Origin of the sequence: Paenirhizobium cremeum (assembly GCF_047553425.1) — a bacterium.
Taxonomy (GTDB): Bacteria; Pseudomonadota; Alphaproteobacteria; order Rhizobiales; family Rhizobiaceae; genus Allorhizobium; species Allorhizobium cremeum.
Window position 1 is genome coordinate 3080916 of the sequence record NZ_CP180217.1, and the last position, 57671, is coordinate 3138586.

Below are 57671 nucleotides of genomic sequence, written 5' to 3' on the forward strand. Positions count from 1 at the left end.
TGGTGCGTGTCGCCCGTTACCATGTCGACCCCGCAATGATCGGTGAACGCGCGCCGCTGTTCGGCAAGCGCGGCCTGTTTAGGGCCTGAGGAGAAAAGAATGTCCGCAAAATACCCGATCATTTCCATTACGGGCTCGTCCGGCGCCGGCACCACCACCGTTAAGGACACGTTCGAGAAGATCTTCAAGCGCGAAAACATCTCCGCTTCCTTCATCGAGGGCGATGCCTTCCACCGCTATGATCGTGAGGCGATGAAGAAGAAGATCGCCGAGGAAAAGGCCAAAGGCGTAGACTTCACCCACTTCGCGGCGGAAGCCAACGAACTTGAAATCCTCGAAAGCGTGTTTTCGGAATATGGCCGCCGCGGTGTGGGCCGCACCCGCCATTACATCCATGACGATGGCGAGGCCGCGAGATACGGCACGGCACCCGGAACCTTCACCGAATGGGAAGAGTTCCGCGACAGCGACCTCCTGTTCTACGAAGGCCTGCATGGCTGCGCGGTCACGGAGAATGTCAATCTCGCCCAGCACTGCGATCTGAAGATCGGCGTGGTGCCGGTCATCAATCTCGAATGGATCCAGAAGATCCATCGCGACAAGGCGACCCGCGGCTATTCCACGGAGGCCGTGACCGACACCATCCTCCGGCGCATGCCGGATTATGTGCACTACATCTGCCCGCAATTCTCGCTGACGGACATCAACTTCCAGCGCGTGCCGATCGTCGATACGTCCAACCCGTTCATCGCGCGATGGATACCGACGCCGGCGGAATCCATGCTGGTGATCCGCTTCGCCAATCCGCGCGGGATCGATTTCCCGTACCTGCTGTCGATGCTGCAGAACAGCTTCATGTCGCGCGCCAATTCGATCGTCGTGCCCGGCGACAAGCTCGATCTGGCCATGCAGCTCATTTTCACGCCGCTCATCCACAAACTGCTCGAACGCAAGCATCGCATGTCTTGAGGAGGACGCCCATGAACATCTCCCAGAAAGCAGCCAGCCCCGCCACCGTTTCCGAGAAGGACATGGCTAATGCCATCCGTTTCCTGGCGATGGATGCCGTGCAAAAAGCCAATTCCGGGCACCCCGGCATGCCGATGGGCATGGCGGATGCGGTGACGGTGCTGTTCAACCGCTTCATCCGGATCGATCCGTCCATGCCGGACTGGCCGGACCGCGACCGCTTCGTGCTCTCGGCCGGGCACGGGTCGATGCTGCTCTATGCGATCCATCACCTGATCGGCTTTGCCGACATGCCGATGTCCGAGCTTTCCTCCTTCCGCCAGTTCGGCGCGAAGACCGCGGGACATCCGGAATATGGCCATGCACTCGGCATCGAGACGACCACCGGGCCGCTTGGGCAAGGCATATCGACGGCGGTCGGCATGGCGATTGCCGAACAGATGATGGCGGCCCGCTTCGGCTCGTCGCTCTGCAATCACTTCACCTATGTCGTTGCAGGCGACGGCTGCCTTCAGGAAGGCATCAGTCACGAGGCGATCGACCTTGCCGGGCACCTGAAGCTGCGCAAGCTCATCGTGCTTTGGGACGACAACCGTATTTCCATCGACGGGGCGACCTCCCTTTCCACGTCGATGGACCAGTTGGCGCGCTTTCGCGCTGCCGGCTGGAATGCTCAGGCCGTCGATGGCCACGATCCCGAAGCCGTGGCCAAGGCCATCGACCGCGCCCGCAAGAGCCGCAAACCATCGCTGATCGCCTGCCGCACGCTGATCGGCAAGGGTGCGGCCAGTATGGAAGGTTCCCACAAGACCCATGGGGCCGCCCTCGGCGAGAAGGAGATCACCGCCACCCGCGAAAAACTCGACTGGCCGCACCCGCCCTTCTTTGTGCCGCACGAGATCAAGTCCGCTTGGGAAGGTGTTGCGCTCCGTGGACGCGCCGCGCGCGAAACATGGGAGATCCGCCGGAACGCCTCCCGCTCGAAGGCGCGCTATGAGCGCACCGTCAACAGGGATATCGGTCCTGAAACCGCGCGTCGGTTGGCGAAATTCCGCAACGAGCACCGGGAAAAGGCGACCAAGGTCGCGACCCGTCAGGCCTCCCAGATGGCGCTGGAAGTCATCAACGGCGCGACCGACCTGACCATCGGCGGCTCGGCGGACCTGACCGGCTCCAACCTCACCATGACCTCCCAGACGCAAGCCATTACCGCCGCAAACTTCCGTGGCCGCTACCTGCATTACGGCATCCGCGAACATGCCATGGCGGCGGCAATGAACGGCATCGCCCTGCATGGCGGCTTCATTCCCTATGGCGGCACCTTCCTAGTATTTGCCGACTATGCCCGCGGCGCGATCCGCCTCTCGGCGCTGATGGGCCTGCCGGTCGTCTATGTGCTGACCCATGATTCCATCGGGCTTGGCGAGGATGGCCCGACGCACCAGCCGGTCGAACATCTCGCCATGCTGCGGGCGACGCCCAACATCAACGTCTTCCGGCCCGCCGATATCATCGAGACGGCCGAATGCTGGGAACTGGCGCTCGCCGAAAAATCGACCCCGAGCGCGCTCGCGCTTTCGCGGCAGGCCCTGCCGATGCTGCGCACGACCGACACCCAGGAAAACCTTTCGGCACGGGGTGCCTATATCCTGCGGGAGGCGAAGGGACCACGCGACATCACGTTGCTCGCCACCGGCTCGGAAGTCGAGATCGCCGTTCAAGCCGCCGAGAAGCTGCGCGCCGAAAACGGCGTCGAGGCCGCTGTCGTTTCCATGCCCTCATGGGAAAAGTTCGAGGCCCAGACCGACGCCTACCAGAGACGGATACTGGGCGGCGCACCCCGGATTGCCATTGAGGCCGCCGGGCGGCTCGGCTGGGACCGCTGGATCGGCCCCCATGGCACCTTCATCGGCATGCAGGGCTTTGGAGCCTCCGCCCCCGCTGGCGAACTCTACAGGCATTTCGGCATCACCCCGGAGCACGTCGCGACGGAAGCGCTGCATCTCATCGGCCGTGGCCGGAAGGAGCGCCGACGATGACCCGCGACAGGACCCCATTCAACAATCAACCCGGAAAGGAGGCCTGACATGGCCCGCATCACGCTTCGTCAATTGCTGGACCATGCCGCCGAGCGCGGCTACGGCGTGCCCGCCTTCAACATCAACAACATGGAACAGGGGCTCGCCATTCTGGAGGCCGCCAAGGCCTGCGATGCAGCCGTCATCCTGCAGGCATCGCGCGGCGCCCGGTCCTACGCCAACGACATCATGCTCGCCAAGATGATGGAAGCGCTGGAGCTGATGTATCCCGACATCCCAATCTGCATTCACCAGGACCACGGCAATACCGTTTCCACCTGCCTTTCGGCGATCCAGCACGGTTTTACTTCGGTGATGATGGACGGCTCGCTGAAAGAGGACGCCAAGACGCCAGCGGATTACGCCTATAACGCCGGGATCACCGCCGAGGTCGCCCGCCTCGCCCACATGGTCGGCGTCTCGGTGGAAGGTGAACTCGGTTGCCTCGGTTCGCTGGAAACCGGGCATGGCGAAGCCGAAGACGGCCACGGCTTCGAAGGCGTGCTCGACCGCTCGCAATTGCTGACCGATCCCGACGAAGCCGCCCGTTTCGTCGCCGAGACCGGCGTCGATGCGCTGGCAGTTGCAATCGGCACCTCGCACGGCGCCTACAAGTTTACCCGCAAGCCGACCGGCGAGGTTCTGGCCATGGATGTCATCGAGAAAATCCATCGCCGCCTGCCCGACACCCACATCGTCATGCACGGCTCTTCCTCCGTGCCCGAGGAATGGCAGGAGGTTTTCAACGCCCATGGCGGCGCGATGCGCGAGACCTATGGCGTGCCGGTGGAAGAGATTGTCCGCGGCATCCGCTTCGGCGTCCGCAAGGTCAATATCGACACCGACCTCCGCCTTGCGGCGACCGCGGAATTTCGCCGCGTCGCCGACACGCGCCGGGACGAATTCGACCCGCGCAAATTCCTCAAACCCGCAATGGATGCCATGGCTGCCGTCTGCAAGGCGCGCTTCGAGGCCTTCGGCACGGCGGGCAATGCCTCCCGCATCAAGGTCATCCCGATGAGTGACATGGCGAAACGCTATGCCAACGGAAGCCTGAAACCCCAGACGGCGCGGTCGCAAGCCGCCTGATCCCCTACCGAAAACAGGAAAGGACAGAGCCATGAACGCCGATGCAAAGACCGAAATCAAGGGCAAAGAACGCTACCGGGCGGGCGTGCTGAAATACGCGCAGATGGGCTACTGGAACGGCGACTACGTGCCGAAGGACACCGACCTCATCGCGCTCTTCCGCATCACGCCGCAGGATGGCGTCGATCCGATCGAGGCGGCGGCAGCAGTTGCCGGCGAAAGCTCGACTGCCACCTGGACCGTCGTCTGGACGGACCGCCTGACGGCTTGCGACCAGTACCGCGCCAAGGCCTACAGGGTCGATCCCGTGCCCGGCACGCCGGGGCAGTATTTCTGCTACGTCGCCTACGATCTGATCCTTTTCGAGGAAGGTTCGATCGCCAACCTGACGGCCTCGATCATCGGCAACGTCTTTTCGTTCAAGCCGCTGAAGGCCGCGCGTCTCGAAGACATGCGCCTGCCCGTCGCCTATGTAAAAACCTTCAAGGGACCGCCGACCGGCATCGTCGTCGAGCGCGAACGGCTGGACAAGTTCGGCAAGCCGCTGCTCGGCGCGACGACCAAGCCGAAGCTCGGCCTTTCCGGCAAGAACTACGGCCGCGTCGTCTATGAAGGCCTGAAGGGCGGCCTCGACTTCATGAAGGACGACGAGAACATCAACTCGCAGCCCTTCATGCACTGGCGCGACCGCTTCCTCTACTGCATGGAGGCGGTGAACCACGCCTCCGCCGTCACCGGCGAGGTCAAGGGCCATTACCTCAACGTTACCGCCGGCACGATGGAGGAAATGTACCGCCGCGCCGAATTCGCCAAGGAACTCGGTTCCGTCATCGTCATGGTCGACCTCATCATCGGCTGGACCGCGATCCAGTCCATGTCCGAATGGTGCCGCCAGAACGACATGATCCTGCATATGCACCGGGCCGGCCATGGCACCTATACCCGCCAGAAGAACCACGGGATTTCCTTCCGCGTCATCGCCAAATGGCTCAGGCTTGCAGGCGTCGACCATCTCCATGCCGGCACCGCCGTCGGCAAGCTCGAAGGCGATCCGCTGACCGTGCAGGGTTACTACAATGTCTGCCGCGAGATGATGAACGAGGTGGACCTGCCGCGCGGTCTCTTCTTCGAGCAGGACTGGGCGGACCTGAAGAAGGTGATGCCGGTCGCCTCCGGCGGCATCCATGCCGGCCAGATGCATCAGTTGCTCGACCTCTTCGGCGACGATGTGGTGCTCCAGTTCGGCGGCGGAACCATCGGCCATCCGATGGGCATCCAGGCGGGCGCCACCGCGAACCGCGTTGCGCTCGAAGCCATGGTGCTCGCCCGCAACGAGGGGCGTGACATCGCCAATGAAGGGCCGGAAATCCTGCGCGCCGCCGCCAGGTGGTGCAAGCCGCTGGAGGCCGCGCTCGAGACGTGGGGCAATATCAGTTTCAACTACACCCCGACCGACACCTCGGACTTCGTTCCGAGCGTAAGCGTGGCCTGACATTAAAAAAGAAGGAGAACGGAAATGCGTATCACCCAGGGCTGCTTCTCGTTCCTGCCCGACCTCACGGACGAACAGATCACCGCGCAGGTGGAATACTGCCTGCGCAGGGGCTGGGCCATTGGCATCGAATATACCGACGATCCTCACCCGCGGAACACCTATTGGGAAATGTGGGGCAACCCCATGTTCGACCTGAAGGACGCCAAGGGCGTGACGATGGAACTCGCCGATTGCCGCAAGGCCTATCCGCAGCACTACATCCGGCTCAACGCCTTCGACTCCACCCGCGGCCTCGAAACCGTGACCATGTCCTTCATCGTCAACCGCCCGGAACACGAGCCGGAAATCGCGATGACCCGGACCGACATCCGCAGCCGGTCGCAGCATTACTCCTGGGCGACCGCCCGCTGACCGAAACAACGGCATGAGAAGGAGGAAGGACGATGGCGATGCCAGAGAAGATCCCGGATGACGAAGGACCGCCCGAAACCGTCGATCTCAGGGAGGAATATCGCACATCGGGCGTGAGCGACATTCTCGACGAACTGGACCAGCAGCTTGTCGGCCTGAAGCCGGTGAAGCAGCGCATCCGCGAAACCGCGGCGCTGCTGCTGGTGGAGCGGGCACGCCGCGCCATGGGGCTTTCCCACGAGCCGCCCTCCCTGCACATGAGCTTCACCGGCAATCCCGGCACCGGCAAGACCACGGTGGCGCTGCGCATGGCCGACCTGCTCCACCGGCTGGGTTATATCCGCAAGGGTCATCTGGTCTCGGTGACCCGCGACGATCTGGTGGGCCAATATATCGGCCACACGGCGCCCAAGACCAAGGAGATCTTGAAGAAGGCCATGGGCGGCGTGCTCTTCATCGATGAGGCCTATTACCTCTACCGTCCCGACAACGAGCGCGACTACGGCCAGGAGGCAATCGAAATCCTGCTGCAGGTCATGGAAAACAACCGCGACGACCTCGTGGTGATCCTGGCCGGCTATTCCGACCGCATGGATCGCTTCTTCGAGAGCAATCCCGGCTTTCGTTCGCGCATCGCCCACCACATCGACTTCCCGGATTATGACGATGGCGAACTGCTCTCGATCGCCGAAAGCATGCTGGAGCGACAGGGCTATCGTCTCGACCGGGGTGCCGTGACGGTGATGGCCGACTATATCGCCCGCCGCCGCGGCCAGCCGCATTTTGCCAATGCCCGCTCCATCCGCAATGCGCTCGACCGGGCGCGGTTGCGACAGGCGAACCGCCTGTTCGAGGAGACGAAGGGACCGGTCGATGCCGAGCAGCTTTCGACCATCATCGACCGCGACATTGCGGCGAGCCGCGTCTTCACCATGCCCAATCGGAACCGGGAGGTATCGCCGTGATAACCGAGATGACATCCAACACGACATCCGACATCATCATCGCGCCGTCCGTGCTGTCAGCCGATTTTTCCCGTCTGGGCGACGAGGTAGAGGCCGTCTGCCGCGCCGGCGCCGACTGGATCCATCTCGACGTGATGGACGGTCATTTCGTACCCAACATCACCTTCGGTCCGCCTGTTATCAAGGCGATCCGCAACCGTACGGACAGGATTTTCGACTGCCACCTGATGATCGAGCCCGCCGATCCCTATCTCGCAGCCTTCGCGGAAGCCGGCTGCGACTGCATCACCGTCCATGCCGAGGCCTGCGCCCATCTCGACCGCTCGCTTCAGGCGATCCGCGATCTCGGCTGCAAGGCCGGTGTTTCGCTCAATCCATCGACGCCGGAGAGCGTCATCGAATATTCACTTGATCGCGTCGACCTCGTGCTGATGATGACCGTGAACCCCGGATTCGGCGGGCAGGCCTTCATACCCTCGGTGGTGGAAAAGGTCCGGCGGGTGAAGTCGATGATCGGCAAGCGGCCGATCATGATCGAGATTGACGGCGGTGTTACGCCACAGACGGCACCGCTGGTCGTGTCCGCAGGAGCCGATATACTCGTTGCGGGGTCCGCGATCTTCAAGGGCGGCGAACAGGCCTATGCGGGCAACATTTCCGCATTGCGCAAGGCATCGGAAGGGGTTCGCGAAGCCGCCTGAAACCAGCCCCGAAACAGGCAAAGGGAGATGACAATGGCAGCGACGGCACCGGTTTGCGATTTCGGCTGGAAGGCGGCAGACGCCCGTCTCATCGGGACGGAAGGACGAGCCTTTTCGATTCACGATCTCGCCGGGCCGAACGGGCTTGTCGTCGCCTTCATCTGCAATCATTGCCCCTATGTGAAGGCCGTGATCGAGCGGATCGTCGAGGATGCGCTGGAACTCGAAAAGCACGGGATCGGTTTTGTGGCGATCAACTCCAATGATTCCAGCGCCTATCACGAGGATTCCTTCGAGAACATGAAGCGCTTCGCCGAGGAGCACCTCCTTCCCTTCCCCTATCTCCATGACGAAGATCAGTCCGTCGCCCGCGCTTACGGCGCCGTCTGCACACCCGACTTCTTCGGTTTCAACAGCGGACTGGAACTGCAATATCGCGGCCGTCTCGATGCGTCGCGCAAGGAAAGGGAGGCCGGCGACCTGCGTCGCGACCTCCTCGAAGCCATGATCCAGATTGCCCGAACCGGACAGGGACCCTCCGTGCAACAGCCCTCCATCGGCTGCTCGATCAAGTGGAAAGCCGGTAGCCCGGCGGACGACTGGTCTTCGGTGACGGTTCATTCCTGAGGGCCAAACGACATCAGCGGAACTGGAGAGCAAGGCATCCATTCGCGCAGGCGAAGGACGCTCCGACAACCTCAATACGCTGATTGGCCGGTAATACCGTCTTCGATAGGGAGGCAGACGCCCTGAAACCTCAAGGTGTCGCGCCGAAGCTCCTCCAAGCCCCGCCCGTCTTCCGCAGGGGATGCGGAAAAACGGGCGGTTGCGGGAGGAGGCTGGCTTGGCCTCGCCGTAACAGATGCTGGAAGATGCGGACGGCTTTCGCCGTAACGTCCGCCCCCATCTTCTCTGAATATGACCACTGCGGGGTCGAAGGCCGGAAGGCCTTCCCGTCTCCCTCTTTATGCGGCCAGTGCACCCGACTGCTTGGCAATATGTGTGGCGATCGCATCCATCAGCGCCGGTGAAAGCGCATCATAGGGCGGCAGGCCCAACTCGTTGAGACGCGCCCGAATTTCCGGCATCAGGTCCGGACTGACCCCGCTCTCGATGACCGAGGAAACAAAAGCCGCAAATTCCGGCGGCGACCAGCCGGTTTCGTCGCTAAGTTCCGTATGGACGAAGTCGAGCCCGTAGAAGGGATGCTTGGTATTCTCAATGCGGCCATACATGTGGGTGCCGCATTCCTTGCAGGCGTGGCGCTGGATCGTGGCACCGGAATCGACAATGTAGAGCTTTTCCTCGCCCGAGGTGACCTTGACCTTGTCGCGCGACACGACAGCGATCTGGGCGAAGATCGCGCCCTTCGGCTTCCAGCATTTGGTGCAGCCGCAGGCGTGGTTGTGCGCCGTCTGCGCGCCGATCGAAACGGTCACCGGATTGGTCGCGCATTTGCACTTCAAGGTACCACCGGAAAAACCGGCCTTTGCTGGCGGCCAGCCGTTGTCGATGGACGGATGCAGCTTAATCATGGGGTCCTCCTCCTCGGGTTTTGACGCCTCCAGCGCCATCATTTCAAGGACAGGATCGGAGCAAAAAGGTCTTGCGACAATATAGCGGAAAGTGTCGGTTTTTCGCGCTGTGGTGGCTCGCCGGGCCTCAGCGACCTCGGGAACGCAGCATGGCGCGGGCGGGATCGTAGCCCCAGAGCGCCGCCAGCATGAAGACCGCGAAACAGCCGACGACCCAGAAAAGCGCTTCCAGATTGAGTTCGCCGTAAAGGGAAAAGCGGATGAGCTCGACGGCATGGGTAAAGGGGTTATAGGCGCAGATATCGCGCAGCAGCGGCGAACTCTCCGCCATCTTCCACAGCGGGTAAAGCGCCGAGGACAGGAAGAACATCGGAAAGATCACGAAGTTCATGACACCGGCGAAATTCTCGAGCTGCCGGATGGTCGAGGAGATCAGGAGACCGAAGGCTCCGAGCATCAGACCGCTCAGAAGCAGGGCGGGCAGCACTGCGATGTAGCCGAGGGGCGGCAGTTCGATGCCGGTCAGCGCAGCGATACCGAGGAAGACCATGACCTGCATGATGGAAACGATGACGCCGGCAAGCAGCTTGGAAAACAGCAGCCACCAGCGGGGCAGCGGCGACGTCAAAAGAAGCCGCATCGACCCCATTTCCTGATCGTAGACCAGCGACAGCGACGACTGCATGCCATTGAACAGCTGGATCATGCCGCAAAGCCCCGGCACGATATAGACCTCATAGGTGATATAGGTCTGGTAGGGCGGAATGATCGAAACGCCGAGAGCGGCGCGAAAACCGGCGGCAAAGACCAGAAGCCAGACGAGCGGCCGCACCAGCGCCGCAAGGAACCGCCCGCGCTGACGGATAAAGCGCAGGTTTTCGCGGGTGATGATGGCGATAAGCGCAGTCAGCCAGGGTTTCATGCGATTGCCTCGCTACCCTCGGCAGTCATGGCAAGGAAAGCCTTTGCCAGCCCTTGCCCGCCTGCAAGGTCGGAGGCCGAACCGTCGCTCAGCACCTTGCCTCGATGCAGCACCACGACCTGATCCGACATGGCAATCTCGTCCACCAGATGCGTCGCCCAGAGCACGGCAAGACCGCTCTCCGCCAGCCCATGCACATGATCGGTGATCGCCTGCCTGGACGCGGCGTCGAGCCCGACCGTCGGCTCGTCGAGCAGCAGAATGTCGGGTCGATGCACCAGCGCGCGGGCGATCTCCATGCGTCGGCGATGGCCGCCATTGAGCGCCCTCACCTGCTCGTCGGCGCGCTCGGCCATGCCGAGCTGTTCCAGCGACCGCTCGATGGCATCCGCAGCCTCGCGTCCCGAGAGGCCATGCAGGCCGGCGAAATAGCGCATGTTCCGCCTGACCGTCATGTCGAGGTCGAGCGTCGGCTGCTGGAAAACGACGCCGATACGGGCAAGCGCGGATCGCGGCGAGCGCGCGATATCGAAACCGGCGACACCGATCGTCCCCTCGTCCGCCACGATCAGCCGCGTCAGCAGGGCGAAGAGCGTGGACTTGCCGGCGCCGTTCGGGCCGAGCAAGGCGCAGAAGCGCCCGGGCGTCACGGCAAAGCTGACATCGTCAAGCGCTTTGCGTTCACCGTAACGGTAGCTGACATGGCGGATATCCAGCCCCTTCACCGCGCCGTCCCCCGTTTGGAGACGGCATCATCCTCGCGGTTGAGGATCGTGGCGGGGTGACCGGCAAGCCGGAGCCGTCGGTCGGCCAGACGTTCCGCCTCCCTTTCCGAATGGGTCACCAGAATGACGGCCGGCCGTGTCTCGGCAACCAGCGCTTCCGTGAGTTCCAGCATCTCCTCCGCGGTCTCGGGATCGAGCGAGACATAAGGTTCGTCCATCACCAGCAGTTCCGGCCTTCCGGCAAAGGCCCGCGCCAGCGCCAGCCGGCGCTGCTGGCCGAGCGACAACTGCCCAGGAAAAAGTCCGGCCTTGTCGGCAATGCCGATGCGGTGAAGCGCTGAAAGGGCTGCCTCGTCGCCAAGCGCCGGATGCACGATGGTCAGGTTCCGCAAGACGCTGCGCCAGGGCAGCAGCACCGGCTCCTGAAACACCATGGCGATATTGGCCGGGCGCTCGACCGTTCCTTCGAAAACCGGATCGATGCCGGCGATCAACCGGAGTAGGGTCGACTTGCCGATACCCGACGATCCCAGAATGGCGACGGTTTCTCCAACTCCCATTTCGAAGCGGACATCCTTCAAAATGACATTGTCTCCGAAGGCCTTGCGGCGGATATCGACCCTTATCATGCCGTCCTCCAGCGCCGCGCCCGACGTTCCACCGGTTGCAGCAGCAGGGCCTCGACCACGAGCATCACGGCAATGAAGGTCAAGGCATAGACCAGCACCATGGCGACGTCGAAAAGCTGGAAATAGAAATGAATCTGGAAGCCGATGCCGCTGGAACGCCCCAGAAACTCGACGACCAGCACGATCTTCCAGATGACTGCAATGCCGGACCGGGCGGCGCCCGCAAGAAAGGGCGCAAGCTGTGGCAACACCACATGGCACAGCCTTGAAAAACCGCTCATGCGATAGACCTTCGCCATGGCATCGAGATCGGGATCGAGCGCCCGTGCGCCCTCACGCACCAGCGTCGCGACATTGGGGATCTTGTTGAGCACGACCGCCAGGATCGCCGCCGTCTCGTTGAGACCGATCCAGAGATAGCAGAGCACGATCAGCACCAGCGCCGGCAGGTTGAGGAACACGACGAGCCAGGGATCGAGCCAGCGGTCGACACTCGGAAAACGCCCCATCAGAAAGCCGATGGCCGCCCCGATCAGCATGGCCGGCACGAAGGCGCAGACAACCCGAAACAGCGTCATACCCAGATGATAAGGCAACGCGCCGGAGCCGACGACACGGACGAACGGTTCAAGCAACGTCCACGGCTGCGGCAGCACGGTCGCGTCGGCGGTCAGCCCTGCGGCAACGATCCAGACAAGCAGGATCAGACCGAGCGAAACGGAACGGACCACCACCGGATTTCGTAGGGCCTCATTCAAGGTGGAGGAATACTCCTTCCGGCAGGGAGGTGGCCTTGCCGACCAGTTCCTCGCCGCCGAGTTCGGCCATGATCTTCAGGAACCTGTCGGCCGCTGCCTCGTCAATGGGCTTGCCGCTCGGAATGCCGGCGCGGTAGCCATCGCGAAGCGCCAGAAACTCCTTGTCATCGGCGGCATTCATCTGACCGCGCAACCCCTCCCAGGCGGCATCGTCGCTGCGCAGTAACTCCTTGGCGGCAAGCGAAGCCTTATGGAACCCCCGCGCGATCTCGGGATGAGCGGCGACATAGTCACCCTTCAGCACATAGCCGAGCAGAGGCGTATCCGGATCGAGGCCGAGTTCGGTTGCGGCGTCGGCAACGGTCACGAGATCGTGCATGCCCTTCGCTTTCATCTTGGCGAGGAAATGCCAGAAATTGACGGCACCCACCGTTTCACCCGACAGAGCCGCCTTGAAGATCAGCGGCGGCGCGCCGAACACCTGCTCGGTTTCGCCGGCCAGATCCATGCCGTGTTTCTTTTTTGCGTAAGCCCTGAGGATCAGCCAGCTCTTGTCGAGCGGCCCGCCGGCGATGCCGATCTTCTTGCCGGCAAGATCCGGCAAGGCCTTCACAGGGCTGTCATCCTTGACGACCAGCCCTCCAACCGCACGCGAATAGGGAATGAATACATAGTCCTTGCCCGCCGCCCGCTGATAGGCCACCCAGATCCAGTCGGCCACCATGGTATCGGCCTCGCCGCCTTCGAAGGCGACGCGCGTCGCGCCGTTATCCGCGTAATCCTGCACGGCCATCTCAAAACCGTTCTTCCGGTCGAAGCCATTGGCCTTGATCGTGGTGATTTCCCAGTTGACCGTGCCGGACGCCAGCATGGCGGCGCGCAGCTTCGGCGGTTCCTCGGCAATCGCCAGCGTAATGCCCATCGCCAGCAGACAGCCTGCCAGTACGCCAGACAGAATTCCCGTAGATATCTTCATCATTCCAGACCTCCCAGGACCTGCCTTTTCCCGCCGGTCCACTCGCCGTTGCGTTCTTACACGATTCTCCGGCCCGGCAGGAAACGCCGACAAGTGCTATTCCTTGCGCTTATCGGCGACGCTCAGATCGGCGTTCAGCTTCATGTCGTACTGCCCATCGGCGCAGAAGACGTCATCCAGTTCGAACCCACCGTCATCCGCCTCGATATTGGCCGGATCGACCTCGCATTGCATGGTCTTCAGCATAGCGAGGATCGCCGTCTGCTTGTCGGCCGGCACTTCCTCGGCGGAAGCGCTGAGCGGTATGGCGAAAACGGCGGAAAGAAAGGCAATCGTCATCAAATGTTTTGTCATGTCCCTGCTCCTCCTGAACAGAATTATTGAATGGCAATCTTGATCTTCTGGCTGTCACTCGCCGTATTCGGGATGCGAACCTCGTAACTGCCGGGCTTGATGGCGATGAACGACAGAGTGGCGAGACCGGCCTTGTCGAATTCAAGGCTGTCGATCGCCATCGGCCGCACCTCGATGCCGTTGATGACGATCTCGTTCATCCAGATCGCCCGGAAGAATTCCGGCCCCGTGATCGCCAGTTCGGCCGAACCGTCGGCGGTGACCTTCAGCTCGTAATAGGCGCCGGATTGCAGCTTCACCTCGCCCGCCCCGAGCGGCTTGCCGGATGCAAGCGTAAGCTCGATCGGCTCGCCGCGATTGCATTTGGCGAGCAGCCCGGCGAACCCGAGCTTGTCGCAAAGCGGCGCGGCAAGAGCCGGTGTGTTCGCCAGCATTCCCGTCGCCGGAACCGCCAGCAAGGCGGCAAATGCCGCGATTAGGACCTTATGCATGTTCGAAATCCTCCCAATGAAATTGCATGTCCAAAATCAATCCGGCGCCACCACCACGCCCCATGGCTGTTCGCCGACCGGCACCGAACGAATGACCTTCTCCGCCTTCACGTCGATGATGCTGACATCGTTGGAATTGCCGTTGGTGACGACGAGAAAATCCTCCTTCGGGGTGAAGGCCATCTGCCAGACCCGCTGCCCCACCAGCAGATAATCGAGCACCTCATCCGTCGCCGCATCGACAACGGCAACCCGGTTCGCCGGCCCGAGCGCGACGAACACACGCGAGCCGTCACGGGTCGCCTTGACGCCGACGGGCTGCAGCCATTCATGCAGGACGCCCGCAACCTCGAAGGTGATCTTCTTGTCGACCTTCAGCTCACCCTCGCCGCCGAGATTGATGACCGAAACGGTGCCGCCGATCTCGGCGCTGACATAGAGCTTCTTTCCATCGGCGGTGAATTCGGCATAGCGCGGCCGCTGGTCGACCAGCACGTTGTGCACGATCTCGTAGGTCGAGGTGTCGATGAAATGCGCCATGTTGGTGGTTTCGGACGTGTTGATGAGCGTCTTGGCATCGGGACTGACGGCCACCCCTTCCGGCTCGACGCCGACGGGGATTTCTGCGAGCACCTGATGCGTCCTGGTGTCCACCACGGTCACCAGATTGTCGTCCTCATTGGCGATGTAGAGCGGGTTGCCGGAAGGATGCAGCGCAAAGAGCTCCGGATCGGGTCCGGACGGCAGCGTGTGCAGTTCCTTGTAGGTTTCCGGATCGAAGACCCTGACGGTATCGTCATCCGATGCGCAGACATAGAGTTCCTTGCCATCAGGGCTGATGGTGATCCCGCGCGGCCGGTTGCCAGCGGGAAATTCGCCGATCTTTTCCCAGGTCTTGCTGTCGAGCACGGTGACGCTGTTGCCGCGCTCATTGGTGACGAACACCTTGTTGGCGAGCGCCGGTCCGCTCATCATGAGCGCAAGGGGCAGGATCACGAAGGCGGGTTTCAGCATGCTTATCCTCCAAAGGCGTGGCAGGCGGTTTCGGGCGCGTCGATCCCCAGAGTGTCGAGCGGGGAGAACTGGTGCAGGTAACCGTCCTGCGGCGAGACGGAGACGGTGATGCGTCCGTCGCCGAGCAGGATCGGCTGCCGCATCTGGCCGTTCCATGTGCGGAAGGTCAGTTTCTGTCCCTTGAAGGCGGCAAGATCGAAATCCTTGGAAAGCGCATAGTCGCGGATCGACTTCGCATCCGCCTTGCCGGAGCGCGTGACGGCTTCCCCGACAACCCGCATGGCAAGCCAGGCCTGGTAGTCCTCCTCACGCATGCTACGGCCGGCAAGCTTTTCGAAACGCCGCTGGAACTGGGTGGCGCCCCAGGATTCATGCGCCGGATGCCACGACAGCGGCATCAGCCCCGCCGAGCCGGCAATCGGCCTCGGGTCCCAGGAATGATAAGGCAGATAGGCCGCGAACACATCCGTCTCGTCGGCGGCGATGGTAACGTCGTGCTCCTTGGCCTCCTGGGTGAAAACCGGGATCTGCCGCTGGACCTGCACATGGCCGGTATCGGTGCGCCGCGCACCGCCGGTGTCGACGAATTCGCGCTCCTCGACAATCTTGGCGCCGAACTTCGCGGCCGATTTGCGATAGCTCTCGGCGAGCAGCTTGTCTTCGGGGTGGGAGCCATAGATCAGCATGATCCGCGCCCATTTCTTCCACATCAGGAACTGCACGACGCTGTCGGTCAGCATCGAACGGCTGGGCGAGACATGCAGCACGTTTGCCCGGCACTCGCCATCGCGCAGGGCATCGTCGCGGGCACCGGCATTGAGGATCAATGTGTCGGGACCGGCCCGGTCCGCGAGCTGCTTCAGCGTATCCCCGTCTGAAATCACCGCAACGAGGCCGATACCCTCGGCCTTGAGGGCATCCAGCGCCGCAAGGGCCTCCGCCGGCGTCACCGTCCTGGTGGTCAGCTTGTAATCCGTGCCGGTAAAGGCGCCTGTGGTGCGATTGTCCTCATTGCCGAGCTTGGCGCCGGCAAGCCCCAGATCCGCAGGCGGCACGTCGAGCCGCGAAATCGGCGGCGGCATGGGTTTGTCGACGCGAAGCAAGGCAACCTTCACCTCAAGCGCCCACGAAGCGGGTGCCGCAAAAAGCGCAAGGCAAAGGGTGGCAAGCGTAAGCTGCGGCTTAGACATTGTCGGAATGACCTCCCAATCTTCCTGACCGTCCTGAAGGTGAGGATAACAGTCAGGGTTGTGCAGCGAAACCGATACTTATGGATCGTGGTGTCGCAATTTCGCTATGCTACCCTCACCCGCATGCTGCGCATCCTGTTATCGCTTTTCCTGATCCTGATGCCCCCGCTTGCCCTGTCGAACCTGGACAAGCCGCTGAAACCCAATGCGAAAATCGCCTTTCTCGGGATAACCTTCATCGATACCTCGACCGAAGGTGCTTATAACGGCGAACGCCCGGACCAGACCGCCCGCACCCGACTTCTCGAGGAGACAACACGCAAGCGCTTTGCAGAAAAGGGTTTCGTCATCCTCGACAACAGCCCGATCGCGGAAGAACTCGCCAACACCGTCAACCCCGCCGATTGCTATGGCTGCGAACTGCGCATGGCCGAACGCCTCGGCGCCGATTACGTACTGGTCGGAGAAGTGCAGAAAGTCTCCAACCTGATCCTCTCCATGAACCTCGTTCTGCGGGAGGTGAAAACCGGCGAGGCGCTGCGGGCGCTCGCCGTCGACATCAGGTCCAACACCGATGTGAGCTGGCTGCGCGGGCTCGATTACATCCTGAAAAACCATTTCTTTAAATCGTGAGGAGGAAGCATGCCCTATATCCGTAACCTTCTGCTGACGTTTCTGCTGTTCGTGCCGGCGATCGCCTTCGCCCATGGACCGACCCGCCAGAAACTCACCCTTGCCGTCGATGTCGCGGCCGCGCCCGATGCCGTCTGGGCGGTCATTGGCAATTTCCAGGACATGAGCTGGCATCCCGCCGTCTTTTCGACGACGGGCGAAGGCGGCAACGCCATCGACGCCACCCGCGTCCTGACCCTCGAAAAGGAGGGCGGCCCAACCATCTCGGAAGTGCTCTATAAATACGATGCGGCCAAGATGTCCTATTCCTACCGGATCAACGAGGTGGATATCGCCGTTCTTCCCGTCACCAACTATTCCTCGCACCTGACGGTGACGCCGACCGCCAGCGGCGGCTCGCATATCGAATGGCGCGGCGCATTCTACCGCGGCTATCCAAACAACGATCCGCCGGAAAATTTGAACGACGCGGCTGCGATTGCCGCCGTCACCGCCGTATACAAGGCAGGGCTCGATGCGCTGGAAAAGAAGTTCGGCAAATAACGGCGCTCCGTCGCTGGTTCTCGCTGCGGCCCTGCTGGCGCCGCGGCTCGCCCTGGCCGACTATGCCTATGTCACGAACCAGTCTTCCAGCGATCTGAGCGTGATCGATCTCGACCGGGGAACGGAGATCAGGCGTCTGGCCGTACCCGGCCAGCCCGCCGGCGTGGCGGTGTCGCAGAGCCTGAAGGCCGTCTTTACCGTGAGCCCCGACAGCAAGACCGTTCGGCGTTACGGCCTGATGCCTCAGGCCCCGACAGCCGAACGCCGGCTCGACGGCGGTCCGATGGGAATAGCCGTTGATGACAGACGCCAGCGTGTCTTCGTCTCCGACTGGTACAATGCCCGCGTCTGGGTTCTCGCCTCGGACAACCTCGAATTCAGGACGACGCTCAGGACCGGAAGCGCGCCGGCTGGCCTTGCCCTTTCAGCCGATGGAAGATGGCTTGCCACGGCAGACCGGGATTCCGATCAGGTTTCCATCTTCGCCGCGGATACGCTCGAACTTCATCGCCGCATCACGGTTGGAGAGCGCCCCTTTGGCATAACATTCTCGCCGGATGGGAGGCTTTTTACCGCCGATGTCGGCAGCAACACGGTAACCGTGGTCGATCCGGAAGACGGCAAGGTTCTTGGCAAGGTCAGGACGCGGGAACGGCCCTACAGCGTTGCCTTTGCCGGCAGGCACGGCTTCGTCACCAACCAGTATGACGATAGCGTCAGCGTCTTCGATGCAACGACCTATGCCCCCGTGAAAGTCATATCCGTCGGCGAATATCCTGAGGGCATCGACACAACGGCTGACAGAAGGTTCGTCGTCGTTGCCAATTGGGCATCCAACACCATGTCACTGATCGACACTGAAAAGCTTGAGGTAACAGGAGAGATCGCCACCGGCGACGGTCCCCGGGCCTTCGGCCAGTTTCTCGCGGGCGGCCCGGCCGGAGAAGGGGCTGGAAACCCCGCCGGAAATTGAATCAGGAACCGCCCGGCTCCGGCGTCAATTGTTCGCTCGGATAACCGGCAGCCGCCCAGCCATCGCTGCCGTCAGGATACCAGTAGACCTTGCCGTAACCGAGTTCCAGCGCACGCCGGGCAGCGTTCCACGACATCCAGCAATCCGGCAGGCAGAAGAACAGCAGGGGATGTTCCTTGTCGCCACCCGATGCCTTTTCGAGCCCCTTGCGAAAATAGTCGAGCGTCACATCGGCGAGCTTGCCGTAGCCTGTGTTCGGAAGCCAGAGCGCACCCTTGACCGAGATCCGCGGCTTTTCCTTCCAGATGGTGCCCTCCGGCAGGTCTTTCGGCTTCGGCGGGCGGGGCAAAACGTCGATGAATTCGGCTTCGCCGCTTGCCCAAAGCCGATGGGCCTCTTCCGTCGAAACGACGGTTGCGCCGGCAAGCGTCGCCGGCACCGGAGCGCGATATTCGTCCTGCCGGTAATCTCCAGGTTCCTCGGCCACCGTCTTCGACGCGGGCACCTCTTCGGCCACGGCGAGGCCCGCAACGGCAAGGACGAAGAGGAAAGGCAAAACCACCTTGCTGCGCGCGGTCATTTCTTTGCCTCCAGCGGTCCCGTGCCCATGTCGTTCAACAGCGGCACGCCGGCATCGGTCAGGATGGCATTGATCTTGTCCTGGTTGCGCCGGATCAGCGAATTGAGCTTGCGCTCCCAGACCTTTTCCCCCTGCCGCACGCCCATGGTGATGCGGTAGAAGAGCTTCGGCGGCGTGGTTTCCGAAAGAAGCGGGATCAGCTTGAATTCCGGATAGCCCTGCTTGACCAGCGGACCGCCGATCGGCCCCCAGAGTATGGCGGCGTCGATCGTTCCCGCCTTCAGGTCCGAGAGCATTTCGCCCGCCGGGTTTTCATAGCGTCGGTCGACCATCAGATCGTAACCCTTGGCTTTCGCAATCAGCCCGTAATGCGTCATCTGCGTCGCCGGTGGACTGCCGGCCACCACGCCGATGCGCTTGTCCCTGAGTGCCGCATCGCCGATCGTCGTCACGCCCGAAAGCGGGCCATCCGCAGGTACGATCAGTACGTAGCCGGAGGTGTAGTAATGATTGGTGTTGAGCACCATCTCGTCGCCTTGGGCATAGCCTATGACCACGTCGCATTTGTTGGCCTGAAGCGTCCGCCGGATGAAGCCCGTCGCCATGGGAAACCACGTATATTCCAGCGGCAGCTTCAACTCCGCCGCGAAGAGTTCGGCAATCCGGTTTTCGAAACCGGCGCCGGCTTGATCCGACATGGGCAGGTTGGCGGGATCCGCACAGACGCGAAACGCCGTCTTCGACACCAGATCGGACGTCTGGGCGAAGACCGGCGCATGACCCGAGACCGCGAGCCCGAAGGCGAGCAGCCCTGCCCACAGCCTAGCGGCCAAGGCAATCGGCTTCCGCTTGACGGATCGCATCGGATTTGTCCTCTCTCTTGGCCGGGCGACCGCGCGGCAGCGCATCCGTACCGCGTGCCTTCAGGTAGACGTAGATGTCGTCGAGATAGCACATGACGTTGACGTTATCGCCGAAGGCCGGCATCACCGAATTATGGGACGCGTCCACCTTCTTGCGACCGTTCGTCACCACGTCGACGAAGGCGTAATAATCCATGTTGACAGCGGAGTTCTTCAGCGCCGGCGCATAGGAAGAGCCCTCGCCTTCCGGCCCGTGACAGACGTGACATTCCGAATGATAGCGCCGGAAGCCGGAATAGGTCAGCCAGTCGATCGTCCCGTCCGGTGCGATCTTGTAGGTCGGCACGCCGTCTGCCGTATAATAGCGGCCGTCCTCGCTGGTGACGGCGGTAATGTTGTCGACCTTCTTTTCGGCATCCTGCGACAGAACGGGTCCGGCAAGCATCGATGCGGCGAGGGCGATCGGCAAGACTTTTGCAAAGCTGTTCATATTGTGTCCTTCTGGGCCTTGAGAGCAAACTGGCGCGGGCTTTTCTCCCGCGCCAGTTCTCTGGCGTTTGGCCGCCGTCAGTTCGGCAGCGAGAACACGGTCAGCGTGCCGCCGAGCGCCGTATAATCGCTGAGCGCCGCATAACCACCGACAGCACCGAGACCTTCGTTCGGGTTGGTCAGGCCGGCTGCGAGGCCGATACCGGCCCAGCCGCCGACGCCCGAAAGCACGGCCACGTACTGCTTGCCGCCATGGCTGTAGGTCATGACGTTGCCGATGACCCCCGATGGCGTCTTGAAGCGATAGAGTTCCTTACCACTATCGGCGTCGACGGCCTTCAGATAGCCTTCCAGCGTGCCGTAGAAGACGACATTGCCTGCCGTGGCGAGCGCGCCGGACCAGACGGAGAACTTCTCGGGCAGCGACCACTTGATCTTGCCTTCCTTGTTGTCCCAGGCAATGAAATTGCCCATGCCGCCATGGCTGCCCGGTGCCGGATACATCGAGAGCGTCGCCCCGACATAGGGCTGGCCGGCGGTGTAGCTGACACGGAACGGTTCGTAATCCATGCAGACATGGTTGGTCGGCACGTAGAACAGTTCGGTCTTCGGCGAATAGGCGGCCGGCTGCTGGTCCTTGGTGCCGAGAGCGGCGGGGCAGATGCCGGTCGAGTTGACGTCTTCGCCGTTCTTCTCGGTCGAGTACTGCGCAACGACCTGCGGACGGCCGTATTGTTCGGACTTCGGGTCCATCACGACCTCGGTCGCCCAGTTGACGGCGGGATCGTATTTCTCCGCAACCAGAAGCTCGCCCGTTAGCCGGTCCAGCGTATAGCCGAAGCCGTTACGGTCGAAATGGGTGAGCAGCTTGCGGCTCTTGCCGCCGAAATCCTGCTCCGTCAGGATCATCTCGTTGACGCCGTCATAGTCCCATTCGTCATGGGGCGTCATCTGGTAGACCCATTTCGTCATGCCGGTATCGACATCGCGGGCGAAGATGGTCATGGACCAGCGGTTGTCGCCCGGACGCTGGGTCGGGTTCCAGGTCGAGGGGTTACCCGAGCCGTAATAGATCAGGTTCTCCTCCGGATCGTAGGAATACCAGCCCCAGGTCGTGCCGCCGCCGATCTTCCACTGATCGCCTTCCCAGGTGGTCAGACCGGAATCCTTGCCGACCGGTTTGCCGAGATGGGTGGTCTTTTCCGGATCGATCAGCGTGTCGCTGTCGGGACCCATCGAATAGCCGCGCCACAAAAGCTTGCCGTCTGCCATGGAATAGGCGGTCACCGAACCGCGTACGCCGAACTCGCCGCCGGAAATGCCGACGATGACCTTGTCCTTGACCGGCAATACTGTCGCGGTATTGGTTTCGCCCTTCTTCGGATCGCCGTTCTTGACGCTCCAGATCATCTTTCCGGTCTTGGCATCGAGTGCGACGACGGTGGTGTCAGCCTGGTGCAGGAAGATCTTGCCCTCGGCATAGGCGACACCGCGATTGACGGTATCGCAGCACATCACCGGAATGACGTCCGGATCCTGCTTGGGTTCGTATTTCCAGACGATCTGGCCTTCCTTGTCGAGGTCGAGCGCGAAGACCGTGTTGGGGAACGGCGCATGCACATACATCATGTTGCCGACGACCAGCGGAGAGCCTTCATGGCCACGCAGGACGCCCGTCGAGAAGGTCCAGGCGACCTGCAGCTTTCCGACGTTTTCCTTGTTGATCTGATCGAGCTTCGAATAACGCTGGTTGGCGTAATCGCCCGTCTGAATGACCCACTGGTTGGGGTCGTCGATCTGTTTCTGCAAATCCGAATTGGCGAAGGCGACCTGCGAGCTGCCTAGCGCGAATGCGGCGAGCAATGTGAGCAATCTCTTCATGCTATCCTCCCGTTGGGTACCGCCGATCAGGGTCCTCCACCCCCTTCGCCCCGGGACAACCTTTCGGTCTCCTCCATCCCGGCATCGGCCTTGCGAAGCGCCTCATGACCTTCCACGGCCGGTTCCGCCGGCGCTCCGGTCCATGCTAAAGTGGTTATCCTGGCTCCTTTCTATTGGTTGAACGTCGATAGATAGGCGATGAGATCGGCCCGCTCCTGATCCTTGCGAATCCCCGCGAAAGTCATCTTCGTTCCGGGCACGAATGCCTTCGGATTGGTCAGGAACTCCGAAATCTTCTCGGGCGCCCACACCAGCCCTTCCCCTGCCACCTTGGCCATGCCCGCGGAATAGGAGTAATCGGCGATGCTGCCAGCGGGACGCCCGACCACGCCCGTCAGCAGCGGTCCCGTCTTGCTGACCGCGCCGGGACCGATCGCATGGCAGGCCTGACACTTGCGGAAAACCTTCTCTCCCGCGGCGGGGTCGCCATTGAGGCCCTCCATCGCCGTGACCGGTGCGGCAAGGCTCGTCGCGAGCGTGCCGGCCAATGCAAAAATCAAAGCCTGTCGTGAAATCATGCCTGTCCTCTCCTTCAGGCGGCCTTCAGCCGCTCCGCATGCCAACGCACATGGTCCTCGGCGAAACTCGCCACGAAATAGTAGCTGTGATCGTATCCGGCCTGCATGCGCAGCATGCCGGGCTGGCGCCGCTCCGCCATCAGCCGTGCCATCGCCTCGGGTCGCAACTGCTCGAGAAACTGGTCGGATGAACCCTGATCGATCAGGATGTCTCCATTCCAGCCGAGATCGGCCAGGAGAAGGCAGGCGTCGTGTTTCGCCCAATGAGCTTCGTCGTCGCCGAGATAGGCGGAAAACTGTTTCCTTCCCCAGTCCGAACGCGTCGGGTTGACGATCGGCGCAAAGGCCGAGAGCGACCGGAAGGTCTCCGGATTGCGAAACGCGATGGTCAAGGCGCCGTGGCCACCCATCGAGTGGCCGGTGATGCCGAAGACGCCGTTGAGCGGCAACTCCTTCTGTAGCAGCGCCGGCAGTTCGGAAACGACGTAGTCATACATGCGGAAATGCCGCGCCCAGGGCTTCTGCGTCGCATTCACGTAGAAACCGGCGCCCTGTCCGAGATCGTATGCCTGATCGTCCGCAACACCCTCGCCCCGCGGAGAGGTGTCCGGAAAGACGACCGCCAGATCATGTTCCGACGCATATTTCTGCAGTCCCGCCTTTATCATGGCGTTCTCATGGGTGCAGGTCAGCCCCGACAGATACCAGAGCAGCGGCACCGGACGGGTCCGCGCCACAGGCGGCAGGTAGAGGCCGAAAGTCATTTCCGCAGCGCAGGCTTCGGACCGGTGCCGGTAGACCGACTGTGTTCCCCCGAAGCTCTGGCTTTGCGACACGAGTTCCATCCCACGCGCCTTCAATAGACGACGACGCCGCGGATGGATTCACCCTTGTGCATGAGTTCGAATCCCTTGTTGATGTCGTCGAGCGGCATGGTGTGGGTAATCATGGGGTCGATCTGGATCTTGCCTTGCATGTACCAGTCGACGATTTTCGGCACGTCGGTTCGGCCGCGTGCGCCGCCGAAGGCCGTGCCCATCCACTGGCGGCCGGTGACGAGCTGGAAGGGGCGCGTCGAGATCTCCTGGCCGGCGCCGGCGACCCCGATGATGACCGATTTGCCCCAGCCGCGATGGGCACTTTCCAGCGCCTGGCGCATCACCCTGGTATTGCCGGTGCAGTCGAAGGTGTAGTCGGCGCCGCCGATCAGGTCGCCGTTGCGCTTCGTCAGGTTGACCAGATAGGGCACGATGTCGTCGCCGACCTCCTTCGGATTGACGAAATGCGTCATGCCGAACTTCTCGCCCCATGCCTTGCGGTCCGGATTGATGTCGACGCCGATAATCATGTCGGCGCCGGCAAGCCGCAGGCCCTGCAGCACGTTCAGGCCGATGCCGCCGAGGCCGAAGACGATGGCCGTCGAACCGATCTCGACCTTGGCGGTGTTGATGACGGCGCCGATGCCGGTGGTCACCCCGCAGCCGATGTAGCAGATCTTGTCGAAGGGGGCGTCGGGATTGACCTTGGCAACGGCGATCTCCGGCAGCACGGTGAAGTTCGAAAAGGTCGAGCAGCCCATGTAGTGGTGGATCTTGTCCTTGCCGATGGAAAAGCGCGAGGTGCCGTCGGGCATCAGGCCCTGACCCTGGGTGGCGCGGATCGAGGTGCACAGATTGGTCTTGCGCGACAGGCAGGAATAGCATTCGCGGCATTCCGGCGTGTAGAGCGGGATGACGTGGTCGCCCTTCTTCACCGAGGTGACGCCCGGCCCGACATCGACGACGATACCCGCGCCCTCATGGCCGAGGATCGCCGGAAACAGGCCTTCCGGATCGGCGCCCGACAGCGTGAAATCGTCGGTATGGCAGATCCCCGTCGCCTTCACCTCGATCAAAACTTCACCGGCACGCGGGCCGTCGAGCTCAACTTCAGTCACGACAAGGGGTTTTCCGGCCTCAACGGCCAGAGCAGCGCGTGTGCGCATGGATCGCCTCCCGAATGCTTGTATGATACCGGCCTTCTCCGGCCTTGGGTGCAGATTACAAACGGGCAAAGCGCAGTGACAATTGCGACCTTAGTGTGTGTATCGGCCCTTTTGGCATTCCGGTCGGTAGGCCTATACTGACGCTTGTCAGGGAGGACATCGTCATGAAAATCGCAAGCTTTGCGCTGTTTCTGGCGCTCGTGCCGGCTGTTGCCGGAGCCGCCGATTTTTCCGATCCGGACTGGCCCTGCATCCAGCGCAAGGTCGAAAACCTGTCGCCGGGACTGATGTGGCCGAAGCCCGTGACGAGGACGGCCCTGCCTCCGGAAGCCGCCGACCTCGCCGCCAGGCTTGCATTGCGCCGGGTGAGCCTCGAAGAGGCCGAAACGCAAGTCGGGGACTTCCTCGAAAAGACCGCGGGAGCCGATGCGCAACTTCTGGGCAACATCTTCTACGACGTCTTCGACAAGCTCGCCGAAGACCGCCATCGTCTCATCAGCGGCATAGCGCGCTATTCCCGCAACCAGATCGCCCTGTCGAAGAAGATCGAAGACAGCCGCAACGAGATGGCAAGGCTGACCGCCGAGAAGAGCCAGGATTTCGATCGAATCGACAAACTGGAAGAGCAGATCGACTGGGATGAACGCATCTACAAGGATCGCACGCAGGCGCTGACCTATGTCTGCGAGACGCCGGTGATTATCGAGAAACGCGCGTATGCGATCGCCCAGCTCCTGTTGAAGCACGTTCCCGATTGACATTTCCGGCTTGCCGGATCGGGATCATTCCCATTCGAGTTCGGTATAGGCCGCCGTCGCGTTGCGCGGATTGTAGAGGTCGAACAGGGCCCAGTTGCGCGCCTCGCCGGCGCCGATGCTACGGGAGGCCTCGGCAAGCGGCACACCCGCCTTCACGGCCGACCGCGTGTCGGTTTCCAGCACCTCCAGATAATGCGCCAGGGCCGACATGCCGGATGGCCAGTCGAGCGCCGGGCGGCCATGCCCCGGCACGGCGCGAGCAGCCTTCATCCCCGAAAGGTCATCCAGCACCGAACGCCAGCCCTTCAACGAACCGTCGAGCGCCGGCGCATGCTCGTCGAAAAGCAGGTCGCCCGCGATCAGTGTCGCGGTCTGCCTGTCGAAGACGGTGAGATCGGAGAATGTGTGCGCTGTCGGCCATGCCTTGAGGTCGATCAGCCTTTCGCCGAGATCGATCGTCTCCGTACCGGCAACCACGCGATCCGGCGCGACGATGCGGCTCCCGAGAAAGGCCTCTTCGCCGATCAGACGACCGAAACTGGCCTGATAGCTTTCCGCCCGATCGGCAAGAGCCCTTGGCAGGTTCTGCTGGCCTACGATCGCCGCCCCGGCCTCGCGCAGGGGTTCGGCGCCGAACACATGGTCGGGATGCATATGGGTCAGAACGAGATGGGAGATCGGCAGCGCGGTCCGCTCGCGAACGGCGAGATAGACCTCCTCGCCAATCTGGCGGGAACCGCCGGCATCGACAACCGCAACGCTTTCCTTTCCCACCACGAGGACAATGTTGGAGACGTCGCCGGCATTCCCGGCATCCGGTTCCGCCACTTCACCGCGATGCACGAACAATCCCGGCGCTATCTCTGTAAACGCGAGCCTCGATAACGGACGTGTCCGGCAGAACGGTTCAGCCGGGGCAAAGCCGGAAAGCCAGGAGGGAGGGCGATGCCGTACGCGCCGCTCGCATTCGGCTTCTGTGACCGCCCCATAGCCCGGCAGCAGCGCCAGCCGGCACGGCCCGCCGGCGGGCGAAGCATCCGACGCTTCGACGGCCGAAAGCAGGCACAGGGACACGAAAGCCTCGAACATCGGCCCATTCCTGTTGAGTGACACATGCGGGCCAGCCTGCGTCCGTGACGGCGACGCCTCAACACATCCGAAAGGCTCGGTTCTGTGTGCGTCCGACATGGCGTATGATGTTCGGCATGAGCGCCCCGGATCGTGCAACATCAACGGCAAAGGGGACATGGCCCCCATGAGATACATACTTGCAGCACTGTCGGTCCTGCTTTCGGCAGGTTTTGCCTTGGGTGACGAGCCGCGCCTCGATAATCCGATGGTCGAGAGCCCGACATGGAACGACATCAGGGGCGACATCTCGGGCGACGCCCCGCTGCTGGATGGCTCGAACCTTCTCACCCTGACCGCCCCCTATCGCGCCGATGACGCCGCCACCGTGCCGATCACCATCGAGCAGACGGATAAGACAGTGGGGCCCATCTCGTCGATCAAGCTGGTGATCGATGAAAACCCCTCGCCGCTCGCCGCGGAGATCCGGTTCGGTCCAGCCATGATGCCCCTGAAATTCGAGACGCGGGTAAGGGTGAACCAGTATTCCAACGTCCGGGTGATCGCGACCACGCCCGAGGGCAGCTACATGATCGGCCGTTTCGTCAAAGCGTCCGGCGGCTGCTCCGCGCCGGCGACGAAAGATCCGGCCGCCGCGCTGAAAGGCATGGGCGAGATGCGTCTGCGAAGCTTCGACACGGCAACGGCTGCACAGAACGTCCGGCGGGAGGCGCAGATCATGATAAGGCATCCGAATTATTCGGGGCTGCAGCGCGACCAGGTCACCCAGCTCTTCATTGGCGCCCATTTCATCAACGAGCTGGAGGTGCGTCAGGGCAATGAGTTGCTCTTCGCGCTGGAGGGCGGCATATCGATCAGCGAAAACCCGACCTTCCGCTTTGCCTACATCGACGATGGTTCGCCGGAACTTACCGTGCATGCGGTCGATACCGAGGGCAACGTCTTCGATCAGGCCTTGCCCAAACGTCCGCCCGCCTGACGTTTCAATGGTTCAGAAGCAAAGCATCTCCGCCTCGGCCTGTGCCCGTCTGAGTTCTGTCACCATGGCGCGCGGCACGACTGCGCTCTTGAACATCGAAAGCTGCTCGCCGGTGCCCTGCTGCAATGTCAGCACGGTCTCCGCCTCGACATATTTCTCATAAGGGAGGATGGAGGCGATCACATCTATCGAACAGGCGCACTGCCGCAGAACCGTACGGTTCTCGCCATTTGCCGCCATGCAGCCGAAGACATAATCGGCACGGGCTTCCGTCGGATAGTCGTTCAACCGTTCCGGCAGGCTTTGCCCGATGGCGGGCGCACCGAAAGCCGAAGCCAGCAGAAGGCAGACGACCGGCCGTTTCATGGCTTGTCCTCGGACTTGTCCGTCAGCGTGATGACATTGCGATAACCGGCATCCTCCGTCCCCTGCCCTTCCGGCACGGTGGCTTCCAGAGAGTAGAGCCAGCCGGGCACCTCCTCCGACACGGTGACGGACAACGCAAGCCCGGCAAATCGCCCCATCTTGTCGCGCGCCTTGTCCTTTTCCAGCGGCCGCAGCGTTACTTTCCGGGCGGCAATATCACGATCACCGAGATGCACGGAAACCGGCACGACCTCGGCATCCTTCAGCAGCGCCTCCTTGATCCGGTTACGGATGTAGAACGGGCTGCCGCCGGATTGCGCGGCGACATCCGTCAGCGTGCTTTCAAGAAAGTACATGATGAGCGGATTGCCGACCGAAGCCGGGAAATTGCCGAGAGACCGCATCCGGGGGCCCTGCCGCAGGATCAGCGCGACATTGTCGTCTCCGGTCAGTTGCAGACCGATATTGTCGCTATCCGGCGCTTCACCTTTTTTCCCGGCGGAAAGCACCCGATCGTAAAGCAGGGTATCCGGCGGTTCCTTTCCGGCCTTTGCCGGCGGCGAGGCCTCGAGTCCGGAAAGGGAACCCTTGTGGAAAAGAAGATCGTAGGTTCCGGCAGCCGATGCGATCCCGGCAGAGCCGAGCATCGCGAGAAGAAGCACGAACAGACGCATTGCCAACCTCCCTTTTACCTGAAGCCTAACGCCGTCTTCATCGGCCCGTCACCGCAGACATTGGTCTGTGTTTGGGCCTTAATCGACGCTCCGCCTCAGGCGACCCGCGCCCGGGTCTTCCAGTCGATCAGCGCCCTGAGACGCACGAGCTGGACCGGCTTGGTCAGGACGGCAAAGGACATCTCGTTCGCCTGCGCCTGGAAATCGCGGTGCCGGTTGGCGGAAATGATGATGGCGGGAATGTCGGAGCCGGCAAGCGCGCGCAGCGTGCGGATCGTCTCGATGCCGTTGTCCTCGTCGTCGAGCTGGTAATCCGCAAGCACGATGTCGGGCGCGGTTCCGATCTCCTGCATCAGCGAAATCGCCTCGCGCGTCGAACCGGCCGCCAGCACGCTCGCACCCCATCCCTCCAATTTCTGCGTCATCGCATGCAGTTCGTCCGCATCGTTCTCGACCACCATGACGATCAGGTCGAGATCGCCCTCCGGCGCCGCCTCGACCACCGGGTTTTCGTAGAGGGCGACGGCACCCGGCGCCGTCAGCGGCACTTCGATCGAGAACATCGACCCCACGCCCGGCCGGGAAACGAGGCGCACGGGATGGTCGAGATGGCGGCAGGCCCTCTCGACGATCGAAAGCCCCAGCCCCATGCCCGTCCCCCGGCCTCCGCCACCGCGGGTGAACTCCTTGAACACCCGCGCCTGGTCGGCCTCCGATATGCCGATCCCCGTATCCCAGACCTCGATGCGCAGCCGCGAGCCGGCGAGCCGGCAACCGACCAGCACCCGGCCGCTTTCGGTATACTGGATCGCATTGACGACGAGATTCTGCACGGAACGCAGGAGATAACGCTGATCGCTCGTCACCCATCGGCTCGACGGCACGATCCTGAGTTCGATCCCCTTTTCAGCGGCAAAGGGAGCGAGGTCTTCGCTGAGCCCCTGCAACATGTTGCCGACAGAAAAGGAGGTGATGCTGAATTCGGCGCCGGAACTGTCGAGCCTCGATATGTCGAGGAGCGCCTGGAGAAGGGTCTCGATCGAGGTGAAGGAACGGTTGAGGCGGCTCACCACTTCCTTTGCACCGGCCTCTCCGACCGTCTCCGTCAGCATCGAAAGGTAAAGCTTGGCGGCGTTGATCGGTTGCAGAAGGTCATGGCTCGCGGCTGCGAGAAAACGGGTCTTGGAAACATGCGCCGCCTCCGCCGCCTCCTTGGCGAGACGCAACGCCCCCTCGATCTTGGTCTGCTCCGCGGCATGGACCTGCAATTGCCGATTGGCCTCGGTCAGTTCCGCGGTGCGCTCCGTGACCCTCTGCTCGAGCAGGGCGGCCGCTTCCGTTTCCGCCGTCACATCCATGAGCGAGACGATGAAACCATCGTCGGGCAGGCCATGCAGGCGCATATCGAGGCGCATGCCGTCTCGCCGGCGAAAATGCTGCTGCACGGTTTCCCCCCGCCGCAATGCCTTGAACCAGCGCGCAAGCTCCGGCCGGCGGGATTTCCGGTCGACGATTTCGTGACGCTCGACATGTTCTATGATCCGCTGAAACGGCGTGCCCTTCTTCAACAGCGACAGAGGCACGCCGAGCAATGCGCCGAAGCGCTCGTTATGCACGAGCAGCGCGCCTTCGGAGGAAAACGTGCAGACACCGAGCGACATGTGATCGAAGGCCGCCTGCAGAAGATGGGCCTGCTGGTCGATCAGCCGGTCCTTTTCCCGCCGGTTCTCCCGCACGAGATCGGTGATTTCCGTCTGCAGCACCGCGATATTGCCGGAACTGGTCTGGCGGCAGGAGATCTGGAACCAGCGGTCGTTGCGCAGGGCGATGACGAAAGAAGAAAAGCCGTGGCCGGATGTCTCCGGCAAACCGTTCGCCGGCGGCCGGCGAACGACCTTCACGCCATCGGTCTCCTCTCTTGCGAGATATTTGCTGGCCTCGACGGCCCGCAGATAATCGTCGAAGGCGAGCCCCGGTTTGATGATCGGCTCGACATCGGGAAGGAGCCGCCGGAACTGCGTGTTGCAGACCTGCAGCCGGTCCTCGGAGAAAAGGGCAAAGCCGCCCTCCATGGCAACCATGGCGTCGGCGAGATTGCGCTGCATGCGCTCCTGGGTCTGGTAGGCGATTTCAAGCTCGCTCGAAGCCCTTCCCAGCGTGTCGAGCGCCTTTTCCAGATCCTTTGTCTTTTCCCAGACCTTGGCCTGGAGCGTGATGGCGGACTGGAACAGCGAATAGGCCGTGCCGCCCACCTCATGCCCGCGTTCCGCGCGGTTAATCAGCGCCTCGATGATTTTCGCCTGCTTGGCGATCTGGACTTCGGCAGGATCGCTCGGATCGATCATAAGGCCGCCTCCCTCTTCGGCCGGAAGAAGGCGACACCCACGAAGGTCTGGTTCACATGAACGCCGAGATGCTGCTCGCCATAGGTGCTGAAGCCCACAACACGATGCTGGCGAAAGCGTTCCGATGCCTCGTCTGCCAGCCCCTTCCGCTCGATTTCCAGCTTGCGCAGATAGCAGTCGAAACCGAGGATGAAATCGGGATCGGCGCCATTCTCGTCGGTCACGGTCAGCCCGCTGTCCAGCGTGCGGATGATCTCCTTGCCTCGCCCCAGCGTCAGAAGCAGGCCGTCGTCGATCGCCGACAGGAAGGTCAGCCCGTGTTCTCCATGGATCTGCTGGATGGCGCGCACATGATAGAGATCGCGGTTGCGCACCAGCACCGGATTTTCGGCAAAGATGGTCGGTGAAAGTTCGTCGGTGGGAACGCCGACGAGACGGGCATATTCCTCCGCGGCGGGCGAGCCGTTGATCTCCAGCACCAGCCGCTCCTCGGGAACCGCACGGGTGACGACCATGCGGCGCTCCGTCGGCTGGAAATGGTCGAAACCCAGGCCCTGGAAATCCAGATCCGTTTCCAGCAACAGGAGGAGCGCGGCGTTGCTGTGGAACTGACCGTCACGCAGAACCTGCGTCTGCTGAAAGCGCAGGCCGTCACCGGCGGAGCCGCCAAATACCGGTATGTCGCCGAGCCCCGCTTCCAGCGCCGCGACAAGAATATCCTCCTGCTTGGACAGCCCATCGGCAAAAATTAGCGCCAGACGGCGGCGTCCCGGCGTGCTGCCGAACTGGACGGAAAGCCGCTCCGCCTGTGACACCACGTCGGCGATGGAAAGCGGCGAGATCGGCGAAAACAGGGCCGACGCGACCCGGAAATGGCTGCGCTCGAAAGCGAGCGCGACCAGTCCGTCATTGTCGTAGCCGAGCGGCGTAATCTGGCCCGCCGTCGTGCAGCCGAACACGACGGTATGCGGCATGGCATCGGCGAGCGCGGCCGGCAACGCTTCGCTCGCCAGCCGGCAGGGCACGAACAGCAGGATGAAGCTCGCTCGGGCATTTGCCAGCTGGCGGCGGATATCGGCGATGGCTTCCCTCGTGTCGCCGGCATGAGACACGGCGATCCGCACCGCTTTCGCGGGCTTCCTGTCAAGAGCTTCCCTTTGCGCCGTCACCCTCCTGCCATCCTCCCGTGAAGGCAAGCCACCGCGGCCATCGTCCCTTCTATTGAAGGTTGTGGCGGATGGAGACCTCCCTCACCAGCATCGCCGCCTGCGTGCGATTGTGCACGCCCAGCCGCCGCAGAAGCGCTGTGATATGCGCCTTCACGGTCGCTTCCGCGAGCTGCATCTCATAGGCAATCAGCTTGTTTGGCATGCCCTCGCAGATCAGGCTCAGGATGCGCGTTTGCTGCTGCGAAAGATGAGCGATCTTGCGCGAAATCGTCTCGACGGACCGGTCGTTCTCCTTGGCCCGGGCCGGCATGGCATAACCCGGCGGGACATAGGTCTTGCCGTTCCAGATGTCCGTCATCGCCTCCTGGAACACCTGACGGCCCGTTTCCTTGGGGATGAAACCCGCCGCGCCGGCGGAAATGACGGATTGCACCACACCTTCCGTCGTGATCGCCGAAATGACGATCACCGGAACATCGGGCATCTTTTCCTTTATCTTCAAGAAACCGCTCAGCCCCGACGCATCGGGCAGGTTGAGGTCGAGAATGACGAGATCCGGCGAAAACCGCATGCGCAACTGATGCAGTGCCTCGCCTAGCGTAGTCGCTGTTCGAATCCGGCGGGTATTGAAGATGCTCTCCATCGTCGTCGCAAGAGCATCGCAATAAAGCGGATGATCGTCGATCACCAGCGCCGACTTGATCGAAAGCGACGATACGGACAGTTCTGCCCGCGACATGGCTTTCCTCCCAAAAATATCCCTTGTCTGGATCACGGAGTGTCTTCACCCCGGTCCGCCTATCACTGGATTATTTCTGCTCCCAATTGTGGCCGGCTCTCCCCAGCGCAACCACTCCCATTTTGTTACACAGTTTTGCCATGCATGCAATTGCTGAATTCCCAGGCAGAAGCTGGCGTCAAATAAGGCAAATTTTCGAATTTGCTTATAATTCATCGCCCCCGGCGGCTATCGTCCCGGCAACTCCGCACAGCCCGCGGGCAATGCAGTGTATCGCAGAAAGGTGAAAGCGCCAGAAACGCCTTGCGCCTTTGACTTGTCGACAGTATGTCTACAAATTATCCCGCTCCAACGAACCGGTGCGTCACGATGCTTGAACCCACTCCCACGGACGACACCGCCGAGGCGCCACGCTCCCGCGGCTCCGGCACGCAGACCGTATATGCGACCCTGCGCCAGGAAATCCTGGCCATGACCCTGCCGCCGGGAAGCCCGCTCGACGAAGTCCGGCTTTCCGACCGCTTCGGCATGTCGCGCACGCCCATCCGCGAAGCCCTGTTGCGGCTTGCTTCCGACGGCCTCGTGACGACACTGCCGAACCGCAACACCATCGTCGCGACCATCGATTTCGCCACGCTGCCGACCTATTTCGACGCGCTGTCCCTGATGTACCGCGTGACGACCCGCGCAGCGGCCGCTCGCAAGAACCCGGCGATCATGGCAACCGTCCGCAAGCGCCAGAACGAATTCGAGGCCGCCGTGAGGGCACAGGACGCCTATGCGATGATCGAGGCGAACCGCGAATTCCACGTCGCCATCGCCGAACTGGGAGGCAACCCCTATTACACGACCTTCTTCGGCCGTCTGCTGGATGAAGGCCGACGTATTCTGAGGCTTTATTACTCGACCTTCGACGACCGCCTGCCACTGCAATATGTGCAAGAACACGAGGACATGATCGCCGCCATCGAGGCCGGAGACGTCGAGCGGGCCGATCGTCTGGCCATCGCCCATGCGGAACAGATCGTGCGCCAGATCCAGGAATACATCGCGCGCGACATGAACAGCGCCCTGTCGATCAACAATCTCTGACACACTCCCGCCGCCGATCGGATCAACATGTCCAGCGAGAACTCTTCCATGCCTGCTCAAAAGAAAGCCGATGTCGTCGTCATCGGCGCCGGAATCGTTGGCGCCATGTCGGCCTACCATCTTCAACAGCAGGGCCGGAGCGTCCTGCTCCTTGACCGCACCGGACCTGCGGCGGGAGCAAGCGCGGGAAACGCCGGTATTCTCGCCTATCCGGAGATCATCCCGATCCCCTCGCCCGGCATCATGTTCAAGGCTCCGAAGTGGCTCCTCGACCCGCTCGGGCCGCTCAGCATCCGGCCGGCCTATGCATTGAAGATCGCCCCCTGGCTCTGGCATTTCTGGCGTGCCAGTTCCCGCAAGGCTTTCGAACAGGGCATCGCGGCCCAGACCGCAATGATGGAACTCGCCGCCACCGAAATGGCGCGCATCAGGGCCATTCCCGGGCTTTCGTCCTTCATCGACAATACCGGTACGCTCGATCTCTATGACAGCGAGGCGAGTTTCAACGCCGCCGCGCACGACTGGCTGGTGAAGGAAAAGGCCGGCTTCGAATTCAAGCGGGTCGGCCGCGCGGAAATCGAGGAACTGCAGCCGGGACTGGCTCCCCAGTTTCGTCACGCCATGTATTCGGTCTCCGGCCTCCAGGTCAACGATCCCAAGGAGTTCACGCGGGCAGTCTGCGCCAAGGCGGAAGCGGCCGGCGCAGTTTTGAAACCGGCCGAAGTCGTCGATATCGCCGCGACCGGAGAGGGCGCCGTCGTAACGCTTGCAAACGGCGAGCGTTTGGATGCCGGCACAGTCGTACTTGCCGGCGGCGCATGGTCCAGGAAACTCGCGGCACGTCTGGGCGACAAGGTGCCGCTTGAAACCGAACGCGGGTACAACACCACCTTGCCCGCCCAGTCCTTCGCCCTGAAGCGGCAGCTCTATTTCAACGATCACGCCTTCGTCGTGACGCCGCTCGCCAAGGGCATCCGCGTCGGCGGTGCCGTGGAACTCGGCGGCCTCGACCTGCCTCCGAATTACGCCCGCTCCAAGAACCTGCTGGCCAAGGCCGCCCGCTTTCTGCCTGAACTCGACACGCGCGGCGGCACGGAATGGATGGGCTTCCGTCCGTCGCTGCCCGATTGCCTTCCGGTGATCGGTTATTCGACGGCCAGCCGTTCGGTCATCTACGCCTTTGGCCATGGCCATCTGGGGCTGACGCAATCGGCAGCCACCGGCAAACTCGTCTCCGATCTCGCCGCCGGACGGGCGACCGGCATATCGCTCGCCGCTTTCCGTCCGGACCGCTTCCGCTGAGGCATCGCCTTCCGGCGCGCTGCCTTGCGGTCCGACCGGCCGGGACCCGCTTGTCCCGGCATCGCCACCATGCTGCAAAGGAATACAAGATGACGTCGATCACCCCCACGCTCAGGATTTCCGACGAGGAAAGGCAGGCAAGGCTCACCCGCCTCCGGTCGGCCATCGAAGAGGCCGGTCTCGGCGGCATGCTGCTCGGCCCGACCGAAAGCCTGCGTTATTTCACCGGCCTCGTCTGGCATGCAAGCGAGCGTCTTCTCGGCGCGCTAGTGACGCCGAAGGGGCTCTACTACATCGTCCCGGGCTTCGAGCAGAGCCGGGTGGAAAGCCTGCCGCACCTGCCGGGCGAAATCTGCGTCTGGCAGGAAGAGGAAAGCAGCGCGGCTCTCGTCGCCTCCCTGCTCAGCGCCGGCGAAACCCTCGCCGTGGACGATGCCGTTGCACTTTTCGTCTATCATGCGCTCGCCCGCACACTCGGTGCCGACCGGTTGGTCGATGGCGGCCCGATGATCCGTAGCCAACGCCTTCGAAAGTCGCCCGCCGAAATCGCGATCATCCAGTACGCGATGAACCTCACCCTCGACGTGCACAAGCGCGCCCACAGCATCCTGAAACCGGGCATTCGCGCTTCCGAAGTGGTCCGCTTCATCGATGACGAACATCGCGCGCACGGCGCTGACGGCGGCTCCACCTTCTGCATCGTCTCCTTCGGCCAAGCGACCTCCCTGCCGCACGGCGCCGATGGCGATCAGGTGTTGAAATCGGGCGACGTCGTTCTGGTCGACACCGGCTGCCGCATCGACGGCTATCATTCCGATCTCACCCGCACCTACATGCTCGATGAGCCGACGGAGGAATTCACCCGGATCTGGACGATGGAACGGGAGGCGCAGCAGGCGGTCTTCGATGCCGCAAAGATCGGCGCGCCCTGCGAGAGCCTGGATGACGCGGCCCGCACGGTCCTCACCCGCCACGGCCTCGGGCCAGACTATCGCCTGCCCGGACTGCCGCATCGCGCAGGTCACGGCCTCGGCCTCGAAATCCACGAGGAGCCCTTCATCGTGCGCGGCAATCCTACCCCTCTCGCCGAAGGCATGTGCTTCTCCAACGAACCGATGATCGTCGTTCCCGACAGGTTCGGCGTGCGGCTGGAAGATCACATCCACATGACCGCCTCCGGGCCAGAATGGTTCACCCTCCCGGCCAGGGGGCCGGCCGAGCCCTTTGCCTGACGGCGGCAAAGGGGCCTGTGCCTCCGGTTACCGCCCCCGCATCCACGCCCCTTGAAAGAGTTGCAGCCACGCCCCTTGCCTTCTGTCGACAAATTGTATACTGATATATCAGACAAACCCAAGGAGTTTCCAATGACCACTGGCTGGCGCGGCGTCATCCCTGCCGTAACGACCCAATTCAACGAAGATCTCTCGATCGATTTCGAGAGCACCCGTCGCGTGCAGGACGCGCTCGTCAATGACGGCGTGCACGGCCTGATCGTCATGGGCACCTGCGGCGAGAACAACTCGCTCGATCCGGAAGAAAAGCGCGCCATCCTGAAGGGCGCCGTCGAAGTGGTGAACGGCCGCGTGCCGGTTATCACAGGCGTTTCGGAATTCGACGCCCGTCGGGCCGTCGCCTATGCGCAGGACGCGGAAAAGATCGGTGCCACCGGCCTCATGGTCCTGCCGGCCATGGTCTATGTGCCGAAGCCGGAAGAGCTGGTCGCCCATTTCAAGGCCGTCGCCGCGGCCACCTCGCTGCCGATCATGCTCTACAACAACCCGCCGGCCTATCGCGTCAACATCGGCATCGAAGTGCTGAAGCAGCTTGAAGACGTTCCGAACATCAAGGCCGTCAAGGAAAGCGCGCCCGACACCCGTCGCTTCACCGACCTCCTCAACGCCTTTGGCGATCGCTTCGACATCTTCGCCGGCCTCGACGACGTGGCGCTCGAAGGCATGATGCTCGGCGCCAAGGGCTGGGTCTCCGGCCTCACCAGCGCCTTCCCGCAGGAATCCGTTGCCCTCGTCGCCGCTATCGACCGTGGCGATTGGGAAGAGGCCCGCCGCATCTATCGCTGGTTCATGCCGCTTCTGCATCTCGACGCCGAGCACGACCTCGTCCAGACGATCAAGCTCGCCGAACAGATCATGGGCCGCGGTTCCGAGCGCGTTCGCATGCCGCGCATGATCCTGCAGGGCGCCCGCCGCGCCGAAATCACCGCAATGGTCGAAAAGGCCGCAGCGACCCGCCCGACCAGGAAGGTCTGAGGCAGGGAACCGACAACACCGTTAAGGGGCCGCCGTGTGTTTTGCACCGGCGGCCCGTTCTCGTTTTCACCATCGCCCGACATCGGGCCAATCCGCCCCGGTCATGGGGCAAAGCACAGACTGACCGACAGGAATGCCAGCAATGTCCGCAGATATCGAATATATTCCCGTTGAAGACGCAATGAAGCTCGCGACCGGGATTCTTCTCGGTCTTGGCCTCTCCGCCGGTCATGCCGAGGCGAACGCCAGATCGGTGGTCACAGCCCAGCGGGACGAATGTTATTCACACGGCCTCTGGCGCCTGCTCGGCTTCGTTTCGACCATCCGCAAAGGAAAGGTCAATCCGGATGCCACACCGGCAGTGGACGCCTCCGCCCCCGGCATCGTCAAGGTCGACGCCCGCTACGGCTTTTCCCTGCTCGCCTTTCGCGAAGGCCTGCCGCATCTTATCGAAAAGGCGGGCAAGCTCGGCATCGCCGCCATGGCCATCAACAACTGCTATCACTTCTCCGCGCTCTGGCCGGAGGTGGAGGATATCGCCAGCGCCGGGCTGGTGTCGCTGGCCATGACCCCGAGCCATAGCTGGGTCGCCCCCGCAGGCGGCAGAAAGCCGGTCTTCGGCACCAATCCGCTTGCCTTCGGCTGGCCGCGCCCGGCCGGCAATCCTTTCGTGTTCGATTTCGCCACCAGTGCTGCAGCCCGCGGCGAGATCGAACTGCATCGCCGCGCCGGCAAGACCATTCCGCTTGGCTGGGGCATCGACGGCGAGGGCAAGGACACCACCGACCCGGCTGACGTCCTGAAAGGTGCAATGCTCACCTTCGGCGGCCACAAGGGCTCCGCCCTCTCGGCCATGATCGAACTGATGGCGGGGCCGCTGATCGCCGATATGACCAGTGCTGAATCCATGGCCTTCGACGATGGCGCCGGCGTCACGCCATGCCATGGCGAGCTGATTATCGCCCTCGACCCGAAAATGTTCCTCGGCGGAGCAATGAGCGAGCATATGCAGCGGGCGGAAAAGATGTTCGACGCCATCACCGGCCAGGGCGCCCGACTGCCGTCCCAGCGCCGCTACGAGGCGCGCGCCCGCAACAAGGGCCTCGGCGTTCCCGTGCAAAAAAGCCTGCTCACCGAACTGCGGGAAACGCTGGCTTCGCTACGCCCGTAACGATCTCCGGCCACGCCTCCGAGGACGGCGGCACCGCTCAGGTGCCACCTCCCTTTGCACCGTCATGCCGATTTGCCACTGTGTCCCCTCGCGAATGTCGAGATGATCGGCAACCGATCCGGAGACCGGCCTGCCGCCGGCAAATGAAACCTGACCAATGTGCTTAGAAACGGTCCCGAGCGTACCCATTCCGTTGGAACCGGGGCGTAACCAGCCGCACGATCCTAAGCCGGATGTCCGTTTTGAAACCCCGTGGAAGAATGCTTAGGCTTGACGGTCTGGGATGGTCGGGACGGCAACGGAGGGGGTTATGGCACGTGTTGGCTTGCGGGAATGGCTGGCGATCGCACCGGTCATCGCTTCCGGGCGCCTCTCCCGTTACGGCAACGGCGATGGCGGCCCTCTGACACGCTTCGAAACGGCCTTTTCCGAAAGCTTCGGCGTCAGACATGTGCTGACGACGAGCAGCGGAACCGGCGCGCTGATCGCTGCACTCGTTGCCGCCGGCATCGGTCCGGGCGACGAGGTGCTGGTACCGGCCTATACCTGGATCGCCACCGCCGCCGCACCCCTTGCCGTCGGCGCCGTGCCCGTTCTTGTCGAGATCGACCAGACGCTCACCATCGATCCCTCCGATATCCTGCGCAAGATCACGCCCAACACACGCGCCATCATCCCGGTTCACATGGCCAACATGGTCTGCGACATGGACAGCGTCATGCGCATTGCCCGCGAACACGGCCTTCTGGTGATCGAGGACGCCTGCCAGGCGGCCGGCCTCAGCTACAAGGGCAGGCGCGCCGGCACCATCGGCGATATCGGCGCCTTCAGCTTCAACCAGTTCAAGAACATCAGCATCGGCGAAGGCGGCGCGATCGTCACCAATGACGACCACTTCTTCGCCCGTGCCCGCATGTATCACGACATCGGCTCGGTCTTTCGCGGCCATCTCGACAACGCCAACGAACCGCTCCTTCCGGGCATCAACCTCAAGGCCAGCCAGATCCAGGGCGCCATGCTCAATGTCCAGCTCAAGAAACTCGATCCAATGGTGCGTCGGATGCGCAGGCGTTACGATGCCCTGTCCCGGATATTGGAAGAAGGCGGCGAACTGCATGTCGGCCCGCATAACGACCGGCCCAATGCCGCCGGCCTGCACGTCATCTTCGACAGCGAAGATCAGGCGAAAGCCTTCGCCGCCCGCAACAAGCGCGGCGTCTACCGCCTGCACGACTCCAGCCGCCACGTCTACACCTTCTGGCAACCGATCCTCGAACAGCGGCCCGTCCACCCCAGGATGAACCCGTTTACCTGGGCGGAAAGAAAGATCGACTATTCGCCGAACGCCTGCCCCCGCTCCCTCGATATCCTGAAGCGCACCTGCCGCATCGGTCTTGGGGAGAATTATCCTCTCCCGCTCATGCAGTATTTCGCCCGCAAGATGGCACGCCAGAGTGCGGCGCCGGACCGCAACCTTGTCGCCTCACCGGGAATTTCGTGACATGTCCGCACAGACAGCATCGCCTGAACCCGACCCGAACTTCGCGACGGTCGATATCTGGAGCTGGTCGCTCGACCAGCCGGAAGACAAGATCGACCAGCTCACGGCTCTTCTCTCGACGGACGAGGCTATTCGTGCCGCCCGTTTCGTGAAGGAGCAAGACGCCATGCGCTACGTCGCCGGCAGGGGGCGGCTGCGCCTTATCCTCGGGGAATATCTCGGCATCGCACCGCGGCGCCTGACCTTTGCGTATAACGACTTCGGCAAACCCTATCTCACCTCGGCTGGCCGTGGAGACCTGCACTTCAATCTCAGCCACAGCGCCGACCGCGCGGTGCTGGCGATCTCGGACCGCTTCCCGCTCGGCATCGACATCGAGCAGGCAAAGCCGATGGAGGAAGACATTGCCGGGCATTTCTTCTCGCCGAAGGAATGTGCGATCCTGCGCGCCATGCCGGCCCACCTTTACCTGCCAGCCTTCTATCGTTGCTGGACACGCAAGGAGGCCTTCGTGAAGGCCCATGGCGCCGGCCTGTCGCTGGCCCTCGATGCCTTTGACGTACCCCTCGGAAACGAGCCGACACTCCGGCTGGAACGCCTCGACGATACGATCGGTGCGCCCGATGACTGGAGCCTGCTCGATCTCGATGTCCCCGAAGGTTTCTTCGGAGCGCTCGCGGCCCTGACCGCCGGCACACCCGTCGGACTGCGCTACCGGTCGTGAACCGACAAGCCCAACGCAGGCAACCTCGACAAAAGATACGGTTAGAGCGTCAACCGTGCGTCGATGACATATCGCCCGCCGCCGGCATCGAAATGATGGCATCCCATCAGGCCCGACTTGAAATCCGGGGTTATCGTGCGGATACACCGCTCCCGGTAGGTCTCGAGATCCAATTGCTCGATTTCCATGATGTTGAGCCCGTAGCCGTAGATCCCGTGCTCGTTGCGCTGCGAGGGACGATAGAGCCTGCCGCCGCGCTCGAACATACGACCGGCATTGCGGGCGAGCGTGCTGTCGATGACGACCGGATTCCGCTTGTGCGGCACGATCTTCGAAAGCGCCGGCCCATCCACCTCGAAGACATGCAATTCGCTGCAATGGTCCTCATAGGCATGGAAATCGGAGAGGTTGGTGAAAAGCCACCATCTGCCCTGGAAGAAGGTCAATGTGCTGTCGGCCGCCGACAGGCCTTCCAGCGCGGTCGAATACAGCTCCCATCGGAGCGGAAAGTCGATGCAGCGCCAGACCTCCAGCCGCCGAGCCTGATTGGTTTCCGGCATCATGAAAAGATCGCCGCCATGCCGGAAGATGAAGGGGTAGGAAAGATGATGGTCGCATTCGAGCGCCACCCCCAGGCGCTCCAGTCGATCGCCGACAAAACGGCTGACCGCGATATGGGCCTTGTGCTGGCCTTGCGCATAGGCCTCGTAGAAGAGATAGCATTCCCCCTCATGCTCCAGAATGAAGGGGTCCGCACGGATCTCGTCATCATCGGGGACGATCTCGACGGCCTGGCGGGGATCGAAATCGTCGATCGCGCCGCGACCGGTGTAAAGCGTCCAGACGGCGGAACCACCCCCCACTCTAGACATCAACGCCTTGCCGGCCCGACCGAGCAACGCGCTCGACAATGAATAGCCGTAGCGCAGCAGGTCGACGTCGGACGGCACCGTTTCCGGACAATCCTCGACATCCCCCGCCACCGCATCCCCAAGACGCCCGGTATCGGCGATACGGCCGAGTTCCCGCATGACCAGCGTCACCGCCCGCTCCTTGACGAAATCGCCGTTTCGGACAGCACTGAACTTCGTGTTGAAGGCGGAAGACGCAATACACAACGTCCCGGCAGGATCTCCGCGCCGGACGAGTAGCCGCAGCCCCGTGGATGGCTGTTTCTCGATGACGCCTTGATAACCGGACCAATCGACATCTCCCGAACTCTGTGTGGAGAAGGAAAGATGCCATTCGCCGAAAGGTAACAGATGCAGCGCTTCGGCAGGCAACCCCTCGGCACAGAGGCAGAGAACCAGATCGGTATCCTTCAGAAGGGCAGTCAAACGTTCCGTACCTCCCCGAACGGCCCCGCCTCCGAAATGCTCGAAGCGCTGGGCCCCAGGGTCGAAGTGCTGAGGGACGAAGACCGGCTGGCGGCCCAACGCCGCCCGCTCCAGCCGCGACGCCAGGCTGAGCAGCGATGACACCTTTCGTTCCGCCGGCTGCTCCGGAGTGAGCAGGAAAACATCGAGCCTAAAACGATAATCGGCGGCAATGCGGTCCAGCACCCGCAACTGCCAGTTTTCAAAACCGTCCGTCCTGTCCGTCACCACGCCGATCCTCACCGGCTGTGCGACGGGGTGGGGCGAAACCTCCTCCAGTTGGACGGCGACATTGTCGGGCATGTCAGGCTCGCTCCGCCAGCAGCTTGTTTTCGACGGAGGACGCGAGCGTTCGAATACCGTCCATGGTCAGGGAATCCTCGTGCCACCCGTCGAGATCGACGACCTCGGCATTTTCACCGACGGCCTCGCCCCATCCGAACCGCAGCCGGCCGGCGCGCGGATGATTGGCCTGGCTGCGGAAGAGCAGCGTCGCTCCGCCCTTCTCGGGCCGGTAATCGCGCGCAGCCTGCACCAGAAGATCGGTCACCACCGCGTTGGAGGTCTCTTCGGGCGTATAACTTGCGCCACCGATCCCGAGCTTCTGCATCAGGTTCAGGGTGAGGTTGAATTCCTTCAGATAGACCATGAGGCGCATGCGGCCGGACAGGAGCTTGCCGGTAAAGTAACCGAGGCGTTTGATGCGTCGTTCGGTATTCCACCAGCGCTGGCTCGATTTCGGCAGAGACCGGAAATAGCCCGGCGCCCAGGAATCGATAATGGCGGAAAAGGCGACGTCGGCCCCGGCTTCCCGCAACTGACGGGCAACCTCGATCGCCAGCACGCCGTTCACGCACAGTCCGACAATGACGATCGGTCCGCGCCGCTCGCCGATCTGCATAACCTCGATTGCCTGCCCCGCAATATCCTTGAGCGAAGCCCCGGCCGACGATTGATCCTGCGCCGCGCTGAACATGTTCACGTTATAGACCGAGATCGAGTCGTCCAGTTCGTTCGCGAGCCGATAGTAGAGGAAGGGATGATTGAGCGTATAGACCGAACACGGTCCCGTTCCGGTCTTGTAGACGCTCATCTCCCAGGGCGACCGCCTCGGGCTCTCACCCTTTTCGTCTTCGTCCTCGCCGAAAAGCGCCTGCGCAAACCCCTTGAGCTTCGGCTCCTTGAAGAGCAGGGCGAGATCCGCCTTGACCCCGAAGCGCTCGCGAACCGCCGAAAGCATCCTGAGTGCGAGCAGGGAATGCCCGCCAAGCGCGAAGAAATCGCTTTCCGGCTCCACCGTCTTGAGGTTGAGCACCTCAGCCCAGATCCCGGAAAGCGCCTTCATGCGCTGCGCCGCCGACATGGTCGAGCTGTCTCCGGGCAAAGGCATATCCCCGGGATCCGTCTCGCCCTGGCGGAACCGCGACAGTTCGATGACCGGGGTGTCAGCCGCGCTTCCGGCGGTTTCCGCGTTGCGCCCCGGCACCCGCAAGGCAGAAAGAGGCGCCTCCGGATGTACAAGCGCCAGTTCGTAGATGTCCTGCCAAAGCTGCAGCAGGCTCTCGATGGTGCTGCGATCGAAGAGATCGGTGTTGTATTCGATCGACATGCGCCAGCCGGAGGGCCGCCCGATCATGATGAAGCTCAGGTCGTAGATGACCCCAGGCGATTGCGACGGGGCGCTGATGAGCTCGAAATCTCCGTAACGTCTGTCCTCCAGAAACGCCTTCTGCAGATTGAAATTGACGGAGATCAACGGGTTTCGCGAGGGATCGCGGACCGGGTTAAGCGCTTCGACCAGCTTGTTGAACGGCATCCGCTGATGATTGAGGGCAGCGGTGACGGTTCCGCTCGTCGCCTGAATATGTTCGGAAAAGGAGGCCTCGGGCGCAACAGGAAAACGCAGCACCAGATTGTTGATGAAGACGCCGATCATGTCCTCCAAGTCGGAATGGTCCCGGCCGGCAATCTGCGTCCCGAACAGGACGTCCCGCTCTCCCGTGAAGCGATGCAGCATCGCGCTCATGAGAGCGGCGCCATAGCTGTAAAGCGAAACGCGATGCTCGCGCGCCGCCTTCTCGATCCGCTCGCTGAATTCCGGCGGCATCACCACGGACAGGATATTGCCGTTATTGGTCTTGATCGCCTGGCGGGGATGATCCGTCGGCACCTCGAAATAGGGCGCGCCGCCCAATTGCTCCTTCCAGAAGGTCTTTTCCGTCTCGAAGCCGTAACTCCCCAGATACTCGTCTTGCCAAAGGGCGAAATCGCCGTATTGCAGCGGAAGTTCCGGCAATACGGGCTGGCGGCCCGCATCGATCGCAGCGGCGATTTCCCCGACCTCGCGCCCCAGGACGCGGATCGACCAGCCATCGAAGCAGCTCTGGTGCGCCGTGATAAGGATGAAGGCGCGGTCGTTTTCCACCATGAGAAGGGTGACCCGGAACAGGCAGGGTTTTCCGAGGTCGAAGGGCGCCGAAGCCGTCTCCTCCCCGATCGAGAGGATGCGCTGCTCCCGCTGCGCCGCCGGCATGTTCCTGAGGTCGATGACCGACATGCGGAAATCGACCGCTTCCACCACCTGCTGGTAAGGCTGGCCGGCCCGCTCGACGAAACGGGTCCGCAGCACTTCGTGGCGCTGGATGATCCTGCGGAACGCCGCCTCGATGGTGGAAGCCTTGAACGTACCCCTGATTTCCCAACGGACGGCGACATTCAGCGCCGGGTTGCCCGGCTTGAGCTGGTCCAAGACCCAGCAGCGCAATTGCGTCTGCGTGCAGGGGAATTCACCGATAAGGCCGGGCTCGGAACCCGATGCGACTGTCGTATTTTCCATCTGACTCATGACACACTCTCAACTCGGCGACGCGCACCGTTGCGGAAATCCTTCAGCGACGGGATGTGATAGGTGATGCCGGCGGGCTCCGCTTCCTTCTGCTCCTCGGCATAGGCCGCAAGTTCCGCGATCGAAGGATGGCGAAGCAGATGCTTGGCCTCGAGCGGCAGGCCGGCATCCAGCATGCGGGCGGCTATGCGAAAGATGGTGAGCGAGTCGGCGCCGAGTGCATAGAGATTGTCCTCGACGCCGATATTCTCGACATCCAGCACGCTCTTCCAGATGGTCCAGAGCTTCGTTTCCATCTCGCTCCGCGGCTTGACCTTGGTTGCGGCAGCCGCAGCCTCGTGCTGGCGGATATCCCGCTTTTCCAACGCCTTGCGGTCGAGCTTGCCGTTGGCGGTCTGCGGCAATGCGGTTTCGAGCACCCATGCCGACGGCACCATATAGGCCGGCAGGTTGGCGCGCGCCAAAGCCGCGAGCCCCGCGGCATCCGGAAGCGATGTGCCCGGTTCGGTGACATAGTAGCAGACCAGCGAGACATCGCCCTTGCTGTTGCGGACGCCGACGACCGCGCATTGGCGTACGCCCTCGACCTTGGAGATCACCGTTTCGATATCGCCCAGTTCGATGCGGAAGCCGCGCAGCTTGATCTGGTTGTCCCGACGGCCGAGCAATTGCAGGGAACCGTCGGCGAGACGCCGTCCCACGTCGCCGGTCTTGTAGAGACGCTGCATTTCACCCGTGCCGATATCACGCTGGACAAAAGCGGCGTCGGTCAGGTCCGGCCGGTCGAAATAGCCCTGGGCCAGGCCATCGCCGCCGATATGCAGCTCGCCCGTCACACCGACCGGCGCAATACGGCCGTCCTGATCGAGAATGTAAAGCTGCGTGTTGGCGATCGGATGCCCGATGGTGATGGGAGTGTCATTGTCGAGAACCCGCTCCACGGAAGACCAGATGGTCGTTTCCGTCGGGCCGTACATGTTCCAGAGCTCACCCTCCATCCGGACGAGCGTGCGGGCGAGATCCTTCGGCAGCGGTTCGCCGCCGCAGAGCTTCTTCAGCCGCATCGTTTTGCCCATACCGGCCTCGACCAGCATCTGCCAGAGCGTCGGCGTGGCCTGCAGCACCGTGGCATTGCTTTCCTCGACCAGCCGGACCAGGGCGAACCCGTCCTGAACCTGCGTGCGATCGGCGATCACCACCTTGGCGCCGGCAATCAAAGGCAGGTAAAGCTCCAGCCCCGCGATATCGAAGGAGATCGTGGTTACCGCAACGAGCGTGTCGTCCGCGGCAAGCCCCGGCTCCTTCTCCATCGACAGCATGAAGTTGGTCAGCGCGCGATGGGAAATGGCAACACCCTTCGGCGTGCCGGTCGATCCCGAGGTGAAGATGACGTAGGCCGTCGTTTCGATATCGCTCGGCAAGGTCTCCAGCACATCGCCAGAAAGGCTGGCGAACGCCTGCGCATCCCTGTCCGTCCGGATGATGGCGACGCCATCGCCGGCCAGTGCCGCCCCGGCTTCGCTGTCGCAGATCATCGCAACGGGACGGGCTGCTTCCAGCGTCTGGCGCAGGCGCGGCTCGGGATGTCCCGGATCGAGCGGAATATAGGCATGACCCGACTTCATGATGGCGAGCAGGGCCACCAGCATGTCGAGCGACCGGTCGACCAGAAGCGCGATGCGCTGCCCTTCGCCGGAAACCACCGAGCGGATGTGACGGGCAAGCCTGTTCGAGCGCGCATCGAGTTCGCCATAGGTGATCGTCTTGCCGCGATGAACGGCCGCCACCTTGTCCGGATGCTCCGCAGCCTTGCGGGAAAACAGCGAGAACACGAAGGCATCCCGGTCATAATCGAGCGTGCTCTGGTTCAGCCCGTGAACCAGCCATTCGGTTTCCTGGGGAGACAGGAGCGACAGCGCGGCGATGGGCTGTTCCATATCCTTCGCCAGCGCGGTGACCAGCGACACGAAATGGCCGACCCAGCGTTCGACGGTCTCGCGATCGAGCACGTCGGCATTGTAGTCGACATCGATGCGGATGCCGTCAGCTCCCTCGATCATGTTGAGGAACATGTCGAAGTTGGAGAATGCCTTCGGATTGGGCTCCATCCTCGCCGTCAGCCCGGAGAATTCCGCATTGCCGGCGACCCGTTCGAGATTGAACTGGATGCCCGTCAGCGGCAGGCGGCGCGGATCGCGCTTGACGCCAAGCGTCTTCACCAGCGTGCCGTAGGTATAATCCTGGTGCTCGAACGCCTTCAGCACGAGCTGCTGGGTCGCCTTCAGATGGGTTTCGAAGGACTTGGAGGCTTCCACCATCTGGCGAAGCGGCAGGAGGTTGACGCAGTGACCGACAAGCGTCTGGCCGTCGAGCAGGCTCTGGCCGGCGGACGGCACGGCGATCACCACGTCGGGCTGTCCCGACAGCCGGGCGACCATCACCTGCAAAGCTGCAAGCAGGGTGGAAAACAGCGTGGCGCCGCTGCGCGCACCGCGCTTTTTCAGGTCCTTGTAGACATCGGCCCCGATCTTCACCGTGCAGGTTCCGCCGGCAAAGGTCCTCTGTTCCGGGTAGGCCCGGTCGAACGGCATCTCCGCCGGTTCCGGGATGTCCCTGAACTGGTCGAGCCAGAACTTCTGGGTGTCGGGGTTGACCTCTGCATCCGGCGCGAGATCTGTCGCATAGGTTGCGAAGGAAAGGGCCGGATCGAACTGCGGGTTCTCGCCGCGCACCAGGGCGGAATAGGCCGCTGACAGTTCTTCCACCAGCACATTCATCGACCATCCGTCGCAGACGATGTGATGGGCGGTGAAGACGAAAGCATGGCGATCCGTACCAAGCTTGACGAGCTTTGCCCGCGCCAGCGGCCCCTTAACCAGGTCGAAGGGCATATGCGCTTCATCGTCGATGATCGCCCGAAGCTCTTCCTCGCCATCGCCTTCCCGCGACAGATCGACGATATCGACGCCAAGATCGAAGTCGGGAATGAAGCTGAAGCGCTCGCCGTTGCGGTCGAAGCGAATGTGGAGGGCATCATGCCGGTCGATGACCGACTTCAGCGCCTGGAGAAAGGCCGCCTGGTCGAGAGAACCGTCAAGCGTCAACGTGAAGGACTCATTGAAGGAGCAGGACGCTTCCTCACCGAGCTGGGCGGCAAGCCAGATCTCCGACTGGGCCTCCGTCAGCGGCGCCGACTGTGGGCGTTCGGTAGCGATGGCGATCTGCCGGACCGGCGCCTCAACCACGGTCGCAGGCGCACTGACGCCCTTCGGTGCCAGAATGCCCACGGATTGCAGCGCGTCGACCGCATCGCGATAGGCCTGGGCAATCGCCTGGAAATCCGCTTCGCTATGCTCCGTCGTCAGGAAGCAGGGATAGCCATCCTGTGTGTGGATGCCATTCATCCTCATGAGAGGATAGATCAGCCCGCCAAGCGGATCGAGACTGCTGAAATCCGTATAGAACCAGCTCTTGTAGCCATTGACGACCGGCCCGATGCCACGCTTTTCGAGATCGGAGTTGATCTCCGCGACGAGCGCTTCCGTGCGGTTTGCGACACGGTCGTAAAGTGCAGCGCCCTCGCCCTTGATATGTTCGAGCACGGCCTTGACGGCCGAAAGCACCACCGGATGACGAACGAAGGTGCCGGCAAAGAAGGTCGGCGCAACCATCGGAACGGAATCGTCGCCATAGTTCCAGTAGCCGCCGTCGAGCGCATCCATGAAGCGGCTGTCGCCCGTCAGGACACCGATCGGCATGCCACCGCCGACCACCTTGCCATAGGTGGCCATGTCGCCCCTGATACCCCACACGGCCTGCATGCCACCCGAGTGAACGCGGAAGCCGGTCACGACCTCGTCGAATACCAGGGCGAATTCCGATGCTGTCGCGATGTCCCTGAGGCTGCGGACGAATTCCTGCGGCCGAAGCTCGGGATGACGGCTCTGCACCGGCTCGATGATGACGGCAGCGACGTCGTCGGCGTTTGCACGGATCCAGTCGAGGCTTTCCGGCGCGCCGTAGCGCAGAACCACCATGTTGGAGACGGAACCGTTAGGGATGCCGGCGGCAATCGGCAGCGCGACGGGATTGCCGCCGCGATTGCGGCCCTTCACCAGAACCTCGTCGAACTGGCCGTGATAGTCGTTGGCGAAGATCACGATCCGCTCGCGACCGGTGACGGCGCGCGCCACGCGCATCGCCGCCATGACGGCTTCAGAGCCGGTATTGCAGAAGGTCACACGCTCATGGCCGGTGAGTTCGCAGATCAGTTCGGCAGCCTCGCCCGCAAGCGGCGTTTGCGGGCCGATGGCAAAACCGGCATCCATCTGCTTCTTCATGGCTTCGACCACGAAATCCGGCGCATGCCCGAAGGCCGTCTGGCCGAACCCGTTGACCAGATCGATATATTCGTGGCCATCGACGTCCCAGATGCGTGACCCTTTGGAGCGGTTGGAAACGATCGGGAAAATCATCTCCTTCCAGTCCGCACGGAAACCGGAGGCAGTCCGCGGATCGGCGAGACGCGCGCGGTTCTTCTCGGTGAACGCCTTCGATCCTTTGTTTCGCTCGGCGTAGGTCGTGACGATGTTGTCGACGAAGGCCTTCTTTTCCGGCGTCAATTCTGGAGCGGCATTCTTTGCATCCGGACGATAGAGCCGGATGCGTTCAGAACCGATTTCGCCCTGGTCCTCGCTCAGGGCCGCCGGCACCGGTGCGGGGGCCGATACGGCCGCAGTCGGCGGCGGCGCGGACTGGGAAAAGGCCGGCTGGACGGCAGGCAGTGCGGCAGGAACGCTCGAAGCGGCCCCTGCCGCCTGCAGAACCTGGAACTGCTGCGCAAACAGCGTCTGCGCCAGGCTGAGCTGCGACTGAAGAACCGCTTCGAGGCTGGCGTCGAGACCGCTGCCGCGCTGCCCCGAGCTGGCCGGGACAGAAGCGGCGGGCATGACCATCGTTGCCGGCATTGCCGAAGCCGCAGCGACAGGCTGGGGCGCGGGAGCAGCGACCGGTGCGGGTTGCGGCGTGGGTTCCGGCGGCAGCGCGCCATCCAGGTAGCGCGCGAGATCGGCCACCGTCGGAATGTTGCTCAGGAGCTCGCGGAAGGAAATCTTGATGCCGTACTGCTTGTCGATCTTCTGGGCGAATTGCCCGATGAAGAGGGAATCGAAACCCAGCTCGAGGAAACTGCTGGCCCTGCATTCGCCGTCGAGCGTTTCTCCGGACATGTCGCTGAGCAGGGCAAGGAGCGACGTTTCCAGTTCGGGAATACGGGCTGCGACTGCAGCCGGAGAAGAGCTGATAGTACTCATGATTTCTATCTCGCCGTTGGGTTCTACTAGAAGCATCGAAGGTTGAGGTGCGCTGGCCGCCCGACGGGCCGAAGGCGGCGCATCGATCCAGTGGCGCTGGCGCTGGAATGGATAGGTGGGCAGCGGCAGCGCACGCTCGCCGGTGTCGGGCAGGGCCGGCCATGCAAGGTCCCGACCGGCCATCCAGAGCTTGCCCTGCGCTTCCGCCAGCACCTCTGCCCCCGCATGGGCGCGGTCATGTTCGGGCATCGATTGAATGATCGCGGCGACACCGTCACGACTGATGGTCTGTGACGCGAAGACCGAGAGCGTCCGGCCGGGGCCGACCTCGATGAGGATCGGCTTCCGGTCCCGGCAGAGCGTGAGCAGACCGTCGGAAAAACGCACGGCCTCCCTGCAATGCCGCGCCCAGTAGTCGGGAGACCGGCCGAGTTCGTCCGTCTGCCAGTCCCCGGTCACGCAGGAGATATAGGGAATTGTCGCGGTTCCGTAGGTCACCCGAGCCGCCTGCTCGCGCAGATCGTCGATGCAAGGCTCCATCATGGCGGAGTGGAAGGCATGGGACGTATGCAACCGGCTGAAGGCGATGCCCGCTTTTTCGAGTTCGGCGCAGACGGCATCGATATCCTTGAAAGGACCGGATGCCACACAGAGCTTCGGCGCATTGATGGCGGCGATCTCGGCGCCGCCACGCAGATACTGTACCAGTACGTCGGGCGCCGCACGCACCGAAAGCATTGCCCCCTGCGGCTGCTTCTGCATGAGCTTTCCGCGCGTCGCGACAAGCGTCAGGGCATCCTCGAAGGAAATGGCATTGGCCAGTGTGGCTGCAACGAACTCGCCGACGCTGTGGCCGATCATCGCGTCGGGCTTCAGGCCCCGGCTCATCCATAGCCGCGCCAACGCATGTTCCACCAGATAGAGGCACGGTTGGGCGATCCGGGTATCGCGTTGCTCCTCCGCCATCGCATCGGTCACGGGACCCATGTGGCAGAGGTAGTCACGGACATCGACATTGAACGTCATCTTCAGGACTTCGGCGCCGCGGTCGATCCAGCGGGTGAATTCCGGCTCGCGGTTATAAAGCCCGGCCCCCATCCCGACATATTGCGAACCCTGGCCGGGGAACATGAAGACTACCGGCGGCGCGACATCGGCGGCCACATTCGAACCGGCTTTCCCGGACCTGAGCTGTTCGACCGCCGAGGACACCGTACTGGCTGCAATCGCGGTCCGGTGAGCGAAATGGTGCCGCCCCTCCTGCAGAGTGCGGGCAACCTGCGACAGCGGCACATCGGCATTCTTTTCCAGGTGATCGGCAAGATTGCCGCGCATGGCGGAAAGGGCCGCCTCCGTGCGGGCGGAGAGCGGCAGGATATACGGTCCCTCGTCGTCCTCCACATGAACTTGCGGGCGTGCCGGGGCCTCTTCCAGCACGACGTGAATATTGGTGCCCCCCACCCCGAACGAACTCACGCCGGCACGCCTTGGCGTTTCACTCTCCGGCCAGTCCGTCGTGGCAGTCGGGATATAGAAAGGGCTGCGTTGCAGGTCGATCCGCGGATTGGGCACCCTGTAGTTCGGCATGGCGGGGATCTTACCGTAATGCAGCGCAAGGGCGGCCTTGATAAGGCCGGCAACGCCGGCAGCCGCATCCATATGGCCGACATTGCCTTTGACCGAACCGAGTGCACATGTCCCCCCGTCCTGGGGAGCGCCGGAAAACGCCCCCTTCAAACCGGAAAACTCGATCGGATCACCAAGCGGTGTGGCCGTACCGTGACATTCGACATAACCGATCGTCGCTGGATCGATACCGGCATGGGCGACCGCCGCCGAAATCGCCTCCGCCTGCCCCTCGGCACTCGGAGCGGTGAAGCCGATCTTGTCGGAACCGTCATTGTTGACGCCGTAGCCGCGGATGACGGCATAAACACGATCACCGTCGCGAAGCGCATCTTCGAGCCGCTTCAGCAACACCACACCTGCGCCGCTCGCAAACACCGTGCCGGAGGCGTCCGCATCGAAGGGGCGGCAGATGCCGTCCCGCGAGACCATGCCGCCTTCCTGATAGAGATAGCCGCGCTTCTGCGGCAGGGTGATCGAGACTCCGCCTGCGAGAGCCATGTCGCAGCCATAGGTCAGCAGATTCTGGCAGGCCTGGGAAACCGCGAGCAGGGACGTGGAGCAGGCCGAATGCAGCGTGAAGGCCGGGCCGCGCAGATTGAATTTGTAGGCGACGCGCGTGGAGAGCGCATCGGTGATCGATCCGACGATCTGGTTGAAACATCCGATCTGGTAGTTGGACGTGAATTCCTCGACCTTCGCGCGATCGCCCAGCACGTTGTTGATGAGATAGGTCGGCATCGAGCATCCGGCGAAAACGCCAACCAGACCCGGGTTCCGATAGGGATCGTACCCGGCCCGTTCCAGCGCTTCCCAGCAGATCTCCAGGAAAACGCGATGCTGCGGGTCCGTGACCGCCGCCTCGCGCGGAAACATGCCGAAAAACTCCGCGTCGAACTGCTCGACATCGGCCAGAAAGGGACGGGCGGCCACATAGTCGGCGCCGGCACGCTCCTCATCGGTAAAGGCATCCTCGATCTCATCGGGGGAAAAGGTGACAAAGGCGTTGCGTCCCTCCTCCACCAGTTGCCAGAGGGCTTCGACGCTTGGAGCGCCGGGAAAGCGTCCCGACATGCCGATGATGGCAATGCCATCAGGCGCATAGGCGTCTTCCGGGTGTCCGGTCGATTCGTCGAGGATGATGGTTTCGCTATCGCTCATGGAGCGCTCCTGCGGAATTGGGATACCGTCCGTCTCTGCAATGCCGCCCGCTGATCCGGGCTCATGGATTTCTGCGGCTGCTCCGTCTTGCCGTCGAGGAACCGCGCAAGTTCGCGAATGGTCGGGTGCTTGAACAGCGTCATCACGTCGACATTGCGCCTGAGCTCAGCTTCCAGCCCGGCATGCACCCTCAGGAGTTGGAGGGAGGTGCCGCCGAGGTCGAAGAAGTTCCGGTCCACCGCAATGTCCCGAGCGCCGAGCGCCTCCTGCCAGAGGCGCGTGAGAATTTCCTCGCTCCGGCTTTCCGGGGCGGCGGGTTTGCTGTTTTCGACTGGCGGCAGCGGCAGCCTGGCGCGGTCGGTCTTGCCCGCCGGCGTCAGAGGAAAGGCCTTCAGGACCATCGCGGCGCTCGGAATCATGTAGGCCGGCAGGGCGCTGCGCAGCTTTTCCATGATCGCCGGAACGAAGTTGGAATTGCCGATGTCTGCCTCGTTGCGCGGCCGCAGATAGGCAATGATCCGTTTGACGGTCGTCCCCTGTTCATGGCAGGCGACCACGGCATCCAGAAGCCTCTGGTCCCGCCGTAACGCCGCTTCGATTTCGTCGAGTTCGATGCGCTTGCCGTTGATCTTGATCTGGCGGTCGCGACGCCCCTTGAAGAAGAGCATGCCATCGGCGTCCATGGCTGCGAGATCGCCTGTGAGGTAACAGCGGACAGCGCCTCCGTCGGTCTCGACCATGACGAATTTTTCCGAGGTCAGGTCGGGGCGGTTGATATAGCCGATCGCAAGTCCGTCCCCGGCCAGCGCAAGCTGCCCCTCCGCATTGGCCGGCAGCGGACGCATGTTCTCGTCCAGGATGAGCAGGCTCGTGTTGGAAATCGCGTTGCCGATCGGCAGTTCCCTGGCATCGAACCCTGCGGGAATGGTGAAGGTGGTCGCAATGACGGTTGCTTCCGTGGGGCCATAGGCGTTGGTCAGCCGGCAACCGGGGTGGGCGCCATGGAAACGGCGCGCATGCTCGACCGATCCCGCCTCCCCGCCGAAAAGAACGTGGCGGAGGCTCGGCAGGTCACCGCCCGCGTGGTCCGCGAACAGGTTGAACAGGCCAGTCGTCAGCAACATCACGGTCACGCCGTTGTCGCGGACGACGTCGCAGAGCTCCGCAAGGGAAAAGCTCGCCTTCGGCATGCCGGCGAGAAGGCAGCCATTCAGCAATGCGCCCCAGATTTCGAAGGTGGCGGCATCGAAGGAAATCGTCGCGGTGTGAAGAACCACGTCATTGCGGTCGAATGCGACATAGTTCTGGTCGAGCACCAGCCGGGTTATTCCGCGATGCGCGATCGCGACGCCCTTCGGACGCCCCGTCGAACCGGACGTGTACATGACATAGGCCGCGTCGGACCCGTCCACATCGGGAAAAACACAAGAGCCTTCAACGGGAAGCGAAGCGAGCAAAGCGGCAAGATCGACGATCTCTCCGCCACCGGTAAAACCACGGACATCCGCGTTAGACGCCGCATCCGTGAAGATGATCTTCGGCGCGCATTCGCCGATGACATAGGCAAGGTGCTCGGAAGGAAAGGCAGGGTCGACGGGAAGATATGCGGCGCCCGCCTTCAGAATGGCAAGCTTCGCGACCACGGTCGAAAGCGCGCGCGGGACCAACAGTGCGACGATGTCGCCCTTGCCGACGCCGCGCGCAACCAGATAGGCCGCAAGCCCGTCCGAAAGAAGATCGAGCTCGCGATAGGTGAGGGACACCTCCCCGAAAACCAGCGCCCGCGCATCGGGATAGAGACGGGCCTGTTGCCTGAAAATATCGTGGACGCTCCGCCGCCGGTCATAGTGGGCCCGTTCCTGGCGCCCCTTGTCCGGCAGGATGCCGGCTCCGTTCACTTCCTGGCCTGTGACATAACTCATCGGCGTCCCCTGTATCTGGATGGCCCGAAATACGCGTCGGCGGAAGAAACTGCGTCACCTGCCTACGATGGGATCTCGCAGGCACCCTTCCCCCGTAGCCAGAATTTCACGACGGGAAGAAATGGAAAGCTGGTCATTGGGCTGAAACAAACGCCCGATGGGCATCTTGCGACTAAGTCATTTGGCCAGTCGCGGGAGGACGGCCCCGCTATCAGGCGAAAACGCGATCGCCGCATGAAAGACCGGCGCGTCGAAACCGCATGCGGACCGGCATATCGTCACCGCAATGGCGTCGAGGGGAGAGAGAACGGAGTTACACGGGGCGAAAACGTCATCGCACCCGGCGAGCGACGCGCCGCGGCAGGATTGGTGAAGTCGGGAGCAGTCGCCTGTCACTCGAAGGTATAGGCACGAACGTAATCGACGTACATGAAAGAGGGATCGGGCGTTTCCTGCGTCGAGCCCTCCTCGACAAGCGCCAGGTTGAGCAGCACGTACATCGGCTGACGATGTTCCGGCTGGGTCTCCGTTTTCCAGACGAGCTTGCCGTCGAAATACATCCGGATGAAGGCCGGATCGATCTTTACGCCGTAGGAATGAAACTCGCCGGGATCGGACTCCGTGAAGGCATCGATCCGCTTGCCCTGGGAATAGTGCCGCCCGTCCTTGTGCCAGACATGGACGACCGACGAATAGGATTCGGGCTTGTCGCCGTAGAATTCAAGCACGTCGATTTCCGCCGTCGCCTTCGAACGGTCGAGGCCGATGAGCCAGAAGGCTGGCCAAAGCCCGGGTCCAAGGGGTAGCCGGGCGCGCATTTCGAAATAGCCGTATTGCTGGGCAAAGCCCTTGCCCGTCGGATCGACCGAGGCCAACAGGCCCGAGCGCCAGTTGCCATCCTTGTCACGGCTCGCCTCTATCCGCAGCACCTCATCGACAATCGCGAAGGGGAAGTCGTCCTTCGGAGCCACAAAGCGTGCGCCGCCGAAATCTCCCGACCAGGGCGTATGCGCAATCCAGCGTGTGCCCGGCCCCCATTCCGACACATCGAGGTCCGTGAATTCGTCGGAGAAGGCGAGCTTCATACCGGCCGGGTTGATGGCATCGCCGGTGTCGCCCGCCAACGACGTCTGCGCATGCGCGACGGGAGCGGTCAGCAACATCAGCGCGAGGCCCCCGGCAGCCGGCACGATATCCATGCCGCGGACCCACCCGGAATCGCCGTATCTTTGCCCATGGTTCGACATGATGCATGCATATCGCGTTCGCCACAGAAGCGAATAGAACCGAATTCGGCTCACGCGCTACCGAAAAAGGCTTAGGCCCGGATGTAAATACAGCCGCCTTGGTTCCGTGCTAATTTATCCAGCAGTCACAAAGAGTTGCAGGATATTCCGAGCGACCGCGCCCAAAGCCGGCGAAACCCGGACGCGCGGCACGAGGTTCCGGGAAGGCGGGCTTCGCCGATCCGGCAGGCATTCGATCGATCGGAACCGGACGGGGCGGCATGTAAATGAGTCTTGAGTTCATGGGGTTGGTCACGATCATCGTCGGTTGCGTCATCCTCGCCGCACCGGTGACCTGGGCGTTTCCCGTCATGGTTCTGTCGACCGTCTTCGGAGCGGCGGCGGCCATCAGCCTTCCGGCGCTCGGCGGCCCTTCCGTCCTGGTGCCGAGCCTGTTTCTGGTTTTTTTCGCAACAAGGCTGTTCATGGCTGCCGGAGAAGGCCCTCTTCTGGCGTCCCTGCAGCCGTTTCGCCCCGGTTTCTGGCTCCTGCTGCTGACCGGCTTCGGCCTGCTGAGCGCAATCTACTTCCCGAAACTCTTTGACGGCGTGACCGAAACGATGACGGTGGAGCGCGTGACCAGCACGCGAAGCTTCATTTCGCTCTCGCCCCTGCGCTTTTCGTCCAACAACATCACCCAGTCTGTCTATGCGGTCGGCGGCCTTGTCTGCTTCGCGGCGGTCTTCGCCTATTTTCGTCATGCGGGAAAAGCCGGACACCTGATAAGCGCCATTCTCCTGCTCGCAGCCGTGGACATCGGCTTCGCGGTGGCAGACGTCATCACCTATTTCAGTGGAACGGAATATCTGCTCGGCTTTGTCAGAACGGCGAACTACGCCCTGCTGACGGCGGCCGAAAAAGGCGGTCTCAAGCGGATCTCCGGCACATTCCCCGAAGCATCCGCCTTTTCAGAATATACGCTTGTCCTTTTTGCCGTCATGGCGAGCCTCTGGCTTGATCGGGTCCGCTCGCGCGAAACGGGAATTCTGACCGCGCTGCTGTTGCTCGCGCTGCTGTTATCGACATCGGCCACGGCGCTCATTGGCGTTGCAGTTGTGGTGCCATTCCTCTGGACGCGGGCGCTGCTCGGCGCAATGAAGGGCTCCGCCAAAGCCCGTCCGGTTTTTCTCGCCGCCTGCGT

Annotated in this window: 50 protein-coding genes (2 of these 50 cut by a window edge); 22 read left to right on the top strand and 28 right to left on the bottom strand. The window is 62.5% G+C overall.

Annotated features, from left to right (window positions below; all coding sequences use genetic code 11):
• The 9 genes in view from ACLBKR_RS15085 to ACLBKR_RS15125 are tightly spaced (at most 48 nt apart) and all read left to right on the top strand, a layout consistent with a single transcriptional unit that may run on beyond the window.
• Positions 1 to 89, top strand: partial view of a class 1 fructose-bisphosphatase gene (locus tag ACLBKR_RS15085; RefSeq protein WP_113340911.1) — the 3' end only. The gene continues 961 nt to the left of window position 1, outside the view; only the last 89 of its 1050 coding nucleotides appear in the window; its start codon lies off the left edge, out of view; its stop codon occupies positions 87 to 89.
• A 10-nt stretch (positions 90 to 99) separates the two neighbouring features.
• Positions 100 to 969, top strand: coding sequence for a phosphoribulokinase (locus ACLBKR_RS15090; RefSeq protein ID WP_112831318.1), 870 nt, complete (start codon positions 100 to 102; stop codon positions 967 to 969).
• A gap of 11 nt (positions 970 to 980) precedes the next feature.
• Complete coding sequence (tkt, locus tag ACLBKR_RS15095; RefSeq protein WP_414899516.1) at positions 981 to 3008, top strand: transketolase; 2028 nt, start codon at positions 981 to 983, stop codon at positions 3006 to 3008.
• A 48-nt stretch (positions 3009 to 3056) separates the two neighbouring features.
• Positions 3057 to 4136 (top strand): class II fructose-bisphosphate aldolase, encoded by a 1080-nt coding sequence (gene fba, locus ACLBKR_RS15100; protein WP_113447803.1) that lies wholly within the window; start codon positions 3057 to 3059, stop codon positions 4134 to 4136.
• Positions 4137 to 4167: 31 nt separating this feature from the next.
• Positions 4168 to 5628 (top strand): form I ribulose bisphosphate carboxylase large subunit, encoded by a 1461-nt coding sequence (locus ACLBKR_RS15105; RefSeq protein WP_113426632.1) that lies wholly within the window; start codon positions 4168 to 4170, stop codon positions 5626 to 5628.
• A gap of 24 nt (positions 5629 to 5652) precedes the next feature.
• On the top strand, positions 5653 to 6042 hold the full coding sequence (locus ACLBKR_RS15110; protein ID WP_113447804.1) for a ribulose bisphosphate carboxylase small subunit: 390 nt from the start codon (positions 5653 to 5655) through the stop codon (positions 6040 to 6042).
• 32 nt (positions 6043 to 6074) lie between these two features.
• A complete protein-coding gene (cbbX, locus tag ACLBKR_RS15115; protein ID WP_113447805.1) occupies positions 6075 to 7007 on the top strand; it encodes a CbbX protein in 933 nt (310 codons plus the stop codon).
• An 8-nt stretch (positions 7008 to 7015) separates the two neighbouring features.
• Positions 7016 to 7708, top strand: a complete 693-nt coding sequence (gene rpe / locus ACLBKR_RS15120) for a ribulose-phosphate 3-epimerase (protein WP_113447841.1) — start codon at positions 7016 to 7018, stop codon at positions 7706 to 7708.
• Positions 7709 to 7741: 33 nt separating this feature from the next.
• On the top strand, positions 7742 to 8335 hold the full coding sequence (locus tag ACLBKR_RS15125; protein ID WP_113447806.1) for a thioredoxin family protein: 594 nt from the start codon (positions 7742 to 7744) through the stop codon (positions 8333 to 8335).
• A 338-nt stretch (positions 8336 to 8673) separates the two neighbouring features.
• On the opposite strand, the gene gfa is transcribed toward ACLBKR_RS15125, so the two are convergent.
• From gfa to ACLBKR_RS15175, 10 genes are all read right to left on the bottom strand, one after another.
• A complete protein-coding gene (gene gfa / locus ACLBKR_RS15130; RefSeq protein ID WP_113447842.1) occupies positions 8674 to 9243 on the bottom strand; it encodes an S-(hydroxymethyl)glutathione synthase in 570 nt (189 codons plus the stop codon).
• Between the two features lie 127 nt (positions 9244 to 9370).
• Positions 9371 to 10165, bottom strand: a complete 795-nt coding sequence (locus ACLBKR_RS15135) for an ABC transporter permease (RefSeq protein WP_113447807.1) — start codon at positions 10163 to 10165, stop codon at positions 9371 to 9373.
• Positions 10162 to 10890, bottom strand: coding sequence for an ABC transporter ATP-binding protein (locus ACLBKR_RS15140; RefSeq protein WP_113487646.1), 729 nt, complete (start codon positions 10888 to 10890; stop codon positions 10162 to 10164). Before ACLBKR_RS15140 ends, ACLBKR_RS15135 begins: the two co-directional genes overlap by 4 nt.
• Positions 10887 to 11519, bottom strand: a complete 633-nt coding sequence (locus tag ACLBKR_RS15145; RefSeq protein WP_113487647.1) for an ABC transporter ATP-binding protein — start codon at positions 11517 to 11519, stop codon at positions 10887 to 10889. The genes ACLBKR_RS15140 and ACLBKR_RS15145 overlap by 4 nt, the downstream gene beginning before the upstream one ends.
• Positions 11516 to 12277, bottom strand: coding sequence for an ABC transporter permease (locus tag ACLBKR_RS15150; RefSeq protein ID WP_113487648.1), 762 nt, complete (start codon positions 12275 to 12277; stop codon positions 11516 to 11518). The genes ACLBKR_RS15145 and ACLBKR_RS15150 overlap by 4 nt, the downstream gene beginning before the upstream one ends.
• Positions 12270 to 13253 carry an ABC transporter substrate-binding protein gene (locus ACLBKR_RS15155; protein WP_113487657.1) on the bottom strand — a complete coding sequence of 328 codons (984 nt, stop codon included), beginning with the start codon at positions 13251 to 13253 and terminating at the stop codon, positions 12270 to 12272. Before ACLBKR_RS15155 ends, ACLBKR_RS15150 begins: the two co-directional genes overlap by 8 nt.
• Before the next feature lie 96 nt (positions 13254 to 13349).
• A complete protein-coding gene (locus ACLBKR_RS15160; protein WP_414899523.1) occupies positions 13350 to 13607 on the bottom strand; it encodes a hypothetical protein in 258 nt (85 codons plus the stop codon).
• A 23-nt stretch (positions 13608 to 13630) separates the two neighbouring features.
• A complete protein-coding gene (locus ACLBKR_RS15165; protein ID WP_113487649.1) occupies positions 13631 to 14098 on the bottom strand; it encodes a hypothetical protein in 468 nt (155 codons plus the stop codon).
• Between the two features lie 36 nt (positions 14099 to 14134).
• Positions 14135 to 15112 carry a YVTN family beta-propeller repeat protein gene (locus tag ACLBKR_RS15170; protein ID WP_113487651.1) on the bottom strand — a complete coding sequence of 326 codons (978 nt, stop codon included), beginning with the start codon at positions 15110 to 15112 and terminating at the stop codon, positions 14135 to 14137.
• A 2-nt stretch (positions 15113 to 15114) separates the two neighbouring features.
• Positions 15115 to 16302, bottom strand: coding sequence for an ABC transporter substrate-binding protein (locus tag ACLBKR_RS15175; protein WP_113487652.1), 1188 nt, complete (start codon positions 16300 to 16302; stop codon positions 15115 to 15117).
• Positions 16303 to 16425: 123 nt separating this feature from the next.
• Between ACLBKR_RS15175 and ACLBKR_RS15180 the strand changes: the two genes are divergently transcribed.
• The 3 genes from ACLBKR_RS15180 to ACLBKR_RS15190 are packed head-to-tail and all read left to right on the top strand — an operon-like array spanning position 16426 to position 18451.
• Positions 16426 to 16935 (top strand): DUF3280 domain-containing protein, encoded by a 510-nt coding sequence (locus ACLBKR_RS15180; protein WP_113487659.1) that lies wholly within the window; start codon positions 16426 to 16428, stop codon positions 16933 to 16935.
• Positions 16936 to 16944: 9 nt separating this feature from the next.
• On the top strand, positions 16945 to 17478 hold the full coding sequence (locus tag ACLBKR_RS15185) for an SRPBCC family protein (protein ID WP_113487654.1): 534 nt from the start codon (positions 16945 to 16947) through the stop codon (positions 17476 to 17478).
• Entirely contained in the window at positions 17450 to 18451 is a 1002-nt protein-coding gene (locus ACLBKR_RS15190) for a beta-propeller fold lactonase family protein (RefSeq protein WP_113447815.1), read from the top strand. Before ACLBKR_RS15185 ends, ACLBKR_RS15190 begins: the two co-directional genes overlap by 29 nt.
• A 1-nt stretch (position 18452) precedes the next feature.
• On the opposite strand, the gene ACLBKR_RS15195 is transcribed toward ACLBKR_RS15190, so the two are convergent.
• The 7 genes from ACLBKR_RS15195 to ACLBKR_RS15225 form a co-directional block, all read right to left on the bottom strand.
• A complete protein-coding gene (locus tag ACLBKR_RS15195) occupies positions 18453 to 19031 on the bottom strand; it encodes a PQQ-dependent catabolism-associated CXXCW motif protein (protein WP_112831336.1) in 579 nt (192 codons plus the stop codon).
• Entirely contained in the window at positions 19028 to 19894 is an 867-nt protein-coding gene (locus ACLBKR_RS15200; protein ID WP_113426622.1) for a substrate-binding domain-containing protein, read from the bottom strand. Before ACLBKR_RS15200 ends, ACLBKR_RS15195 begins: the two co-directional genes overlap by 4 nt.
• Positions 19854 to 20339, bottom strand: a complete 486-nt coding sequence (locus ACLBKR_RS15205) for a c-type cytochrome, methanol metabolism-related (RefSeq protein WP_244710082.1) — start codon at positions 20337 to 20339, stop codon at positions 19854 to 19856. Before ACLBKR_RS15205 ends, ACLBKR_RS15200 begins: the two co-directional genes overlap by 41 nt.
• A gap of 122 nt (positions 20340 to 20461) precedes the next feature.
• Positions 20462 to 22264, bottom strand: coding sequence for a lanthanide-dependent methanol dehydrogenase XoxF5 (gene xoxF5, locus ACLBKR_RS15210; protein WP_112831339.1), 1803 nt, complete (start codon positions 22262 to 22264; stop codon positions 20462 to 20464).
• 170 nt (positions 22265 to 22434) lie between these two features.
• Positions 22435 to 22842 (bottom strand): c-type cytochrome, encoded by a 408-nt coding sequence (locus ACLBKR_RS15215; protein ID WP_113447816.1) that lies wholly within the window; start codon positions 22840 to 22842, stop codon positions 22435 to 22437.
• 14 nt (positions 22843 to 22856) lie between these two features.
• Positions 22857 to 23687, bottom strand: a complete 831-nt coding sequence (gene fghA, locus ACLBKR_RS15220) for an S-formylglutathione hydrolase (protein WP_112831341.1) — start codon at positions 23685 to 23687, stop codon at positions 22857 to 22859.
• An 11-nt stretch (positions 23688 to 23698) separates the two neighbouring features.
• Positions 23699 to 24826: an S-(hydroxymethyl)glutathione dehydrogenase/class III alcohol dehydrogenase gene (locus ACLBKR_RS15225; protein ID WP_414899528.1), complete on the bottom strand. Its 1128-nt coding sequence runs from the start codon at positions 24824 to 24826 to the stop codon at positions 23699 to 23701.
• A 164-nt stretch (positions 24827 to 24990) separates the two neighbouring features.
• Between ACLBKR_RS15225 and ACLBKR_RS15230 the strand changes: the two genes are divergently transcribed.
• Positions 24991 to 25584 (top strand): hypothetical protein, encoded by a 594-nt coding sequence (locus ACLBKR_RS15230; protein WP_113426590.1) that lies wholly within the window; start codon positions 24991 to 24993, stop codon positions 25582 to 25584.
• A gap of 24 nt (positions 25585 to 25608) precedes the next feature.
• Here the strand turns inward: ACLBKR_RS15230 and ACLBKR_RS15235 are convergent, their stop codons facing one another.
• Complete coding sequence (locus ACLBKR_RS15235) at positions 25609 to 26673, bottom strand: quinoprotein relay system zinc metallohydrolase 2 (protein ID WP_414899530.1); 1065 nt, start codon at positions 26671 to 26673, stop codon at positions 25609 to 25611.
• A gap of 166 nt (positions 26674 to 26839) precedes the next feature.
• On the opposite strand from ACLBKR_RS15235, the gene ACLBKR_RS15240 reads away from it, so the two are divergent.
• Positions 26840 to 27652 (top strand): quinoprotein dehydrogenase-associated SoxYZ-like carrier, encoded by an 813-nt coding sequence (locus ACLBKR_RS15240; RefSeq protein ID WP_414899532.1) that lies wholly within the window; start codon positions 26840 to 26842, stop codon positions 27650 to 27652.
• Positions 27653 to 27664: 12 nt separating this feature from the next.
• Here ACLBKR_RS15240 and ACLBKR_RS15245 read toward each other — a convergent pair whose 3' ends face one another.
• The 5 genes from ACLBKR_RS15245 to ACLBKR_RS15265 form a co-directional block, all read right to left on the bottom strand.
• Entirely contained in the window at positions 27665 to 28018 is a 354-nt protein-coding gene (locus ACLBKR_RS15245) for a hypothetical protein (RefSeq protein WP_112828461.1), read from the bottom strand.
• On the bottom strand, positions 28015 to 28692 hold the full coding sequence (locus ACLBKR_RS15250) for a hypothetical protein (RefSeq protein ID WP_414899534.1): 678 nt from the start codon (positions 28690 to 28692) through the stop codon (positions 28015 to 28017). The genes ACLBKR_RS15245 and ACLBKR_RS15250 overlap by 4 nt, the downstream gene beginning before the upstream one ends.
• A gap of 95 nt (positions 28693 to 28787) precedes the next feature.
• Positions 28788 to 31037, bottom strand: coding sequence for a PAS-domain containing protein (locus tag ACLBKR_RS15255; RefSeq protein ID WP_414899536.1), 2250 nt, complete (start codon positions 31035 to 31037; stop codon positions 28788 to 28790).
• Positions 31034 to 32206, bottom strand: a complete 1173-nt coding sequence (locus ACLBKR_RS15260; RefSeq protein WP_113426586.1) for an FIST N-terminal domain-containing protein — start codon at positions 32204 to 32206, stop codon at positions 31034 to 31036. Before ACLBKR_RS15260 ends, ACLBKR_RS15255 begins: the two co-directional genes overlap by 4 nt.
• A 49-nt stretch (positions 32207 to 32255) precedes the next feature.
• On the bottom strand, positions 32256 to 32945 hold the full coding sequence (locus ACLBKR_RS15265) for a response regulator transcription factor (protein ID WP_112828465.1): 690 nt from the start codon (positions 32943 to 32945) through the stop codon (positions 32256 to 32258).
• 369 nt (positions 32946 to 33314) lie between these two features.
• Between ACLBKR_RS15265 and ACLBKR_RS15270 the strand changes: the two genes are divergently transcribed.
• The 7 genes from ACLBKR_RS15270 (at position 33315) to ACLBKR_RS15300 (ending at position 41002) form a co-directional block, all read left to right on the top strand.
• Complete coding sequence (locus ACLBKR_RS15270; RefSeq protein ID WP_414899539.1) at positions 33315 to 34037, top strand: GntR family transcriptional regulator; 723 nt, start codon at positions 33315 to 33317, stop codon at positions 34035 to 34037.
• A 48-nt stretch (positions 34038 to 34085) separates the two neighbouring features.
• Complete coding sequence (locus ACLBKR_RS15275) at positions 34086 to 35339, top strand: NAD(P)/FAD-dependent oxidoreductase (RefSeq protein WP_414899541.1); 1254 nt, start codon at positions 34086 to 34088, stop codon at positions 35337 to 35339.
• Between the two features lie 89 nt (positions 35340 to 35428).
• Positions 35429 to 36571: a M24 family metallopeptidase gene (locus tag ACLBKR_RS15280; RefSeq protein ID WP_113467448.1), complete on the top strand. Its 1143-nt coding sequence runs from the start codon at positions 35429 to 35431 to the stop codon at positions 36569 to 36571.
• A gap of 132 nt (positions 36572 to 36703) precedes the next feature.
• On the top strand, positions 36704 to 37606 hold the full coding sequence (locus ACLBKR_RS15285; protein WP_113467449.1) for a dihydrodipicolinate synthase family protein: 903 nt from the start codon (positions 36704 to 36706) through the stop codon (positions 37604 to 37606).
• Between the two features lie 142 nt (positions 37607 to 37748).
• Positions 37749 to 38777: an Ldh family oxidoreductase gene (locus ACLBKR_RS15290; RefSeq protein ID WP_113447169.1), complete on the top strand. Its 1029-nt coding sequence runs from the start codon at positions 37749 to 37751 to the stop codon at positions 38775 to 38777.
• Positions 38778 to 39087: 310 nt separating this feature from the next.
• Positions 39088 to 40278: a DegT/DnrJ/EryC1/StrS family aminotransferase gene (locus ACLBKR_RS15295; protein ID WP_414899544.1), complete on the top strand. Its 1191-nt coding sequence runs from the start codon at positions 39088 to 39090 to the stop codon at positions 40276 to 40278.
• A 1-nt stretch (position 40279) separates the two neighbouring features.
• The gene (locus tag ACLBKR_RS15300; RefSeq protein WP_113457852.1) at positions 40280 to 41002 is read left to right on the top strand and encodes a 4'-phosphopantetheinyl transferase superfamily protein; all 723 of its coding nucleotides are present in this window, start codon (positions 40280 to 40282) and stop codon (positions 41000 to 41002) included.
• A 41-nt stretch (positions 41003 to 41043) separates the two neighbouring features.
• On the opposite strand, the gene ACLBKR_RS15305 is transcribed toward ACLBKR_RS15300, so the two are convergent.
• The 5 genes from ACLBKR_RS15305 to ACLBKR_RS15325 form a co-directional block, all read right to left on the bottom strand.
• Positions 41044 to 42681 (bottom strand): hypothetical protein, encoded by a 1638-nt coding sequence (locus tag ACLBKR_RS15305; RefSeq protein ID WP_113457851.1) that lies wholly within the window; start codon positions 42679 to 42681, stop codon positions 41044 to 41046.
• A gap of 1 nt (position 42682) precedes the next feature.
• The gene (locus tag ACLBKR_RS15310) at positions 42683 to 45223 is read right to left on the bottom strand and encodes a condensation domain-containing protein (RefSeq protein WP_113426580.1); all 2541 of its coding nucleotides are present in this window, start codon (positions 45221 to 45223) and stop codon (positions 42683 to 42685) included.
• Positions 45220 to 53322: an amino acid adenylation domain-containing protein gene (locus ACLBKR_RS15315; RefSeq protein ID WP_414899547.1), complete on the bottom strand. Its 8103-nt coding sequence runs from the start codon at positions 53320 to 53322 to the stop codon at positions 45220 to 45222. Before ACLBKR_RS15315 ends, ACLBKR_RS15310 begins: the two co-directional genes overlap by 4 nt.
• Positions 53319 to 55244: a non-ribosomal peptide synthetase gene (locus tag ACLBKR_RS15320; protein ID WP_113486130.1), complete on the bottom strand. Its 1926-nt coding sequence runs from the start codon at positions 55242 to 55244 to the stop codon at positions 53319 to 53321. The genes ACLBKR_RS15315 and ACLBKR_RS15320 overlap by 4 nt, the downstream gene beginning before the upstream one ends.
• Before the next feature lie 392 nt (positions 55245 to 55636).
• Positions 55637 to 56443, bottom strand: coding sequence for a glycoside hydrolase family 16 protein (locus ACLBKR_RS15325; RefSeq protein WP_414899550.1), 807 nt, complete (start codon positions 56441 to 56443; stop codon positions 55637 to 55639).
• 314 nt (positions 56444 to 56757) lie between these two features.
• Here ACLBKR_RS15325 and ACLBKR_RS15330 point away from each other — a divergent pair, with 314 nt between their 5' ends.
• Positions 56758 to 57671, top strand: the 5' portion of a protein-coding gene (locus ACLBKR_RS15330; protein ID WP_113486128.1) for a hypothetical protein. The gene runs 535 nt beyond the window's last position; 914 of the gene's 1449 nt are visible here — the first part of the coding sequence; its start codon is at positions 56758 to 56760; the stop codon falls past the right edge of the window.

Excerpts from the sequence above, each read along its gene's own strand:
- ACLBKR_RS15160 (WP_414899523.1), bottom strand. The coding sequence starts at position 13,607 with ATGACAAAACATTTGATGACGATTGCCTTTCTTTCCGCCGTTTTCGCC.
- ACLBKR_RS15265 (WP_112828465.1), bottom strand. The coding sequence starts at position 32,945 with ATGTCGCGGGCAGAACTGTCCGTATCGTCGCTTTCGATCAAGTCGGCG.
- rpe (WP_113447841.1), top strand. The coding sequence starts at position 7,016 with ATGACATCCAACACGACATCCGACATCATCATCGCGCCGTCCGTGCTG.
- gfa (WP_113447842.1), bottom strand. The coding sequence starts at position 9,243 with ATGATTAAGCTGCATCCGTCCATCGACAACGGCTGGCCGCCAGCAAAG.
- ACLBKR_RS15300 (WP_113457852.1), top strand. The coding sequence starts at position 40,280 with ATGTCCGCACAGACAGCATCGCCTGAACCCGACCCGAACTTCGCGACG.
- ACLBKR_RS15180 (WP_113487659.1), top strand. The coding sequence starts at position 16,426 with ATGCTGCGCATCCTGTTATCGCTTTTCCTGATCCTGATGCCCCCGCTT.
- ACLBKR_RS15090 (WP_112831318.1), top strand. The coding sequence starts at position 100 with ATGTCCGCAAAATACCCGATCATTTCCATTACGGGCTCGTCCGGCGCC.
- ACLBKR_RS15275 (WP_414899541.1), top strand. The coding sequence starts at position 34,086 with ATGCCTGCTCAAAAGAAAGCCGATGTCGTCGTCATCGGCGCCGGAATC.
- ACLBKR_RS15305 (WP_113457851.1), bottom strand. The coding sequence starts at position 42,681 with ATGCCCGACAATGTCGCCGTCCAACTGGAGGAGGTTTCGCCCCACCCC.
- ACLBKR_RS15320 (WP_113486130.1), bottom strand. The coding sequence starts at position 55,244 with ATGAGTTATGTCACAGGCCAGGAAGTGAACGGAGCCGGCATCCTGCCG.
- ACLBKR_RS15290 (WP_113447169.1), top strand. The coding sequence starts at position 37,749 with ATGTCCGCAGATATCGAATATATTCCCGTTGAAGACGCAATGAAGCTC.
- ACLBKR_RS15205 (WP_244710082.1), bottom strand. The coding sequence starts at position 20,339 with ATGCTTGCCGGACCCGTTCTGTCGCAGGATGCCGAAAAGAAGGTCGAC.
- ACLBKR_RS15280 (WP_113467448.1), top strand. The coding sequence starts at position 35,429 with ATGACGTCGATCACCCCCACGCTCAGGATTTCCGACGAGGAAAGGCAG.
- ACLBKR_RS15110 (WP_113447804.1), top strand. The coding sequence starts at position 5,653 with ATGCGTATCACCCAGGGCTGCTTCTCGTTCCTGCCCGACCTCACGGAC.
- ACLBKR_RS15125 (WP_113447806.1), top strand. The coding sequence starts at position 7,742 with ATGGCAGCGACGGCACCGGTTTGCGATTTCGGCTGGAAGGCGGCAGAC.
- ACLBKR_RS15155 (WP_113487657.1), bottom strand. The coding sequence starts at position 13,253 with ATGAAGATATCTACGGGAATTCTGTCTGGCGTACTGGCAGGCTGTCTG.
- ACLBKR_RS15270 (WP_414899539.1), top strand. The coding sequence starts at position 33,315 with ATGCTTGAACCCACTCCCACGGACGACACCGCCGAGGCGCCACGCTCC.
- ACLBKR_RS15315 (WP_414899547.1), bottom strand. The coding sequence starts at position 53,322 with ATGAGCGATAGCGAAACCATCATCCTCGACGAATCGACCGGACACCCG.
- ACLBKR_RS15245 (WP_112828461.1), bottom strand. The coding sequence starts at position 28,018 with ATGAAACGGCCGGTCGTCTGCCTTCTGCTGGCTTCGGCTTTCGGTGCG.
- ACLBKR_RS15250 (WP_414899534.1), bottom strand. The coding sequence starts at position 28,692 with ATGCGTCTGTTCGTGCTTCTTCTCGCGATGCTCGGCTCTGCCGGGATC.
- ACLBKR_RS15230 (WP_113426590.1), top strand. The coding sequence starts at position 24,991 with ATGAAAATCGCAAGCTTTGCGCTGTTTCTGGCGCTCGTGCCGGCTGTT.
- ACLBKR_RS15145 (WP_113487647.1), bottom strand. The coding sequence starts at position 11,519 with ATGATAAGGGTCGATATCCGCCGCAAGGCCTTCGGAGACAATGTCATT.
- ACLBKR_RS15285 (WP_113467449.1), top strand. The coding sequence starts at position 36,704 with ATGACCACTGGCTGGCGCGGCGTCATCCCTGCCGTAACGACCCAATTC.
- fghA (WP_112831341.1), bottom strand. The coding sequence starts at position 23,687 with ATGGAACTCGTGTCGCAAAGCCAGAGCTTCGGGGGAACACAGTCGGTC.
- ACLBKR_RS15240 (WP_414899532.1), top strand. The coding sequence starts at position 26,840 with ATGAGATACATACTTGCAGCACTGTCGGTCCTGCTTTCGGCAGGTTTT.
- ACLBKR_RS15225 (WP_414899528.1), bottom strand. The coding sequence starts at position 24,826 with ATGCGCACACGCGCTGCTCTGGCCGTTGAGGCCGGAAAACCCCTTGTC.
- ACLBKR_RS15215 (WP_113447816.1), bottom strand. The coding sequence starts at position 22,842 with ATGATTTCACGACAGGCTTTGATTTTTGCATTGGCCGGCACGCTCGCG.
- fba (WP_113447803.1), top strand. The coding sequence starts at position 3,057 with ATGGCCCGCATCACGCTTCGTCAATTGCTGGACCATGCCGCCGAGCGC.
- tkt (WP_414899516.1), top strand. The coding sequence starts at position 981 with ATGAACATCTCCCAGAAAGCAGCCAGCCCCGCCACCGTTTCCGAGAAG.
- ACLBKR_RS15170 (WP_113487651.1), bottom strand. The coding sequence starts at position 15,112 with ATGCTGAAACCCGCCTTCGTGATCCTGCCCCTTGCGCTCATGATGAGC.
- ACLBKR_RS15310 (WP_113426580.1), bottom strand. The coding sequence starts at position 45,223 with ATGAGTCAGATGGAAAATACGACAGTCGCATCGGGTTCCGAGCCCGGC.
- ACLBKR_RS15190 (WP_113447815.1), top strand. The coding sequence starts at position 17,450 with ATGCGCTGGAAAAGAAGTTCGGCAAATAACGGCGCTCCGTCGCTGGTT.
- ACLBKR_RS15195 (WP_112831336.1), bottom strand. The coding sequence starts at position 19,031 with ATGACCGCGCGCAGCAAGGTGGTTTTGCCTTTCCTCTTCGTCCTTGCC.
- ACLBKR_RS15295 (WP_414899544.1), top strand. The coding sequence starts at position 39,088 with ATGGCACGTGTTGGCTTGCGGGAATGGCTGGCGATCGCACCGGTCATC.
- ACLBKR_RS15135 (WP_113447807.1), bottom strand. The coding sequence starts at position 10,165 with ATGAAACCCTGGCTGACTGCGCTTATCGCCATCATCACCCGCGAAAAC.
- xoxF5 (WP_112831339.1), bottom strand. The coding sequence starts at position 22,264 with ATGAAGAGATTGCTCACATTGCTCGCCGCATTCGCGCTAGGCAGCTCG.
- ACLBKR_RS15255 (WP_414899536.1), bottom strand. The coding sequence starts at position 31,037 with ATGATCGATCCGAGCGATCCTGCCGAAGTCCAGATCGCCAAGCAGGCG.
- ACLBKR_RS15175 (WP_113487652.1), bottom strand. The coding sequence starts at position 16,302 with ATGTCTAAGCCGCAGCTTACGCTTGCCACCCTTTGCCTTGCGCTTTTT.
- ACLBKR_RS15235 (WP_414899530.1), bottom strand. The coding sequence starts at position 26,673 with ATGTTCGAGGCTTTCGTGTCCCTGTGCCTGCTTTCGGCCGTCGAAGCG.
- ACLBKR_RS15105 (WP_113426632.1), top strand. The coding sequence starts at position 4,168 with ATGAACGCCGATGCAAAGACCGAAATCAAGGGCAAAGAACGCTACCGG.
- ACLBKR_RS15185 (WP_113487654.1), top strand. The coding sequence starts at position 16,945 with ATGCCCTATATCCGTAACCTTCTGCTGACGTTTCTGCTGTTCGTGCCG.
- ACLBKR_RS15325 (WP_414899550.1), bottom strand. The coding sequence starts at position 56,443 with ATGGATATCGTGCCGGCTGCCGGGGGCCTCGCGCTGATGTTGCTGACC.
- ACLBKR_RS15200 (WP_113426622.1), bottom strand. The coding sequence starts at position 19,894 with ATGCGATCCGTCAAGCGGAAGCCGATTGCCTTGGCCGCTAGGCTGTGG.
- cbbX (WP_113447805.1), top strand. The coding sequence starts at position 6,075 with ATGGCGATGCCAGAGAAGATCCCGGATGACGAAGGACCGCCCGAAACC.
- ACLBKR_RS15165 (WP_113487649.1), bottom strand. The coding sequence starts at position 14,098 with ATGCATAAGGTCCTAATCGCGGCATTTGCCGCCTTGCTGGCGGTTCCG.